This window comes from Leisingera sp. ANG-Vp, assembly GCF_000813725.1.
GTDB lineage: Bacteria > Pseudomonadota > Alphaproteobacteria > Rhodobacterales > Rhodobacteraceae > Leisingera.
Map to the genome: position 1 here is coordinate 56533 of NZ_JWLD01000032.1, position 57456 is coordinate 113988.

A 57456-nucleotide genomic window follows, 5' to 3' on the forward strand; every position below is an offset into this window, starting at 1 on the left:
TCTTGTAGATCTCGCGGAAACGGCCCAACGAGTTGATCAGCAGCGCAGTCCCCAACCCGAGGCCTACTGAGACCGGCACCACCGTCACCACATAAGTCAATGTGGCCAGAAACATCTTTTCGTACGTCGCGCGTGTGAACAGCTTTTCGTAATTGCGGGTGCCAACCCAATCGAAACCGCTGTTTCCAAGAGAATAATTGGTGAAGGACAGCAGCCCCGCGATGATGACCGGTGCCAGCAGAACGATAACCATCAGGGTCAGGGCAGGTGCGGTCAAAACCCATGCGGCACGGCGTTCTTTGGCTGCGTGACCTGCAACTGCCTTTGTCTTTGCGACCGGCAAGGAGGGTTCTATGGCGGGCATCTCAAGCGACCTCGGAGGTTGCAGCGTTGAGATGACGAAGCCCGCGCATGCGTGCGCCATCCGCGTCGAAAACAAGCGCGTTGTCAGTGTCAAAATCCAAGGCCACAGGTGTTCCCAGCGCCAGTGCTTTGCGTTGCTCGGGTATAGCGCGCAGGGTGACGCGTTCTTCCAAGCCAGAGACCTCAATTTGAACGAAAAGCTCCGAGCCAAGGTTCTCGCTATGCGCGACGCGGCCGCGGATCGGGCTGTCCCCGCCCGTTAACCGAAGCGCCTCTGGTCTGAGGCCAAGCGACGCGACACCTCTGCTCCCGTCGATAACGGCAAGGTTCAAGGCGTGATCCAGCAGGCTCAGCCGCCCGTTGGACAGGATCTCAAGTGGGAGGATGTTGATTTTCGGAGAACCGATGAATTCGGCGACCTCAATCCAGTCAGGATCTTCATAGACCGCATCAGGCGGCGCACACTGCAGGATGCGCCCGCCCATCATCACCGCGATACGGTCTGACATGGTCATCGCTTCGACCTGGTCATGGGTCACATAGATAAATGTTGCTGCAAGACGGCGGTGCAGCTGCGCAATCTCAGCCCGGGTCTGGACCCGCAGTTTGGCGTCGAGGTTAGAAAGCGGTTCGTCCAGCAAAAACGCGGCAGGTTCCCGCACCAAGGCCCGCCCCAAGGCCACCCGCTGGCGCTGCCCGCCGGAAAGCTGACCGGGCTTGCGGTCCAGAAGATGCCCGATCTCGAGCATTTCAGCTGCAAGGGTGACATCCCGGCCAATGCCGCCAGCCACGGCGCGTGCACCGGGCAGGAAACCGCCGATAAGCGGCAGCCTCTGCAACCCTTTCATGCGCCGCATCCTGAGCGGCACCGCGATGTTTTCGCCTACGCTCAGATGCGGGTAGAGTGCATAGGACTGAAACACCATCGACAGATTGCGATCTGCCGCGCGCCGTCCTGCAACTGAGTGCCCGCCGATCTGAATGTCTCCGGTGCATTGCTCCTCCAGCCCTGCGATGATCCGCAGCAGCGTGGACTTGCCGCAGCCGGACGGCCCGACCAGAGAGACGAATTCACCGTCGGCTATGTCCAGGGAAACCCCTTTCAGCACTTCGGTTTCGCCAAAGCGCTTTGTTATATTTTCGATGCTCAGCCCGGCCATCTGATTCCTCCATCTGACAGCGGTGGTCTAAGCAGCTGAGCCTTCACTTTTGTGACGTCACATTAGTGAGACTAATGGCGGTTATGGCCTCGTTCAAAAGGAGGCCGGGCATGCGCGCCAACCATCACCAGTTTGTTGCCTTTGCTTATGTTGTCCGGGAAGGCAGCTTCTCAGCCGCCGCCGCGCGGTTGGGGGTGACGCAGCCGGCTGTAACCCAGCATGTGGGCAAGCTGGAGAAACAAGTCGGCTCGCAGCTGCTGGTGCGCAGCCGCGATGGCATTTCCCTCACCCGGACTGGTCAGGAATTCTATGACTTGGCGGACCGGCTGGTTGCGCTGGATTCGGAAATCAGCGAGCGGCTCGAAGGGTATGAGGCCATGGCACGCGGCCACATCAAGATTATTGCCAATGCCCCTCTCCCCGCGCTCAAGGCGATCAGCCTGTTCCGGCAGGCCTATCCCGAAGTTGAAATCGATTTTTCCCTTTACGGTTGGACCACCGCGACCAGCCTGTTGCGGGAGCGGCGGGCTGATGTCGGATTGATCACGGATCCTCCGCACTCTGATGACTGGGAGCGCGTGATGGTTCAGAAGAACCAATACGTGGCTTACCTCTTGCCGGTTTCCCCGCTCGCCGCGCGTGGCATTCTGAGCTTCAAGGACCTGCAAGAAGAAACCATCATCCTGCCGGAAACCGGATCTCTGACGGAGCGTGTCGTGCGAGAAGCGCAGCACAAAAGCGGAGTCTACTTTCAACGTACAATAAAGATGACCACGTTCCCTTTGATGTGTGAGGCGGTGTTGCAAGGTGCCGGAATCGCGATCTTCCTTGGGAAGAGCGGATTGATATCGAGAGGTTTGGCCGAAGTTCCGGTCGCTGAACTTACACAGCAGCATGAAACCGCGGTAGTGGCGCCAAAGGACAGGGCAAAACTGCGATTGGTGAAGGCTTTCATTGAAACCGCCTGTTCCTCAGATTTTCATGAGTCCGGCGGGTAAGAGCTCAGCCTCCCTAGGCTGCCGGTATGGTGAGAACAGTGAGGCAGCCAAAAACCGGCCAAAGGATAGAGCCTCTGACCATCAACTGTGCAGAAGCCGCCGATTTAGCGCCGCCGATTGGTCGCAGGGCCGAGATCCGCGCGTGAGACGCCTGTAGAAGATGGGCTGGTCATGTGGCTCCCTCCAGGGGCGGCAGGGCCGTATCCCTTGTGTTCAACGCTTCCCAAAATCTGACGGCGACCTATCCGTGGGCTTCGATCATCCATTTGGCGGAAGGCAGGCCGTTCAGGATCACCCTGGCACCCTGGCACCCGTGCCGCCGCAGGCCTGCCCGGCTGTCTTGAAAAGTCTTTTGGGGCGGCCAATGGTATCAGTCCCGGTGTGAAACTTGGTGTTCCTTCCGCCCTTTTTCTCTGACCGAATGACACGTCGCCGCCATGTGCGATTTTCAACTCAGGTTTCTGAAAAACTGGGCTGCGATGCCATTTCGATTTGGTCGCGCTAGACTTCGGTTTGTCCAGGTTTCTGGAAAAAGCGTCTGATGTGAACTTTCGGATAGGTCCTGCTCACCATTGTGCGCTGCATCTCAACAGTTGCACTGGAGAAGTCTGAATCAGCCTAGGCCTATAATTCTCAAAACAATTTTGAGGGCCGTTATGATTACGCTTCTAAATGCAGCTCCTGACACTGGAAACCAGGGTGTAAGCGCTCTTTGCCATTCAACGGTGGCAGGCCTGTCTTGCCGAGGCGCCTCGGCGATCACGGTTGCCGACCACGGGCGCGGCCTGCGGCAGGCAGATTGGGGCTATGCAACGGTTAATCTGGTTGGCCTTACCCATAACCGCCGTTTCTGGCGCGGAGACAACCTGCGTGCGGCGCATGCCTGGGCACGTGCCGGAGGAGGCTTGAATGCGCCTGCGCGCACAGTCGCAAGCTCCCGCGCGGTCCTGGACATATCCGGCGGCGACAGCTTCACGGATGTTTACGGCCCCAAGCGCTTCCGAGCCATGATACTTACTAAGCGCTTGGCGCTGGACGCCGGAGTGCCGCTCATTCTATTGCCGCAGAAGCTTGGGCCATTTTCTAATCCGGCCTTCAAATCGGAGGCGGTTGCCGTTCTGCGCGCGGCCTCTGCGGTCTGGGTACGGGATGCGCCAAGCTATGATTTCCTTCGCGATGCGCTGGGGGATGGCTTTGACCCGGAACGCCATCGTTTGGGTGTCGACGTTGCAGTCGCCTTGCCCTCGGTTCGGCCCAGCGGTCTTGAAACACTTGCAGAAAGCTGGCTGGACTCTTCAAGAGCCTTCCCGCTGGCAGGGCTGAATGTTTCCGGCCTTTTGTGCAATGACAGGGAAACAGCCAGCCGCCGCTTCGGTTTGAAAGATTTTCACACAGATCAAGCCGATGCACTGGCGCAAGCGTTGCTGAGAGTGCATCCCGGTCTTCGGCTGCTGCTGGTTCCGCATGTGCATCGCCCCGGCGGTGATGCGGAAAGTGACCTGGACGCTGCTCGGGCGTTGAAAACACGGCTCGGCGCTTTGGGCGCAGACAGGGTTCTCGTGCTGGAAGAACATCTGAATCCCATGGAATTGAAGTGGGTGCTGTCCCGGCTGGACTGGTTCGCCGGAGCACGGATGCACGCAACGATCGGGGCGTTTTCCTCCGGGGTGCCGACACTGGGTCTAGGCTACACAGATAAGGCTCAAGGGGTATTTGACGAGTGCGGCATTGGCGGAGAGGTTGTTGACTTGCGCACGTCAGACGCCCGGCAGGTTGCCGAGCGGGCTGCCGCTTCCTTTTCCAGCCGGGCCGCTCTGAAGCACGATCTGGCAGGCCGCATCGAAGGGGTCAAAGCCCGCGCCAGCCGTGAGATGAGCGTGATTGCCCGCCAGGCAGGCATTGCATGCTGAGCCCTGCGCGGGCTTCCTCCGGACAGCATTTGGTCTGGGTTGTGCCTGTCCTGGCTGAGGCAGCGGCGCTAGGCCGTTCTATGATCCTTGCATGGGTTCTGGGCCCGGGTGAACTGGGCCAGGCGATGATACTGGCGCTTACTGTCCGGCTTGCGGAAATGGCAAGCGACGTGGGGGTGGACCGCCTGATGCTGCAGGCCGGTGACGGCGGTACTCGCAGGTTCCAGGCAGAAATGCACGGCGTGACCATTGCAAGAGGGCTGATTGCTGCTCTCGTCCTGCTCGCGGCTGCGCCGATCCTGGCCGCGGTTTTCACGGGCGGCCCCGCACCGGCCGCCTTTGCATGGCTGGCAGCTGTTCCGGCGCTGCGCGGTTTGGCACATCTGGACTTTCGCCGCAGTGAACGCCTGCTCCGGTACAAGCCGATGGCACTGGTCGAAGGCGGTGCGACCATTGCGATGGCCGCCTGCGTGCTGCCTGCTGCAGTTCTTCTGGCAGATCACAGGGCTATGCCGGCTGTTTTGACTGTGCATGCTGCAGTTTATGCCGGCCTGTCCCACTTGGTTGCCGTACGGCCATACCAGGTGCGGTTCAAGGTCAGCGCCCTTCGCCGCGTCTGGCACTTTGGCGCTCCGCTGGTGTCCAATGCGATGCTGTTGTTTTTCACCTTCTATGCGGACCGTGTGATCGTCGCCAAAGCCTACGACTGGACCACGCTGGCGGTGTATGGCGTGGCTTTGCAACTTGCGCTGCTGCCAGCGCAGATCACCGGCCGGGCAGCAGCGTCTGCTGTCCTGCCGCGCCTTCGTATTGCAATCCGCCGCAATGCACTTGCCAAAGTGTGGCAGCCGGTTTTGACCCTGTACATCATTCTTGCGGCCGTCATGTCCTCGGGGTTTGCCTTTCTTGCCCCTGCTGTCATCGGGCTGCTTTACGGCGCCGGCTTCCAGCCTGATGGGGCGCTGGCGCTTGCCCTAGGGGCTGCGGCTGGGTTCCGTATTCTCAGGACACCCTACTCTCAGCTTGCCATTGCCGCCGGACGCACCGGCGACCCAGCACGTGCAAACCTGATACGCGCCCTGGCGCTCATCCCCGCAGCTGCAGTCGCGGCAGCCAGCTTCCCGCTCGCAGCCATTGCCGCTGCGGCGGCACTTGGGGAAGCCGGGGCAACCTGGCGCGCATACGTGCTTTCGCGCCCCACGTTCAGCAGTACAGGAAAACAGGAGGTTTACGCATGGGCACCGACCCGATAACCGCAATTGTTGCCGGCAATATGTGCACCGGCTGCGGAGCCTGCGCCGGGGCCTTCCCCAACGCGATCCGGATGATTGAGGATCCGGTGCATGGGCGGCGGCCGGTTGTCGAAGATACCGGCAAAGGGCGGCAGGCCGCGAAGTCAGCGCTGGCGGTTTGTGCGGGGGCGTCAAGCGACTGGTCGGGGTTGACGCTTGAAGATGGCGTCGACGCAGACTGGGGGCCTGTTCTGGGCGCCTGGGAGGCCTGGGCCAGCGATCCGGAAATGCGGCGCCAAGGGTCTTCTGGCGGGGCGGTGACAGCTTTGGCCGGCCATGCGCTGGCGGCGGGCACCGCTGACGGAGTGGCTCATATTGCGGCACGGCGGAATGATCCGCGTCTGAATGAAGCTGTGATCAGCACAAACCGTGAGGGGCTGATGCGGGGCGCAGGCTCGCGCTATGCCCAGGCAAGCCCGGCTGAAATGCTGGGCAAAATCGCCAGCCGCGACGGCCGGACCGTGTTCATTGGCAAACCATGCGATGTCGCGTCGGCGCACCAGGCGATGCGGTCATGGGCTGAGCTTTCAGATCAAATCCCGCTGACAATTTCGATTTTCTGCGCTGGTGCTCCGAACCTGGCAGCGACGGAGCGGCTTTTGGACAGGCTGGAGGTTCCCAAGGACGCGCAACTGGCGGACTTGCGTTACCGCGGGAATGGCTGGCCAGGTTTGATGCAGGCTGTCTGGAAGGACACCCAAGGCGTCCTGCATAAGAGCAAGAGCATCACCTATGCCGAAGGCTGGGGCAGGTACCTGCAATCGGCGCGCCGCTGGCGCTGCCGGATCTGCTCGGATCATACTGGAGCTTTTGCGGATATCTCGGTTGGTGATCCCTGGCACGACCCGCCATCCGGCGAACAGGACAAGGGGCGTTCGCTGATCGTTGCCAGAACCAGGCGGGGGCACGAGTTTATCGAGGCGGCCATACGGGCCCAAGCAATTGTTGCCGAGCCAAGACCCCGCGATGTAATCGCACGTGCCCAGCCCAATCTGAAGAACACGCATGGAGCAGTCTGGGGGCGCTCTCTGGCCATGCGGGCTGCGGGGTTGCGTGCTCCCAGGACTTTGGGCCAGCCGCTCTTTCCTTTGTGGATGGAGCTGTCTTTGAAACAGAAACTCCAGTCGGTCTTTGGCACCTGGAAACGCATATTGCGCGAGCGTTTGTGGCGCAAAGTGACGATCTCGGAAATCCGCGAATGAAGCTGGCGGCTCACCTTTCCGCAGGGCGGACGTCCAATCTGGATGTTCTGAGGCTGGTTCTGGCCGGTTGCGTTATCGTGAGCCATGCCTGGCCCCTGGCACTTGGTCCCGGTACGCCAGAGCCGCTGGAGCATCTCACGGGCCGTTCGCTTGGCGGTTGGGCTGTGCTTTTGTTCTTCTTTCTCTCCGGCCTGCTGGTTACCCGAAGCGCCGAACGCAGGACGATAGCGGCCTTTTGGCAGGCGCGCGCCAAGCGGATTTTCCCGGGGCTGGGAGTGGCCCTGCTGACCACTTTGGCACTGGCATGTGCCAGCGGTGCCGTGCCAACGGCGGAAGAGGCCGCCGTTTGGGGCCTGCGCGCCTTTACTCTGCTGTCGATAGAGCATCAGATCCCGGGGGCCTTTGCAGAAAACCCTTATCCCGGAACGGTGAATGGCCCGCTGTGGAGTTTGTTTCATGAAGTAGCGGCCTACGGGCTTTGTGCTCTGCTGGTTCTGTCCGGGCTGACCCGCCATGCGCTGGCTGTTGCAGGGCTGGCGCTTGCCGCCGGAGCCGCAACGTGGTGGAGCGGGCATTTTCCTGGACGGATTGCCGTGTTCGTACCCTTGTTCTACGCCTTTCTGCTGGGCATGGCCGTCTACCGCCTGCGCCATCGCATCGAGGTGAGACCTGCGCTTGCTGCCATTGCAGTCCTGGCCTCAGTGGTTCTGCCCGGAGCTTGGTCCACAGCGGCTGTCTGCCTGGCGGCGCTGGCCGCAGCACTGTGCCTGCCGCAGGTGAAACTGCACGCAGATTATTCCTACGGCCTATACATCTACGGCTGGCCGGTCGCGCAGTTTGCGATCTTCATGCTGCCGGGCACGGGGCCGGTTGCGCTGGCAATCCTCAGCCTAGCCGCAACACTTCCTTTCGCCGTTTTGAGCTGGCATCTCGTCGAAGCCCCAATGACGCCGCGCCGGCGCGTGCAGGTGTAGCCATGGCTGCCAATCTTGCATCATCGCGCGGGATCATGGGCGTTCCAGCTGCGATTGCGGTCTTTTTCCTGGCCGTCATGCTGCCAACCGCTGTTTCGCTTAACCTTGGAGGGCTGAGGCTTTCTGCCTACCGGGTTGTTCTGATTGTTCTCTTCCTTCCGATGCTTGTGCAGCTTCTGTCCGGACAACGGGGGCGGATAACAATTTTCGACATCCTGATCCTTTTGCACTGCATTTGGGCCGTCATAGCACTGATCAAATGGGGCGGGTTTGGGCAAGGAATTGAATCCGGCGGCATCTACTTTGTGGAATGCACCGGCGCCTACCTGGTCGGCCGCTTGTACATACGGTCCTACGAAGACTTTGCTGCGGTTGCACGCGCCTATGTTGCTGTTGTGGTTGCCATGCTCCTTTTCACGGTCCCCGAAGCACTGACCGGAATTCATATTCTTCACGACAGTATCTCAGGTGCCTTCGGCGGAGCGCGGGCACCTTTCATAGAACCGCGGATGGGGATCGAACGCACTTTCGGCCCCTTTGATCACCCGATCCTGTACGGGGTGTTTTGCGCCTCGGCCTTCTCGCTGGCTTACTTTGTGGTTGCTGAACGGAAATTCAGCGATCTGGGGGGCATGGCAAAGGTGCTTGGAGTTGGCCTCGCAACGTTCATGTCGGCATCGGGCGGGCCCTATCTGGTCCTGATGATGCAAGGGTTTGTCGCCATCTGGGAGCGTGCATTCAGCCGCGTGCAGGGGCGCTGGGCTGCCCTCTTTTCCCTGATGGCGCTGGCCTATGTTGCGATTGACCTGTTTTCGGCAAAAACGCCCTTCCACGTTTTCGTGAACAATTTCACCTTTTCCAAACAATCCGCCTACAACCGCATTCTGCTGTTCGAATACGGAACCGCGGAAGTTGGCAGGCATCCCGTTTTCGGGATTGGCCTGGGAGATTGGGAACGCCCAGCATGGATGTCAGACAGCATGGACAACTTCTGGCTGGTAACTGCGGTACGTTACGGTCTGCCGGCGTTCTTTCTGCTGGTTGGAATGCTGCTTGGCCTGATTTGGGCCGCCGGACGGCGCAAGGGCTTGCCTGCGGAATGGCGCCGGGCCCGGCATGCCTGGGCATTCACCCTGTTCGGGATCAGCGTTGCCGCGGCAACGGTCCATCTTTGGAACGCCTTGTTTGTCTTGTTCTTCTTTCTCATCGGTGCGGGCGCCTGGCTGCAGGATGCGCGCCCGGGAAAGAACCGGGTGCCGCTGCACCCGCGCCCTGCGGCCTGCAGAGTGCAGCCGCAGCGTTTGTTTTAACCCTTTGCAGGAAAGCCACCGCCATGGATCTCTCAATAGTTATTGTGAACTGGAACACCCGGGATCTGCTTCGGGATTGCCTGCAATCCGTTGAGGCGGGGAGGGCTTCCTTGAAGCTTGAAATCCTTGTTGTTGATAATGCGTCCAGCGATGCCTCTGCAGAAATGGTCCGGTCTGAGTTTCCCGGTGTCCACCTCATTGAAAACAGGAAGAACCTTGGCTTTGCCGCCGGGAACAATGTTGCCCTGCGGCGGGCGAAGGGCCGGATTGTCATGCTTCTGAACACCGACACGCTGGTGCATGGCGGCGTACTGGCTGAAGCGGTTGCTTGGATGGATGCACATCCGGACACAGGTGTGATCGGCCCAAGGGTTCTGAATTCGGACGGCTCAGTCCAGCCGTCCTGCAGCGCGTTCCCCTCCTTGAAGCACCTGACGATGCAGGCGTTGGGCCTGACCAGAATTGCGCGGTGGGACAGCTACAGGATGACGGGTTGGGACCGTTCGTCTGAGCTGAATGTCGACGTGATTTCGGGCGCAGCAATGTTCGTCCGCCGCAAGGCAATTGAAGAAGTCGGGCTGCTGGACGAGACGTTCTTCTTCTATGGGGAGGAAACCGATTGGTGCCACCGGTTTGCCAGTGCAGGCTGGAGGCTTGTCTTTGTTCCGATACCTGAAGTTACGCATTTTGGCGGCGGGGCCGTTGGCAAGCTCAATCACAGGCGGGATGTCATGATGACTGAAGGCACAACCCGGCTGCACCGGAAGCACGGCGGGCTGGCGGCGGGAATGCTCTGCTTTGCCATCCTGTGCTTTCACAATCTGTCCAGAGCTCTGCTTTGGTCTGTTTTAGCCCTCGCAAACCGAAAGGGAGCCAAGAGCCGGGCCCGCCATTTCCTATCCGTTGCCGCTGACCTGCCCAAAGCCTGGCCATCCGGCAAGCAACTGGCGGTGCAGGCATGAGGGTTCTGCTGATTGCTCCGAATATTGACGTCTCTGATGTGGGAGAAGCCTATGTTGCCTTCAAATGGGCCCAGGCATTGTCCGCCCTCACTGACCTGACTGTTTTGACCTTTCAAAGACCTGGACGGCAAAGGGTGGCGGCTCAATTGCCCGGCGCAAGGGTTGTGACCTGGCCCGAACCATCCTGGGCTGTCAGCCATGAGCGTTTGAATGCCATGCTCAAACCTGCCTGGCCTGTTTTCTCGCATCAGGTAAGAAAGTGGATTGCGGCGGCTGCCAGCGCAGGCGAACGCTTTGACATCGCCCATCAGCTGATGCCGCAAGCCGCCCGCTACGCATCGCCGCTGCGCCATTTCAGCATACCGTACATCATCGGTCCGCTAGGGGGCGCGCTCGACACACCGGCGGCCTTTCAAGCAGAAGCTGCCAGCGCGCCTTTGTTTACCCGTCTCCGGAAACTCGATGCGTTTCGCTTCCGCAATGACCCCTGGCTGCGCGCAAGCTACGCCCGGGCTGCCTGTGTGCTGGGTGTCGCCCCATATGTGCAGAATGTTCTGGGAGATGTTCCGTTGAAGCGGTTCGAGCCTGTTCTCGAACTTGGAATAGATGATGTGGAGCCGGAACGGACCCGGGATCAGGCACGGGGCCGGCTTCGGCTGCTGCATGTGGGGCGCGCGGTGCGGACCAAAGGGCTGCGGGACGCGGTGCGGGCGCTTGCGCATCTGAGTGATCTGCCAGGCGTCACCTTGACCAGCGCAGGTGCAGGAGAAGAGCTGGATGTGTGCCGCGCGGAAGCTGACCGGCTAGGGGTTGCCGGCCGCGTCCGGTTTATGGGTAAGATTTCGAGGGAAGAGGTTGAGCACCTGTACACCACGCATGATGTTTTTTGCTTCCCTTCCTTTCGGGAGCCGGCAGGCGGTGTTCTTTATGAAGCGATGCGCCATGGTCTGCCTGTAATAGCTGCAGACAGAGGCGGTCCAGGCTGGATCGTGAATGATGGCTGCGGGATCCGGATTCCGGTTACGGCACCGCATGAGTTTGCTGCTGATATCGCCTCAGCCGTGAGGCGCCTTGCCGTCTCGCCATCACTCCGCAACAGGCTTGGTGCCAGCGCTAGAAAGAAGGTTTTTCTTGAAGGCCGCTGGGCGTCGAAGGCCACCCGGTTAGTCTGCCTTTATAAAGACGTACTGGCGCAGCAAAAAGAGGAAGACGGTATCCAAGAGTATAGGTGAGCCTCGTCCAATTACTCGGCGAGGATTCTTTTTACAATTTAAATCAATTAGTTATCAAGTGCTACGATGAGCCCAAGATCGCAATGGAAGCTTGGGAGCACCGAAATGCCTAGACATGATCACTCGCCTCCGGTTGTCCTCGCAGTCTCGTCAGGCGGAGGCCACTGGGTTCAATTGCAGCACCTTTCACCGGCATTCGAAGGTGCTGAGGTGCACTATGCAACTACCGACGCTTCGGCTGCCGAAAACTCAGCTGCAGACCACGTTCATGTTTATCCGGACGCCAACAAGGACACCCCGCTCCGTTTGATTGCCTGTGTTCTTCGCTTGGCCTGGCTGGTTTTGCGCATTCGTCCGGATGCGGTGGTTTCAACCGGCGCGGCAGGCGGTTTTGTCGCCATCCGGCTGGCCCGGATGCTTGGCGCACGGACGATGTTTATCGACTCGATTGCTAACGCCCGGGAGCTGTCGATTTCCGCACGTCTCTCCTTGGGAGTTGCTGACCGCGTGCTGTCCCAGTGGCCTCAGGTCGCCGCAAAGACCGGCGCAGAATACCGGGGTGCCCTGATCTGAAAACCTTCAATTGATTGAGGTTTCAACGATGATTTTTGCTACTGTAGGCACACAGCTGCCATTCGACCGGATGCTAACAAGCCTGGACAATTGGGCCGCTCACAATCCGGGCATCCCGGTATTCGCCCAGACAGGTGACAGCCCCGGGTCATTTCCTCATCTCGACACAGTTGCCAGCCTTAGCCAGGTCGAATTCCAAACCCGCTTCGAAAGGGCACGGCTGGTCGTGGCACATGCGGGCATGGGTACCATTCTGTCCGCGGCTGAGGTCGGCAAGCCGCTGATCCTGATGCCCCGGCGGATGAAATTCAAAGAGCATCGCACCGATCACCAGCAGGACACTGCAAACGAGATGGCAAGGCTGTCCAATGTGACCGTCGTGCAGGATGGCCAAACCCTCTGCAAAGAGCTGGACCGGGCATTGGCCAGTGGCTTCCAATTGCCTCCAGCCGCTGCCTCCCAGGAATCAGCAGATCTGGAGGAACTCCTCGGCGCGATCCAGGATTTTGTCTGGGACCGGCCGGTTCAGCAGGCATCAACTAAGCCCGCTGATCAAAGCGGTGCCGCATGATGAAAGCGACGATCCTGATTCCGGCGTACAATGAGGAAACGGTAATAGCCCGAACCCTTTGGTATCTTTCCAAAGGTCTCCCGCTCAGCGACTTCCGTGTCATTGTGATCGCCAACGGATGTTCAGATGCGACAGCGGCCCGGGCGCGTGCCGTCATGCCGCAAGCAGAAGTCATTGAGACAGACCGCTGCGGCAAATGCCATGCTTTGAACCTTGGATTCGAAGCTTCCTGCAAGTCAGCCCCGGTCATATGCCTTGATGCAGATCTGGATGTGACTTCGGAGTCACTGACAGCCCTTCTAGCTCCGCTCGAACACGGAAATGCACTGGCGTCTTGCGGCAAGATGGAAGTCGTTACTTCTGAATCCTCCGCCGCCGTGCGCACCTTCTATCAAGGATGGCGCTCAAACCCTTACTTCAGCCAGGGAAAATTCGGAGGTTTGTTTGCCCTGTCGCCGGCAGGGGCCGCACGTGTATTCCCGCTGCCCGAAGTCATTGCAGATGACGAGTACATCCGAAGAAGTTTCCGGCAGGAAGAAACTGCCTTTGCAGCGGAATGCAGTTTTCAGGCACGTGCGCCCTCCAGCCTGCCGGATTTGATCCGAGTCAGGCGGCGCAGCATCAGAGGGGCGCGGCAGGTGACGAGGCTGGGCCAGCCCAGCCCGGAGCGGGGAAGCACCAAGGAAATGCTGCATCGCGCCCTGGTCTCCCGCCCGGACACTCTCCCGATTGCATTCTTTCTGCTTGTTATGACCTGGGTGCGGGTGTGCCTGATGCTGGAAGGGCAGAACTCCTGCCACCTATGGGAGCGCGATCATTCCTCGCGCGCGGCCGGGTGACCGTATGGCGATAGCCGCATCAGCCCGCACACAGGGGCATCAGCAGCAACATCTGGCAGCCGCAGAGACCGAAGCCTCAGAACCTAATCCGGTCCATGGGCTGATCCGCATCATGAGGGGGCGCTGGAAACACACCATAGGCAAGGCAATGCTGTTCGGGCCCGTTTTGGCGGCTGCGGGCTACATGTCCGGCGTCCGGCTGTATGAATCACAAGCCATCCTCCGGGTGTTTCCGCAGGAATCCAACATTTTGTACGCCACGGGCGACGGGTCGGTTCTGAAAACCTTCGACAGTTTTGTTAAGGCTGAAACCACCTATGTCGCATCGCCGCCTGTCATGCTGCGTGCCGCCCATTCCCTTGCGACGGACAATCCGGGCCCGGCGGGTTCCATCAGTGTTTCCGACCTTTCCGGCTCTATCGAGATCAAGCGGTCCGACAGCTTGATTGTGCTCAAAACCAAAAGCCGGCTTGCCGAGTTTGCGCAGAGCAAGCTGGATGCTGTCGTTGCAGCATATCTCGAACTGAAAACCGAGGCTGAAACCGCCCGGTCCGAAGTCCGCCTGTCAGAGCTCCGTGCACGGGAGGAAGAGCTTGCGCTTCGCCTCACAAGGCTGCGGGTAACACAGCTCGAAGTCGGCGGAGAGTTCGGCAGAAATGCGATTACCAAGGCGCACATCGAAAAACTGGCCAAAATCGATGGGCTTGCTGCGCGCAAATCCGAAGTTGCAGCAACAATTGCCGCGTTGGAAGCCCGGACCGGCGGTGCCTCTGCAGACACTTCCGACGAAGAGATCATGCGGGCTACGCTCTTGGACCGGGCAATGGCCGATCTCAACTTCGAGCGTGCCAAGCTGATGAGCGAACTGGCCGGGCTGCAAGCCGGCTACAACGGCCAAAGCAACATGCGCTTCCAGTTGAAGGAAGAAGCGCTGCTGGATGAGATCGCGGTCATCGAAACGGCGCTGGCCGACCGGCGCGAACAAATCAAAGTCCTGGGCCAGACCGGCGCTCTGACCAATGCTTCGGCAGAAGGAAACGACACCAGCATCACCGAAATTCGCAGTTTGTTTTCGAAGGTTGAAAGCCAGCTGGAATCCGCCCGGCTTGAGGCCCGCGACTTGAACCGGCGTCGCATCGAGTTGGACCAGGTTGAGCACGACATCAATGAAGCTCAGGACTTGCTGGCGGAAACGCGCCGCGCGCTAGAGGTGATCAGGCTGGAATCCGGGCGTTCTCTTCCTGGTTACGCAGTACTGATGTCGCCCGCTTCCATGCCTGCGGATCCGGTAAGCGACAGCCGCAAGATGCTGGCCGCATCAGGTTTTGCCGGAGGGGTAGGCCTGGCCCTGGTTATGTCCCTCATCCTTGGCTTCAAGGATGGCCGCCTGCGGTTTGCAGAAAGCTTGCTGCCTGTTGAGCATCGTTTGCCGGTTCTGCAAGTGTCCCCCGCCGGAGATACAGACCGGCACGCCGCGGATTTACTTCGCAACGAGTTGCAGCTGCACCCGCTTCGCAAACCACGCCTGGTTGGCAAAGCTCCGGTTATCGCTGTGACCCGGGCCGGGTCCGGGCCGACCATCGAATTAGCCCGTGCACTTGCTGAAAGCTATGCGCGGGCAGGCATGAGCACGCTGATTATTGAAGCGGACATCGCGGAAACGTCGCAATCCGCTTCCGCCAACCGCTGGCGCAGCTTCTTGTCCGGAGACTTCGCAGACATCGACGTGGTGAAGGGCGAAGCAGGTGTGTGGGAACTGCCGGACGGGCCAAAGAACAATCTGAACGACACGACCATTTCAGCACCAATGGTGCGCGAAGCCATTGGGGTGCTCGCACGTTCGGTCGACATCGTGATGGTTTCGGCCGGAAGTCTGAACGATCGCCTGTCCAGCCAATTTGTTCTGTCCGCGTCAGATGTGGGCGTGCTGGCCATGGTGCCTTCAGATCCCAAAGACCTGGTTTTCGCTCAGATCGACCGGCTGGACGGCCTGCCCCGTCATGGCGGGGTGGCCGTCATGCGCAATGCCTTGCCCGGAGATCCTTGGCTGGCCGTTCGCACGTGAAATGGATGCCTAATCGGAGATTGCCAATGACGATGTTATCTATCGAGACCCCGAAGCAAACCCGCGGCTGGATTGCGGTCAACTCGAAGCGTCTTTTTGATCTCGTCCTCTCGTTGCTAATCCTGGCGATGATCTGGCCGCTGATTGTACTGAGCGCTGCAGCTGTCGCGCTGACATCCCGTGGTCCAGTTTTTTTTGTGCAGCGCCGGGTTGGGTTGGATGGGAAGCCGTTCAAAATGATCAAGTTCCGGTCCATGCTGCAGAATGCAGAAGATCTAAGAGACCGGATTGCGCACCAGAGCGACCGCGAAGGGTTGTGCATAAAGATCAAGAACGACCCTCGGACCACTCGCGTTGGCAGGTTTCTCCGCCGCTGGTCCCTGGATGAACTGCCGCAGCTGTTCAATGTCATCAGAGGTGACATGTCTCTGGTCGGACCGCGCCCCGCTCTGGTTGAGGAAGTTGACGAATATCCCGAACGGGCGCATCTCCGCCACCGTGTACAGCCTGGCATCACGGGGCTCTGGCAGGTCTCAGGCCGCGCGGAAATCGGCTTCGAGGAGATGATCGATTTGGATCTGGCCTATGTCCGCAATTGCACACTCAGAACAGACCTTGTCATTTTGTTTCGGACTTTTCGCGCCGTTTTGGATGGGAGAGGCGCCTATTGATTTGCGCGCCCGTTGCCGCAGACGGCAATTCGCTGGCCACAACATCCGCACATACCACTGACTTTGCCGAAAACCGCACTTTCGGCGCCGGCAATATGTTGAACAATCAGGGGGAGAAATGAGCATGACCAACCTGCTGCAGGATACGGACGAGAGACTCACGTTTGGGCAATACACTGTCTCGGATCATTGGGAGGGGGAAGTCGGCGAAGGCGGCTCACCGGTTTTAACGACAACGGTCGAAACGATTGAGGGCATCCCTTACGAGCTGGAATTCAACTTGGCAGCCAATTTGTCGGCCAACGTTGAAACCGTTACGATCGAGGTTGTATTTGGTGGCGAAAGCATCGGGAGTTTTGTTCACGAGGGCGGGGTTTTCGAAACATACACCTTCGATTTGACAGGCACTGGTCAGCCTACCGAGCTTGAATTCAGGATTCTGGACGCTTCCTCGGATGCAGACGGATTGCTGGATACCTCCGGTGTTATCCCCTCTTACGAAAAGACGGTGAACTTCCTAGGCCGCGAGGTGACGGTTGACGCCTTCGCACCAGGCCAAAATTTCATCTACCAGGTATTGAATGGGCAGCTCGTCAAATTCGATCTGGAAACAAACAGCTATACCGAAACCGAGACATCTGCTGCAGTCAATGTGAACGCCATTGGCTATTCCAGCGAGTTCGATCTGATCTATGGTCTGGCCAGATCTGACGGGACCGACGCCCGTGGGCACGCGATCGCAAGAAATGATGTCATCGCAATGGACGCCACCGGTGCCACCTACAAGGTGTCTTCAGGCATCATGGGTTCCTACATTGGCGACGTTGACGACCAAGGCAATCTGTGGACTTTCAGCGGCAACCTGACCACCGCGGTTGTGTACGACTTGTCGGAAACCGGACCGGACGGAGCGCTTCAATCCCAGGTCATTCAGATGCCTGCGCTGGGCATTCCAACCCGCGGGCTTGCAGACCTTGCGTACGATGCGGGCACCCAAACTTTCTTTGGCGTTGCGCATGGCGGGTCAAACGGCGCTGAAGGGATTTTGGTGTCCATCGACATCTCCGAAGTGAGTCTGGGCGGTGACCCGAAAGTGACAACCCAGACCCTTGCTGGAACAATTGTGGATGGCGAAGTGAAGCCCGGCATTCCAGCAAGTGCTTATGGCGCGACCATCGTGGATGCCGATGGCAACGTCTATGCCGGGGCGAACAACACGGATCATGATCTGGACAGCACAACGCCAAATGCCGGCGGGTTTTACCGGATCACCGCCGGTGAAGATGGCGCGCTCTACATGGAGCTCCTGGCGCAAGCGCCAAAGGTCTACAGCAACGATGGTGCCATGGATACGCGGGGTGTGGATCCGTTCCTTGGCATTGATACCACGTCGACCGTTCTGCTGCGGGCGCCGGTGCTGTCGGTTGCAGTGGCTGAAGATGATACACTGAAGCTTGCCGCAAAGGGCACCGCAATGACGGTTGACCTGTTCGCGAACGACGAGGTGACTGAGGGTGGAACTCTGACATTGACCCATATTGACGGGGCCGCGGTCAGTACCGGTGACATCTTCACTTTGGCAAATGGAGAAACAGCTACCTACCTCGGCAACGGGCTGCTTGAGATTACGCCCGGCAGTGAACCGCGCGATGTCACCGCCGAGATCTCCTATACTGTTGAAAGCGACGCGGGGATTTCGGACACCGCCACGCTGACGATTGAGACCTCTCCCGTGCAGGGCACGGCCGGAAATGACCACATGGTCGGATTCACGGATTTGGACGGCACCCAGATCGACAGGGCGGACGGGCCGGATGACGTGATCCTGGGATATGGCGGCAATGACAAGATTTTCGCCGGCGACGGCGCCGACGATATCTATGGCGGTTCGGGCAATGATTTCATCCGTGCGCAATCCGGAGATGACATAATCTACGGTGAGGCAGGCCGCGACGTGCTTGATGGGGGGACCGGCGCTGATGTGATGTACGGAGGCACAGGCAATGACATCTACTTCGTGGATCACACAGATGATGTGGTGTCCGAAGCCGGAGGGGATGGCACCGATACCGTGAAGTCAAAAGTCAGCTACACGCTTGATGGCGGGGTGGAAAACCTATGGCTTCAAAAGGGCTCGGATGCGGTGAACGGCACCGGCAATGCGCTGCGCAACATGATTGTGGGCAATGGGCTGGATAACTCAATCGATGGCAGGTCTGGCAACGACAATTTGATTGCAGGCGCTGGCAACGACACTGTTTATGGCGGCGAAGGACACGACAAGCTGCATGGCAATGACGGTGCCGATGTACTTTACGGCCAGTCCGGAAACGACAAGCTGCATGGCGGCGACGGGGCCGATACGGCCGATGGCGGCGAGGGCAACGATACATTGTGCCCCGGTCTTGGCGACGACGTCATGTACGGCGGTGCGGGCAATGACCTGCTGTCAGGCAATGCCGGCGCCGATACCGCTTACGGCGGGGCCGGAAACGACACCTATAAAGTTTCAGATGCCTTCGACACAATCGTCGAATTCGACGGCGAAGGCCATGATGTTGTGCATGCCAAAGCGGATGTGGCGCTGTCAGAGAACGTGGAGGATGTATTCCTGTTCGGCAGTGGTGACTACAGCGCAACGGGAAATGCGGGTGCAAACCGCATGCTGGGCAATTCAGGCAGCAATTCATTGTCAGGAATGGCAGGGAACGACCACATTAACGGACGTCAGGGGAACGACAGTGTTCACGGTGGTGCCGGAATGGACAAGCTGCACGGCGGCACTGGCAACGATGAGCTGTCCGGAGGCGCTGGGTCTGACACTATCAGCGGTGAAGAGGGCGCGGATCGGCTTTCTGGCGGAGGTGGCAATGACGTCCTTTACGGAGGCGCGGGAGCCGACATCTTTGAGTTCCGCAATGGTGACGGGCAGGACGTGATCGGTGATTTCGATGTGACCGTCGATGTCATCCGTTTGGCAGGTGTCAGCTCTGAAGACGTGAGCTGGCATTCGGGAACCCAAGGTTTGAGCCTGTTGTACGGGTCTGGAGACGAAATCCAGTTCAGCGGCCTAACGCTCGACGCCTCGGCAGAGATAGCAATAACTTTTTTCGACGGCTAACTGCAAAGGAGACCTGCTCTGCCTAGAGGCACAGCTTGTCTGGCGGAGCCCACAGATCCGAGGTTCAGGACGCATCGGTTCCGGTAGCGCTGCACGAGGCAGCGATTGAAAACGAGCGGTGCCGCGAGCGGTCTTTTCTGGCCGAGCAGAGCGCAGATGCCGAGGCTGCGGATCGTCTTCATTGGTGCCACGCTTTGGCAGGCAGGCATCTTAGCTTGCCGCAGGGCCGTGACGCTTTCACCTGTCTTTTGCCCGCAACAGAGGCAATAGATCACCTCGTCTAACGCAACGGGATCAAGCGTTTGCTGCTGTGCGGAAAAGAAGCTCTTTCGCCTGCCCTTCGACCCAGCTGGCAAACAGTTTTGCTTTTGGCTGGGCACCTGAATTCACCTGCAGAAAGTAACCCCGGTTGGAGCGGATCGATTGCGTTCCCACATGGACCAGCCGCCCCTGGTCAAAGAATGTGCCGATGAAAGGCAGAAAGCCGATCGCAATTCCCCGCCTGTATGCTGCAGCTTCGAGAACCATGTGAGGCTCTTCCAGAACCTCGCCGCGTTCTGCAAAATCTGTTGGAGCCCCTATCGTTGACAGCCAGTGACGCCAGGTTGAGCGATCGCGGTAGTGGATGGGCGGCAGTGCGCCCTCCCAGAAGTTGCCGCTGGTTTGCACCCCGGGCGCCGCAACCGGAATGGCCTTAGTATCAAACAGCAGCGCTGCACAGGCTGGAGGGCTATCCAGTTCGGCCCAGATGATCGAGGCGTCCGCCAGACGGGCTTCAGGCAGTCCGATCACGTGGATCAGATCCACCCGCAGACCGGGATGCTGCGCCTCAAATGCGCCGATCCGGGGCAGCAGCCATTGCGACGACAGATAAGGCCCGACCGAGATCCGCAGCACCTCCCGTGTTGTCAGTTTCCCGGTGATCTCTTTGAGTTCATTCCAGATCACTGCTGTGGCGCGTGCCAGCTCGGCACCATCCTGGGTGAGCCTGACTTCGCGCACACGCCGCTCAAACAGCCGTTTCCCAATGGCACCCTCCAGCGCCGTGATACGGTGGCTGACGGCCGAGGGGGTCACGTTCAGGGCCTGGGCTGCACGGGAAAAACTCAGGCTTTCGGCAGCATGATGAAAATAGACCAGAGCGCCGAGATAGGAGGGGTCTTTGGGGTCGGGCAGCATGCGGGCACCATATATGAGCTAAGCTCAATTATCTTGTGTTGAATTGGAATTTGTCAAATGTATCTGCCGGGGACCTTATGGCGGGCAGGAAACCCGCGAGGAACAGTCCAATGCCATCGGCACGCAACAGCATCCGCTCCGCCGCCATCGAAAACGGCCTCCTGACCGCGATCTGGGAAGACGGCCATCAAAGCCGGTTTCATCCCATCTGGCTGAGGCACCAATGCTGGTGCCCGGAGTGCGGCACGCCGGAGACCGGTGTGCGCAGCATCCGGCTGCACCATATCGACGAAGGGATATCCATCGAGAGTGCGGCGGTCGAGGGTAACAGCGTTCAGGTGATCTGGCCGGACGGGCACCGGTCCGAATATGCAGCGCGCTGGCTGCGCAATCACTGCTACTCGGATGCCGAGCGTGCCCGCAGGCGTGTGCAGCCTGTCCTATGGGACAGCACGCTCAGAACCGACCTGCCGGTCGGGTCGCTGGCTGAGGCAGAGGCGGATCCGGCAGCCCGTTTGAAAATTCTCGAAAAGGTACGGGATTACGGTTTCTGCAAGATCGTGGATGCTCCGGCCGGCAAGGCGGAAAGCCAGCGGATGATCCGGCTGGCCGGGGCGCAGCGGCAGACCCATTACGGCACCTACACGCTGAAAAAGAAGGCGACCGTGACCAATGTGGGCGACACCACCGGCCCGCTGGACCCGCATGTGGATGAACCCTACCGCTATGCCGCGATCGGGATCACCGTGTTTCAGGTTCTTCGCCCCAGTTCAAACGGCGGTGCCTCAACCCTGGTGGACGGGTTCGAAGCCGTCCGGCGCCTGAAGCAGCAATGGCCTGAGGATTTCAGCCTGCTGTGCAATACGCCGGTGACATGCCAGCGCTTCGATCCTGGCGATAACAGCCACGGCAACATGCGCTGGTACAAGTCCCATTTGCCGGTCATCCGGCTGGACGACCGGGGCGAGGTTTGCGGGGTGCGGATGAACGAGCGGCAGATTTCGCCTCTGGATGTGCCAGGCGATCAGGTTGTGCCGGTCTATCGCGCGCTGAAAAGGCTGTTTGAATTGCTGTACAGCGACGATCTGCGCCTAACCTTGGATCTGAAGGCCGGGGAGGGGCTGCTGTTCGACAATCAGAGGCTGCTGCATGGGCGGACCGGCTTTGCGCCGGAGACGCCGCCGCGGGCTGTGCTGACGTCTTCGGTCGATCTGGATGATTTCCACTCCAGCATGCGCCTGCTGCAAAGGGAGCTGGACCCGGACGCTATGCATCTGGTGCTGCAGCAAGGGATGGCAGGATGAGCCGCCCGTTCAAAGTGCTGGCCCTTGGCGGCGATCACATCGGGCCAGAGGTTGTGGCCAGCGGGCTAGCGGTGCTGCGCCATGCCGCTGAGCAATTTGGCGTAGCGGTCGAGATTGAGGAGGATCTTCTGGGCGGCGCGTCCTGGGATGTGCATGGCACCTTCTGCACGGATGCGGTTGTGGCCAAGGCCCGGGCAGCGGATGCCATTCTGGTTGGAGCGGTCGGCGGGCCGGAATGGGATGGCATCCGGATCGACGGCCCGATCACGGAAAGTGATGGCCTGACCCGTCTGCGGATCGAGCTGGACGTGTACAATGCCCTGCGCCCTGCGCGGGCATGGCCGGCGCTTGTGGCGCAGACGCCCTATCGGCAGGATGTCGTGGACGGAGCTGACTTGCTGGTTGTGCGGGAAAACTCGGGCGGCATCTACTATGGCGAACCCCGCGGGCGCGAGGTGCTGAGCGACGGCCAGATCCGGGGCTTTGAAATCAGCGAGTACCGCACGGGAGAAATCGAACGCATCGCCCGCTGCGCTTTCGAGGCAGCGCGCGGTCGGCGTGGGCATGTTGCGTCGCTGGACAAATCGAACGTGATGGAGAGCGGCAAGCTCTGGCGCGAAACGGTGGAGCGGGTCGGGCGCGACGAGTACCCGGACGTCGAATTACGCCATCTGCTGATGGATTATGCGCTCTTTGCCGTCGCCCGCGCGCCGCGGGACTTTGATGTGCTGCTGGCTGACAACCTGTTCGGGGATCTCATCTCGGACTTGATCGCGGTGGTCTCCGGGTCGCTGGGCATGCTGCCGTCGGCGACCTTGCCTGCTGCTGCAAGGCCGGGACATCCCGTCAAGGGCGGGCTGTACGAGCCAACACATGGCAGCGCGCCGGATATCTCCGGGCAGGGCATCGCCAACCCGATCGGTGCGATCTTGTCAGTTGCGATGATGTTTGAGCATGGTTTCGGACAGCCTTTGGCTGCCCGTGCTATCGAACAGGCAGTAGACGGGGCTTTGAATGCCGGGCAGCTGCCGCCGGACCTGGGGGGAGCGGCTGATACAGCCACTGTCACGCAAATGGTTCTGCACAACTTGAGTTCGAACACATGATGGTTGCGTTCGGGTAGTTGGAGAGTGGCCGGAAAACGTATTGCTGATCCACTGGTGTGGGCAGCGCGCTTGTTTTCAAAGTCTGCACACGTCTGAGGCCAGGTTGATACTGAAGGCGTCAAGCGCGCGTCCTAAGGACTGAATAGGACGTGCGAGGCACCGCTGTTTACTGAGTGGCTGCCGCTCCGGAGCAGCACAGAGCCCAAGGAATTTTGATCCGGCAAAGCAATGGAGCCAGTTTTCCGGGCAGTGGCCTTTTGATGCCCGATGGCGGCGATTAGGCCTCACTTTCTACAATTTTTGCAATCACCTCAACATGTTCAATGGTGAGCGGTTTGTTGATGAATTTCCTAACGACGCTGAACTTTTCCGCACGCTCCCGGTCTCTGGGGTCTATTGATGTTGTCAGCATGACAACAACGGCTTTGGCAAATGCTGGCCCAAGTTCCGCAGTTGCCGCTTCGAGAAATTCGAAACCGTTCATGCGGGGCATGTTGATGTCCAGGAGAATGAGATCGATCTCCTCGCGATCCTCTTTTTTCAGGTAAGCGAGGGCCTCATCAGCATACTGAAAGGAGATCTGGTCCCGGACCATTCCGGATCTTTTCAGAACCCGGCGGTACATCATTTGATCGGCTTGCTCGTCGTCGATCAGCATCACCGTTCCAATGCAAGGTTCGTCAGTCATTTCCTGCCCCATTGATGACTAGTGAGAAGGTGGAGCCCCGGCCAGGGGCTGATTCAATTTCCATGGCGCCGTTGTGGTTCCTGGCGATGCGCGCGCATAACGTCAGGCCCAGACCGGATCCGGGATAGGCGTCATAGGTGTGCAGGCGCTGGAACAGCGCAAAAATCTGTTGGTGAAACTCAGGCGCTATGCCGATACCGTCGTCAGAGACTGAAATGCTCATTTTGCCGTTCCCGAGGTTGCGGGTGCAAAACACCGAGATCTGCGCCGGCTGTTCAGGGGTGCGGAACTTGCATGCATTGGACAGCAAATTCCGGAACAGCATCTGCAGTTGAAACGCGTTTCCGTGGATGACTGGCAGGTCACCAACCGTCAGCCGGGCATCGTGCTCCATCATGTCTGCCTTCAGGTCTGCGGCAAGGTTCAGGAAAAGCGCACCCAGGTCGACCGGCTCGATAATAAAGTCGGCTTCGACTGTCCTGGAATAGTTCAGAACATCTTCGATCAGCTGGCTCATCCTGTCGGTAGTCTGCAGAGAGAGATCGATCAACTCCATGCCGCTGGAATCCAGCACGCCGCCGTATTCGCCGGCCAGTTCCTTGATCAGCATGCCAACCGTGTTAACGGGAGATTTCAGGTCATGCGAAATTGCGTAGGTGAACTCTGCCTGCTCTTTGTTCGTGTGCTGCAGCTGCTCATTGGCCTGCTCCAGATCAGCTGCTTTGCTGGCAAGTTCCGCAGTCCGCTCGCGCACCTGAATGTCGAGCCTGTCACGCTGGCGTTTCAGTTCGTCCGTCAGTTCGCGGAGCCTGTTTTCCGTTCCCCGCCGTTTGAGGTTTTCCGTTTGCAGAGACTGAACCGTGCTTTGGTAGCCACGCAGCGCCATATCGTAGACTGCAATCACCTCGAGAAAGAATTGCTCCAGCCGCTCCAGCCGCTCAGCCGGGTTGTCGGGGGCTTCCAGCAGCTCATGCAGGGCAACGTGATGCATGCCGCTGATCTCTGCCAGAGAGATGCCTTCCCGTAATGCGTCCCGCGCCAGATCATAAGCCAGAACCAGCCGTGTCTCCTGGCCGAACTCGGCAAAATCCGCCAGGGCGGCAAAGTAACGTTTAGTGATGTCCGCGTGCTGGGCTCTGTTCATCGGACCCGCCCCATGGAAATTGCAAGGACGATAGAATCGTCACGCGGGTGGGCAAACCGGTCCATAACGTCAGCCGCCGTCCGATCTGCAGAAGCGCCAGCTCTGACATGCGCGCGGTAAGCCCGCTTGACCCCGTCGCTCGTCATAACAATCAGGTCATCAGGCTGCATGACATGATCGGATGGGTGCAGCCGAGGCAGGCTCACTCCCAGAACACCTCCCCTTTGTATCAGGGTTTCATTAGGCTGGTCCTCGGCTGCACGTACCAGCAATCCGTCGACGTCTCCAACAGCTGCCCAGGAAAACCTGCTGCTCTGCACGTCAATCAAGATCATGCCCAATGCAGCGCCCCGGCTGCCTTTCAGGACTCTGTGGCACTGTGTGAAACCGTCTTGCAGCCCAAGCTCTCCCTGGCTGCCCAATACCGCCAGGCAGGTTTCAGTTACAGCTGCGGCAGGCTTGCCGCTGCCGCTGCCGTCTGCAACTGCAAACAGCACGCTCCGGGTGTTGCGGCTGATCAGATAACCGTCGCCCGAGGCCTGGCCGGCCTGTTTCGTCTTGTGCGCCACCGACCAATTCAGCTGCCGGTCCGATCCCGGCAGAGGTATGTGCCCGCTCGTCATCTGTGCTTCCACTTGATGATGGTCACGGTCACACCCTTGCCTGGCGTGCTTTGGATATCGAACTCATCGACGATCCGCTTGGTTCCGGGCAGGCCGAGCCCCAGGCTGCGGCCCGTCGAAAACCCGTCGGTCATTGCGGCCTCGATGTCGTCAATGCCGGGGCCTCTGTCGGACACCACCACATGAAGGCCCGTATCCCGGCCGTCCGAAACCGGCTGCGCGTCTACCGTGCCATGGGACGCGTAGTTCACGATGTTTCTGGCCAGTTCGGAAATCGCCGTGGCAATCAGCGCCTGATCCGGCTTGCTGAAGCCAAGGGCCATTGCCATCTGGCGCCCCATCTGACGGGCCAGGACGACGTCCCCGTCGTGCTGAACGCTTTGCTGTTGCGCCGTTACGGTTTCAGCCGCCTTCATCGGGCTGCGCCATTCAGTTCGGCGATGCCGGCATCCAAATCCAGCATCGTCGGGACCGTCTCAAGAGTCAGGCCCAGCAGCACCATCGACAGGGCCACCTCCGGCTGGATGCCGACAATTACCATTTTTGCACCGCGCAATTGAACCGCACTGGCGATTTCAGCCAGTGTTCTGGTTCCGAAACTGTCGATCACATCCAAAGCGCCGACGTCTATGATAACGCCGTCAGCCTGGCGTTTGACCACTTCGTCCAGAATGCGGGATTGCAGGTTCAGGATATCACTGTCGCTCAGTTCTTCCTGAATCGAGGCTATTAAGTGGCTGCCCTGGCGCAGAATGGGGACGCGGACTGCCATGCTCTAGGCTCCCAGCAGCTTTTCGGCCAGCTCCATGCCCTGCTGCAGATCCCCCGCGGTGTTCATGTTTTCGCCGTCAACGCCGATCTTCACCAGAGCCTGCGCAACATCTGCAGAAATGCCTGTCAGGATTGACTTCGCGCCCATCAGCCGGGCAGCCGTCATCGTCTGGATCAGATGGTTGGCCACTGCGCTGTCAACAGATTCAACACCTGTAATATCAAGTACCACCGCCCGGGCCCGGTATTCGCGGATGCCTTCCAGCAACTGGACCGTTAGCGATCTTGCCCTGTAGCTGTCGAGTGTGCCCACCACCGGAATCAGCAAAAGCCCGTCCCGCAGTTTCAGCACAGGAGTCGGCAGTTCGCTCATCTGGCGCTGCTGGGTCTCAATCGTTTTCTCGCGTGCGCCGACATAGGTTTCCAGGGCCAGGGCCATATCGAAATGGGCGATCTTCATCAGCGACAGCACCAGGTGGAAGGCTTTGGCCGGATCGTCCTCCAGCGATTCAAGAACTACGTGCCCCAGGCGCTGCAGGTAAAAGGCATACGCGCCAATGTACAGCGTGGGCGTGATGCCTGCGCGCTCGTGGATGTCGCCAATCCGCCTGCGGTCTTCGGCATAGGCTTCATCAAGCTCTGCCGAGACGAGTTCCTTGAAGTAGCGCTTCTGGCCTTTCTTCACACGGGCGATCTGCGCCTCATCGGCGAACTGTTTGGCTGCTTCCTCGAAGTTGAGAATATGGGTGTAGAAATCGTTGATGATTTCATCGCCGACCTGATCCGAGACCGGGGCAAGTTCCCTGATCCGCTCCTTGTCCAATGGGCTGATATCGAACCAGGATAAGGTGTTTGCATGGGTTGCCGCTTCACTGGCCGATGCTGGGTGGGATGAGGAAATTACTTTAGTCATAGGTCTACCTGATGGTTGCATTCGCCTTCGCGGGAAACCCCTTGAGGGTATTAATTATGTATTTAAGACTAGTGTATTCCCAACGTACAATCTTAGATAGAGTAAAATAGCTTCAGATTTCATTCAGTAAGCACCTGAAGGCCGCTCCGGCTCACGGGGTCTGCGAGTTATGCAGAATGCAAAAAATGAAAGCTCTCGCATGTCAGCTGCTTTTCCAAGTGGCGGCTCAGCGAGGTGCGGCTGCAGGAAACAGGCCGCGCCGGCCCCCTTCAAGGCAGGAAAGGGCCCGGGCGAAGGAGGAAGCTGATCCCGGCAGCCTACTCCATCAAGGCCTCTTCCAGCGGGTAGGAGGACAGCATTTCGTATCCGTCATCAGTTACCAGAACCTGCTGCTCCAGCTTGACGCCGACACCGGTTTCGCCCTTGGCCCCCATGTAGCTTTCGATGCACAGGACCATCCCGGCCTCAATCACGCCATCATAGGGGTTGGCGCCGCGGAAGCCTGGGTTGATGCGGGGATATTCGTCGCACATGCCGACTGCATGGGCGATGCAGGCATAGGCGTTTTCGCGGTATTCTTCGGGAACTGGATAGGCGCGTTCCTGAAACTCGGCAAATGTCACACCAGGCTTGACCAGTCCCAGGTTGTGCTCGATCTCGGCCGCCGCCAGCTGGTACACTTCCCGCTGCCGTTTCGTGGGCTTGGCCGGACCGCAATGCAATGTGCGTGAGATGTCGGCGAAATAACCGAACGGGCCGATCATGTCAGTGTCAAAGCCCACCAGATCACCGGCTTCGATCCGCCGCGGCGAGGCCTCCTGCAGCCAGGGATTGATCCGCGGGCCCGAGGCCAGCATCCGGCCGTCGTGCCAGTCGCCGTTGTTGGCCAGGTTAGTGTAGTTCAAAAGCCCCCAGAGCTGCAGCTCGCTCACTCCTGGCTGCAGCGCTTCCTTGACTTTGGCGATGCCCAGTTCGGCGACTTCGACTGCCCATTTTATGCAGGCAACTTCGTCCGGGGATTTGATCACCCGGGCCTGTTCCGAGATCAGCACCCCGTCGATCACTTCCAGCCCCCGCTGCATCAGCGCTTGGGTGAGGGAAGGGTTCACGTATTCAACAGCAACGCGGCGGTTGTCCGTGCCGATCTCGCTGAGGAAATTGACGACATCATCGGCCAGCAGGGGCGCGCTGTCCCCCAGCACCGGCCCGCCGTCGAAGTAGGAAAGCGCCCGGTTGGTGCGGACATCACCCACCTTAGGCGTCGGGCCATATAGGCCATGGATCACCACGGGTCCCTCCTGGGGGACAAACAGGTAGGTGGTGGGGATATGCGACTGAAACAGCGCGTAGGAGCGGTAGTCCGCCGCGTAACGCAGGCTGATCGGGCTGACCAGCACGCACATGGCGGCATCATGGCGCTTCAGCTCGGCACGGATCCGGCCGATCCGGTAACGGTGCATCCGGTCGTAGTCGATCTCGGGCATCTCGCGGTAGCGGCTGAGGTCGCTCCAGCAGTCAGCCTGGACCATCGCATCGGCGGGCAGGGTCATGACAGGATCCTTTCCACCACGCGGCGGCCGAAGTCGTGGGTCGGCCCCTCCCAATGCGGGCTGAGGCGGCCGCCGTCATAGGCGGGCGACAGGCGGCCCTGCTGCAGCAGTTCCAGCATGGCCAGATCCTCGCGGTTCAAATCGTCCCACATTTGCATCAGCTCGGCTCGCGCTTCTGCGTGGCCGTCCGAGGTGGCAGCGTCGCCGATCAGGAAGACATGCAGTTCCTCGCGGGTCTTGTCGGGGGCCACGGGATAGCTCACCAAGACGGTGAACTGGTCGGGAAAAACTTCAGCGGCGAAATGCGGGAAGCACAAGAACCAGAGGCCGCGCTTGGCGTCCGCCTCCGACAGGCCCGGATAATGGGGCAGCTTGTCGCCGCGCCCTTCGCCCAGTTCAGGAAAGATGTAGTCGTTGTAGAACACGTGCCGGTCCCATTCGCCGGACCAGCGCACGTTCATCGGCGCGAATTTCAGCAGTTTCGGATGGACGGCAAAGACATGATAGCCCTCCATGTAATTCTCGTAGACCAGCTTCCAGTTGGCATTGACCTCAAACTCCAGCTTGCCGGCCCAGCGGACGGACGAGAAGTCATAACCGGGCGTGCGCTCCAGCAGAGGCGCCAGCCAATCCAGGAGCGGCTCTGCATCGCCGGAAACATTGACAAAAATGCAGCCGTTCCAGACCTCGCAGCGGGCCTCGACCAGATCCAGCTTGTCGCCACCGCCGTTCTTGAAGGTGTCGGTGATGTCCGGCCCGCTGAAATGCGGCCGCGCCCGCAGCTTGCCGTTCAGCCCGTAGACCCAGGCGTGATAGGGGCAGGTGAGCGTTCGCTTCTGGCACGGCTCGGTCACCAGCTTGGCGCCGCGGTGGCGGCAGACGTTGTGCAGGGCGCGGATCTGCCCGTCCTGATCGCGCAGGATGATCAGGGGCGCACCGCCGATTTCGAGCGGCTTCATATCGCCAGGTTCCGGCAGTTCGGCCGCAGCACCTGCAAACACCCAGGAACGGCGGAAGCAATGCTCCCTTTCCAGCGCCAGCCAGTCGTCGGACCAATAGGCGGCGTTTGGCAGGCCGCTGGCTTCCTCGATCGGGGCAAAGGTCTGGGCAAACCCTTCCTCGCCCAGCAGATCCTTGACCTTCTGCAAGACAGGGCTGTCCGGGAATGTGCCGTCCATAGATTGCTCCTTTGAGAAAAAACTTGCTACGCTAGGAAAAATTTGCACTGTAATTTTTCATGAACGTCAAGAAAAATTCAGAAACAGACAAAATTGACCCGCTGCTGCAGCTGGGCGAGGACCTGCGATCCTTGCGCAAGGCGCAAGGGCTGACGCTGGCGGACCTGGCGGAGGCCAGCGGGCGCTCGGTGTCGTTCCTGTCGAAGATTGAGCGCGGCCAGGCGCGCCCCTCGGTCACTGCACTGGGGGAGATTGCTGAGGCGCTGGGGGTGCCGGTGGGCTGGTTCTTTGAAACCGACGGCCCGGCCCCTGCCGAGGAGCGGCCCTATATCGTGCGGGCCGACCGGCGCCGCAAGCTGACCTATTCGGGCCTCTCGGGAACCGACTATATGGGGTTTGAGGATCATCTGTTGTCCGCCAGCCTCGACCGCGATCTGGCGATGGGTATCTCCACATATGCGCCCGGCGGCAGCACGGGCGATGACCTGTACACGCATCAGGGCGAAGAGGCCGGGATGGTGCTGAAGGGAGAGATTGAGCTGACTCTGGACGGCGAAGTCTTTCATCTGAAAACCGGGGACAGTTTCAGCTTCTCTGCTGACATCCCGCATCGTTTCCTCAATCCCGGCAAGGTGGAGGCGCAGATTGTCTGGGCCAATACGCCGGTGTCTCTGAAAAGGTAGGACATGACCGAACACGCGCGCGTGGTGGTGATCGGCGGCGGCAATATGGGCGCCGGCGTGCTGTATCATCTTGCCCATATGGGCTGGACCGACTGCATCCTGGTGGAGAAGGCGGAGCTGACCAGCGGTGCCACCTGGCATGCGGCAGGGCTGGTCAGCCGCATGGTGGGCGGCCAGGCCTTGGGGGCGATCCATGACTACGGTGTGGACCTTTACAAACGCATCGAGGCAGAGACTGAGGTTGGCGTCAGCTGGCACAATTGCGGCTCGTTGCGGGTGGCGACCAGCCCCGATCATATGGACTGGATCAACCACATCCGCGACGCTGTTCTGGCCCGCGGGCAGGAAGCGCACATCATTGATGCAGCGGAAGTGGCGCGGCTGAACCCTCTGTATGATGTTGAAGCCGCTGGCGTTCTGGGGGCTGTCTACACTCCGGATGATGGTCATGTGGACCCGTCAGGGACCTGTCAGGCGATGGCCAAGGGCGCGCGGCAGCTGGGAGCAAAGGTGCGGCGCAATTGCCAGGTTGTCGCGACCCGGCAGCTGCCGTCCGGAGAATGGGAGGTCACAACCGAGCAGGGCACCATCATCGCCCAGCATGTGGTGAATGCGGCGGGCTACCACGCCCGGCAAGTCGGGCAGATGGCGGGGCTGGAACTGCCGATTACAACCATGCTGCACCACTATGTGGTCACCGATGCAGTGCCCGAGTTCGAGGCGATGGTGCATGAGATCCCGGTTACCAGAGATGATTACTTCTGCGGCTACGTGCGGCGCGAGCAGGGTTCGGCGCTGATCGGGCTTTACGATAAACAGGACCCTCAATCTGCCTGGCTTGAGGGGTGCCCTTGGGACAGCGCCAATGAGCTGTTCGAGCCGAACTGGGACGGCATCACACCTTGGCTTGAGAACTGTTTCAAACGGATGCCCGCGCTGATGAACCGCGGTATCAAGCGGGTGGTGAACGGCGGTATCACCTATACACCCGACGGAGCTATGCTGCTGGGCCCGGCTCCGGGCTTGAAGAACTACTGGCTGGCCTGCGGCGCCACTGTCGGCATCGCTTGGGGGCCAGGCGCGGGCCGGGCCTTGGCGGAATGGATGGTGGAGGGCAGCGCAAATATTTCCACCCGTGCCTTCGACCCGCGCCGGTTTGGCATTTGGGCGGATGCGGAATATGCCCGCCAGCGCGCAACTGAGGACTACACCCTGCGCCAGGCCATGCCTTATCCTCAGCATCAGCGGCAAAGCTGCAGGAATGTGAAACGGTCTGGCGCACATGAGCGTACGGCGGCACTCGGAGCCTTGTTCGAAGAGGCCGGCGGCTGGGAACGCCCGCGGCTATACAACGATGAGCCGACGGGCTGGCGGCGGACCTCCGCCTTTGATCAGGCAGCGGCGGAAAGCGCAGCGGTGCGGCAGCGGGTGGGGCTGGCGGATCTTTCAGCCTTTGCCAAGTTCCGGATCGAAGGGCCAGGAGCAGAAGCCTGGCTGAACATGTTTTGTGCCAATAAGATGCCGCAGGAAGGGCGCACTTGCCTGACGCTGCTGCTCAATCGCAAAGGTACCATCGAGGGTGAGGCAACTATTGCCCGTACCGGCCCCGAGAGCTTTTACTTCGTTACCGGTGCCCCATCGGAGCGGCGGGTTTGGGATTGGCTGACACTGCATTGCGGCGTGCCGATGGATGGTGCGGCGATCAGGAATGCCACAGATGAAACCGGCATCCTCTGCCTTGCCGGGCCAATGGCGAGGGATGTTCTCGCCGCTTGCACCGACGATGATGTCTCAAACGAAAGCCTGCGCTGGCTGGGCTGCAAGCCGCTGAGAGTGGCGGGCATCCCGCTCTTGGCGATGCGGCTGAGCTTTACCGGTGAGCTGGCCTATGAGCTGCACGCGTCAAACGCGCAGTTGGGGGAGCTGTGGGATGCGCTGTGGCAAGCCGGTCAGGCCCATGGCATCGGCGCCTTTGGCAGCAAGGCGCTGGACAGCCTGCGGCTGGAGAAATTCTATCGCGGCGGCCATGAGCTGGCCAATGACGCCAGCCACAAGGATGTCTGCCAGGAACGCTTTGCCGCAACGGACAAAGACTTTATCGGGCGCGAGGCCATGCTGGCGCGGGTGCCGCGCAGCCGCATTGCCCTGTTGGCACTGGAGGGGGAAGAAACAGACGCTCTGATGGGTGAGGCGGTGTTCCTGGACGGCCAGCTGGCCGGTTCCATCACCTCAGCTGCTTACGGCCACACTTTGGGCAGGTCCCTGGCCATTGCCTTTCTCAAGGACAAGGCCCGCGCGCCCGAAACGGCTCTGACAGTATCTTTGCTGGGCCGGCAGGTTGCCGCCACCGTCCTGCCAGACGCCCCCTGGGATCCGGACAACACGCGTTTGCGAGGCTGACAGGCTGCAGTCGAGGGAAGGGGGAATGAAGCTGTAATCTTTGGCCGGGCTTTCGGCGCCGGCGTCAAAATGGCCCTGGCCTTTGAATGGCGGCTACTTCCAGTCTTTGACTGTTTCGGGCCAGAGTTCAGTGTTGCATTGCCATTCCATGGCGGATGACTAGTCTTTTGAGAAGAGGCTTGTCATGAACTCTGGTGAACGAACGCGCAGAAGTACTGTTCTAGGCTTTGCAGCATTGGTTGCGGGGCTGGTGTTCCCGCGCAAAGGCGCTGCTACCGGCTTGACCCCGAGTGCGGCAGAAGGACCGTTCTATCCAAAGCCTTCCATGAGGTTGGCAGATGCTGACAACGATCTGGTAAAAGTCGCCGGCCTGGTCCGCGAAGCGGGCGGTGAAGTGATGTCATTGAAAGGCCAGGTGACAAACGAGGGAGGCATTCCGCTTGCTGGGCTTCGCATTGAGATTTGGCAATGCGACGTGAACGGGAAATACCTGCATCCAAGCGACAACCGTTCTGACGCGCGGGATCAGGGATTCCAGGGGTTCGGTCACGACATCACCGATCGTGAGGGCAACTACAGTTTCCGAACCATCAAGCCAACGCGCTATCCCGGCCGCACACCGCATATTCATGTGAAGGTGCTCGAACAGGGCCGGGAGCTGCTGACCACCCAGTTTTACCTCAAGGATCATCCGGGGAATGACCGGGATGGGCTTTACCGGCGCATGAGCGCCAAACAGGCGGCCTCAGTTTCAATGGAGATTATTGCAGGCTCAAACGGGTTGGAAGCCACAGTGAACGTCGTGATCTAACCAGTCAGTCTGAGGCGCTGGCCCGTTTGAGCAGGGCTCCGGCGGCCATCTTCAAATGTTCCCCTTTCACCGGATCGGCGCGAGCAATCCGATTGCCTTGCAGCAATCCTGCCGGCTGCTCCGGCTGACGTTTCGAGTGGAACTCTGAGGGGCGCGGGGCAGCCGGGAAAGCCTTTCGGGCCCGCCCAGGCTTCATGGAAACCGGATCTCGAAAACGGCACCTTCCGGGGCGGCTGTGGCGGTAAGAGCCGCACCGTAGCCGTCAAGAACTGCAGTCACAATCGCCAGGCCCATACCGGTGCCGCCGGTTTCACGGCGGGTGGTGAAAAACGGATCCGCCAGCCGCGGAATATCGCTTTCGCTAAGCCCGTCGCCATCGTCGGAAATCCGCAGCAATCCGCTTTCAAAATGCAAGTCCAGCGTCGTGGCCCCGTGGGCGCGGGCGTTTTGCGCCATATGGGTCAGAATGACCTGACCGTGTTCTTGAGACAGTGGTACAAGCGCGCCGCCCGGGGAAAGGATCCGGACTGACAGCCCTTCAACCGCGGGCAGCATGTCTTTCAAGTGCCCGGGTCCTGACTTGCTGGCCTGACGCAGCTGGGTCATCTCGCGCAGGCGCGTCAGCAGGGTGTTCATGCGTGCGGCCTCGCTGCGGATGTTGCCCAGCAGCCTGTCCCGGTCTTCGGCAGACAGGGCAGGCTCTGACAGCAGCTCGGCGGCACCGGTGATCGAAGTGACCGGCGACTTCAGCTCGTGGGTGACGTGGTCGGTGTAGGTGGCGATTTCGCGCGACCGGCTGTGCAAAGTGCCCGCCATCGACAGCATGCTTTGGCCCAGCTCGGCCAGCTCGCGCACCCCGTAGTGCTGCAGCGGCTGCGCGGGCGGCTTGCCCCCTTCGGCAATGGCCCGCGCCTCATCGCGCAAACCGCGCACCGGGCGCGACATCAGCCGCAGCAGCAGATAGCCGGTCAGCGCAGCGCCAGTGAGGGTGAACAGCGCCATGATGATCAGCGCATCGCGCTCGCGGAACAGGAATTTGCTGAGGTTCAGCGGCGTGCGCGACAGCAGGATCACGCCGATCACCCGGCCGTGCGACAGCACCGGATAGGCGACAAAGACCCGGTAGCCGGTGTCGCGGCTGAGCGAGGCCAGCGGGTGGCGGCCATAAGCGTCTTCGCGAGCGCGCAAGGTGGTGCCTAGCTTGCCGGCCAGCGCTTTCTTCACCTCAGGCAGACCGGCATGGGAGCGCAGCCCCTCTTCGCCGGTGCCATTCCCCTCGTGATCCAGGAAGATCACCCCGGCCAAGGTGCTTTTACCCGCTTCCCGGGCCATTTCGATCAGTGCGGGAAGCAGTGCCCGGTGGCGCGGGTCGGACAGGGGCCCGGCTGCAGCGCCGGCGGGCATCGGCGGCAGCACTGGGTCGCGGCGCAGGTTGATGCTTGCCCGCGCCGGACGCAGATCGCTGGCCCAGAACTCAAGCACTTCCTTTTCCGGGATGCTGCCTATGCTGAGGCCCTCGGCGGCTTCGAAGCGGTTTCGATAGATTTCGGCATAGATCGCGCCCTGCTGCAGCAGCGCCTGCTCGGTCTCGCGCACGAACTGGCTGGAGGTCAGCCGCACTGTCAGCATCGCCGCCAGCGGGATCGAGACCAGCGCGCAGCACACCATCGCCACCACCAGCGCCATTGAGGGCCGCCATTTGCGGTGAATGCGCCTCACCCCTGGCACGTGCAGCCGCCCAGTTTCACGCCGACGCCATGAACGGTGATGATGATGTCCGTGCAGCCAGCCTGCGCCGCCTTGGCGCGGACATTGCGGAGGTGGCTGTCGATTGTGCGCCCGGACATGGTGGAATTGGCCCCATAGACCGCCTCGATCAGCGCATTGCGGTCATGCACCTGGGCCGGGTGGCGCAGGAGTGTGGCGAGAAGCTGGAATTCTGTCGCCGTCAGGTCGATTGGCGCGCTGCCAATGCGGCAGGCATGACCTGTTGAATCCAGTTCCAATGCCCCGTGCCGCAGGACAGGAGACTGGGCGCGGCGGCCGCGGGCCAGAATGGCCTTGATCCGCAGCACCAGCTCGCGCGGGCTGAAGGGTTTGGCGACAAAGTCATCCGCACCCAGCTGAAACCCCAGCACCCGGTCGATCTCGTCATCCTGCGCAGTCAGGAACAGCACCGGCAGATCCGAGCGCGCCCGGATCGCCTTGCAGCATTCAAACCCGTCCATCTGCGGCATGCCGATGTCCAGCAGCACCAGATCGATGGGTTCGCGCCCCACATGGGTCAGCGCGGCCTGGCCGTTGGCAGCCTCGCTGGTGCGCATGCCGGCACCCTGCACGGCGATGCGGATCACGTCTCGGATCTTGGGGTCGTCATCGACGATCAGGATATGCGGTTCCATGTCCGGTTTGTCGCAAGCGGTTTTCGGGTTGTCCACCAGAAGCTGCATCAGCGGCGGTCCTATGCCCGCCGGGCCCGGCGCGGACGCAGGCCCAGAAGCGTCATCGCCGCAACCAGTGCCAGACCGAGGATGGCTTCGGGCTCGGGTGAGGAGGAGCCCGAGAACCCCTGCGACGGGTAAGCCTGTGCCGTCACGCCGGAAACCATGGGCAGCGGCACGGCGGCGGCCTGAGCGGTCTGGCCGGTGGTGTTCACAATTTGGCTGGACACGGCGACAAAGGAGGTGTTGCGGGTCTGCAGGGAATACTCCAGCCCCAGGCGGGTGATTTCTTTTTCCGCCGCCGCAGAGCGGTCGCCGACAGCTATCTGGCGTTCCAGGGTGGCAATGCGGTTGCGGGCCCAGACCAGCGGCAGCGCGGCATTGCCTGCCTCTTCCGTCAGGGTCAGCTGCACCGGCATCTGCGCGGGCCGCCCCTGCACCAGCCCTTTAAGCAGGATCTGCCCCTGCTGCGCGCCTTCGTAGCGGGCATGGATCCGCAGGCTGCTGCCGGCGAAGAGGTCAGGCAGGCGGGAAGGCGTCACCTCAGAGACCTCCAATCCGCCCCAGTCGACCTCGATATCCGTCAGGAGCGGCGTCTTGAGGTTTGCAGCCATGACCTCAGCCGCCTCCAGCGCGTCCTCGTCCAGCGCGACATAGCGGGAGTAGCCGCGGCCTTCCTCTGCCATCGCGTCCAGCAGATAGCGGTTCACGGAATTGCCGATCCCGAAGGCATAGATGCGGGCCTGGCCGATCTGGCTGCGGATAGTGCGCAGAACCCGGGCTTCGTCGCCAATATAGCCGTCCGACAGGAACACCACGATACGCATGGTGTCTTCCGGGCTTTTGGTCGCGAATGCGGAGCGCACTGCGGTGTCGATCTCGGTGCCGCCGCTGGCGGAGAGGCGAGAGACGAACTTGCGGCCTTTGTGGATGCCCGCGGCGGTTGCCGGGGTGGCTGCGGCCGAGAAGTGCCGGGCCGAACTGGCAAAGGGGATGATGCGGAAGTAGTCGCCCGGGCGCAGGCCCTGCAGCGCTGCGTCCATAAAGCGTTTGCTGGCGGCCATCGGCTGGCCGGACATCGAGCCGGAGGTGTCGAGCACAAACACCAGTTCGCGCGGGGTGGCGGTGGCCTCATCGGCAGCGGCAGGCGGTTCCACCAGCAGTGACAGGAAGCCGCCGCGCGCGTCCTGATGCGACAGGACAGCGGCCTGCAAATCCTCTCCACCCAGTTCGTAGCGCAGCACCAGGTCGCGGTTGTCCATGACCTTGCCATCAGCAAAGCCAGCGGTCAGGCCGGCGTCATCTTCGGCGGTGGTCAGCGGGTGGGAGGGGCTGTGAAAGCCCGAGACTTCAACGCCGCTTTCCAGGGTCAAGTCCAGCGACACCCGTTCGGATGTGACGGTCGCAGGCAGGTCCAGGCCCGCAACCTGGGGGTAGGCGGGCAGCGGGTCCACCGACCATGTGGCGTCCTCCAGCGGGATCTCTTCCGTGCTGGCCGTTTGCGGCTCTAATTGGGGGCTTTGATAACGCGGACCGACGATCAGTGGCACAACCAGCTCGTGCAGGCCGTCGATTTTGGGCACCATTTGCACATAGCGCAGCGTCACCTCCACCGGCAGACCGGGCATCAGGTTGGCAATGTTCTGAGTGAACATGTTCGGGCGGTGCTGAGTCAGCAGCGCGGCGGCTTTGCCCTCCTGTGCGGCCTGCTCAAATTCCGCCTCGGCCTGGGCCTTCCTGCGGATCACCGCTTGCACGGTTTCCTCTCCCACCTGCATCACCATTCCATAGACCGCGGCGCTCTGGTTCAGCGGGAAGAGGTACTCCGCTTCCACCGGCACGCGCGCGGGGTTTTGGAAGGTCTGGCGGACCTCGACCGTGGCCATGTCACCCTGGATGCTGACCTTCAGCGCGCTGTCCAGAAGCGGCAGATCAAAGGTTTCGCTGCCGGCGCGGGCCACCACCCGCCCGCCTAGATCATCGCGGCCGGGGTCGGCATGGGCGGCAACAGGCCAGATGAAGGCAGCCAGGAAAATCGTCAGGATACGCATTGGTCAAACTCCTTATGGAAAGTCACAGATCAAGCGCCGCCAGCACCGCGGCCTCATAGGCGGCGCGGTCCGGTTCGGGCAAGGATTTCGGGGTGATGCGCTGGACCGATTGCCAGACGCGGGAAGAGCCGTTGAGCCAGCTCCACACGGCTTCGCCCACCCCGGCAGTGCGGGCGCCGTCCTGTGAGACAAAGCTGACGGCAACATGCCAGACGCGGCCATCGGGGCCGGTTGCCTCGTAAACCGAGGTCGGCAGCGGCTCGAACCGGGTGCCGAGAAAGCGCACGCTGTAGCCCATGCCCAAAAGGCAGGTGGCAGGCGAGTGCAGGTGCCGCAGCGGCGAGGCAGTGCGCACAAGGTTCACGCCCAAAGGCCCGAACTGCGCCTTTTGCGCGGTGCCGCCATAAGAGGCGAAGTAAGCGCGCTCCATTTCAGACAGCGCAACAGGTTCCCCCCGCTGGCCCAGTAGCTGGCCAGGCAGCTCGGCCTGGGTGACCGGAGCGGAACGGTCCAGCGGCTGGCGCGGTGCGTTGACCACGGCAACGGCAAAGCCAACGGCCACTACCGCAGCCGGGAAGTGCAGCCTGTGCGGGATGGACAGCGCGGGCATCATCCGCCGCCCGGCCGGTGCAGGACGCGGACGGTAGAACAGCAGCACCGGCAGCGCTGCGGCAGCCAAGGTGCCCAGCCCGATGCCGGTATGCAGCGCCGGCGCCATCGTGTCGATGCCATTCGCCAGCCCGGCTGCCAGCAAGGTAATCCGCAGCCCGTTGCCTAGCACTGCCACGCAGGCAATTGCTGCACCGCCCAGCAATGCATGGGGCAGGGCGGGCCGGTAGAGCACGTTCAGAAAGGCCCAGAGGCTGATCAATTGCAGCAACCCCGACGCGCCGGAACAGGGCAGATCGACCAGCACATCCAGCCCGTTCAGCCGCAGCCGGACGCCTTCGCAGGCCAGATCCGGAAAAAACGGCGTCAGCATCGCGCAGGCCGCCCGGGCCGAGACCATTTGCAGAGGGAATCCAGCCACCCGCTCCAGGATCGGCCCCAGCGGCAGGCAGAACAGAAACAGCACCGACAGCCACAGCGGCGACAAGGCAATTCGCCGCTGGTCCAGCCGCAGGAACGCCGCCAGGGCAAAGACATCCACCGCCAGCGCCAGTGCGCTGAGGATGTTGACGGCCATCATCTGCCCGGCCAGCCGGACACAGGCCGCAGCCAGAAACAGCAGCATAACCCGCGCCCGCCGGTCTTCGCCGTTTGGCGCTGAGCTGGCCAGGGACACGCCGGCCAGCCCCGCCAGCAGCAAGCCGTAAAGCCCGCCGTCGGATTGGTAGGAGGGGTCGTGCCAGCTTTCGATCAGCCAGCGGACCGGTTCAATGGCCAAGAGGGCCGATGCGGCGGCAAGGCCGCCCCAGAGCAGGGTATCGCATTTTTGTTCCATGCCGCCTTGTTGCAGGCGGATGTGCATCTCAGCCGGTCAAGTTGTGCAGGGTTTGTGCAGAGGCTGCTTTGCAACGGGGCTGCACTTGGCCCGCCTCAATCTGCTCCGCTGGCGTGCGACCGCGACAGGTTTATTGCAGCGCGCTGTGCGAGCGGCTAATGATTCCCGCCATGCAAGTCCTGGACTATACGCATAACCAAGGGCTGGTGGCCGCTTCCTTTTTCGTTGCGCTGGTAGCGGGGTTCACGGGGCTGTCGCTGACCAAGGGACTGTCCGCGCGCTCCTTTGCGCAGCGGAAGCTGGCGATTGCTCTGTCGTCCGTGGCGCTGGGCGGCGGCATTTGGTCGATGCATTTTGTGGCCATGCTGGGGCTGCAGCTGCCGATCCAGTTCTATTACGACTCCGCCGTCACTCTTGCCTCGGCGCTGGTGGCGATCCTGGTGGTTGGTGTGGCGCTCTTGATCCTGCATTTCTGGCAGCGCACCCGGATGACCCTCGCTTTGGCTGGAACCACAGTGGGCCTTGGGGTGCTGGCAATGCATTACATCGGTATGGCCGGGCTGGAGCTGTGCCGGGCCCTGTATACGCCCGGCGGTATTGCGATGGCGGTTGCGGCGTCCTGCGTGCTGAACATCGCGGCGTTCTCAATCGCCTATGGTGAGCGCAGCCACCGCAACATTCTGCTGGGCACGGCCGGCTTCGGTCTTGCCGTCTTCACGGTGCATTTCATCGCCATTGCGGGCACCAGCTTCATCCCGCTGGAGGTAACCAGCCAGGTCGGCCCCCTGATCGGCAATGAAACCCTGGCTATCGGCGTGGTTTTGACCAGCTTTGCCCTCTGCGGCGCGTTTTTGCTGACCGGGGTCACTTTTCTGAAACCGTCGCCGGCTGTGTTGGAGCAGCCAAATGCAGACACAGCGCCGCAGCCCGCTGCCAATGTGGAACCGGAAGCCGAGGCGGTTCCGGTCTCGCGGCAGATCCCATACGAGCAGGAAGGCCGCACCCAGTTCTTCAGCACCGATGCGGTGGCGGCGATCCGGGCCGAGGGGCATTATACTCACCTCTACACCGCATCAGGCCAGCACTTCTGCAGCTGGTCGATTACCGAGGCCGAGCGGCGGCTGGCACAGACGGATTTCATCAAGACTCATCGCTCCTATCTGATCAATCCGGCGCATGTCAGCGGCTTTGAACGGCTGAAGGACAACGGCGTCTGCCACTTCGATATCCCGGGCCTCGCCAAAGTGCCGGTGTCGCGCTCCCGGCTCAAGGACGTGCGGGCGGCTTTGGGGGTGTAGGCTGCGCGTATTTCGTGCGCGCCTATTCGCATTTCGTGCAGGAAACCGCGAAAATGGTTGAAATCCCCGGGCCTTAGCACGCGGCTGCATACAGTCTTCCCCTCAGCCAGTTGAGGGAGGACAAGCGATGATACCAGCGGCGTTTGAGTATCACAGACCGGCGGATATGGCCGACGTGATCGCGCTTTTGGAAGAACACGGGGATGACGCGCGGGTGATGGCGGGCGGGCACAGCCTGATTCCGATGATGAAACTGCGCATGGCAGAGATACCCCATTTGATCGACCTGCAGGACGTGGCCGGGCTGAAAGGGATTACCGTGGCAGACGGCCGTGTGACCCTGGGCGCGATGGTCACCCAGCACGAGCTGATCCAGCACCAAGGGCTGGCCGATGCGGCTCCGATCCTGCGCGAGGCTGCGCTGGTGATTGCCGACCCGCAGGTGCGCTATATGGGCACCGTCGGCGGCAATGTCGCCAATGGCGATCCGGGCAACGACATGCCGGGCCTGATGCAGTGCCTGGATGCGGAGTTCACGCTGGTTGGCCCCGATGGCGAACGCACTGTGTCCGCCCGCGACTTCTGTGAAGCGGCCTATATGACCGAGCGGGAGGATGAAGAAGTTCTGACGGCGATCAGCTTTGACGCACCTGCGGGCGGCTATGCCTATGAAAAACAGAAGCGCAAGATCGGCGACTATGCCACTGCCGCCGCTGCGGTGATCCTGCAGAAGGACGGCGGCACCTGCACCGCGGCCTCCATCGCCATGACCAACCTCAGCGATGTGCCGGTGTGGTCGGAAGCGGCGGGTGAGGCCCTGACGGGCACCACTGTGGACGCTGCAGCCGTCAGCGCCGCTGTTCAGGCCGTTCTCGACGACATCGACCCGGTTGAGGACAACCGCGGCCCGGTGGCGTTCAAGCGCCATGTGGCCGGCATCATCCTGACCCGCGCCATCCAGCGCGCCTGGGACCGCGCATGAGGGAGGAGCGGAGATGAGCGACAAGATGCATATCAAACTGAAGGTGAACGGCGAGGACCGCGAGTTTCTGGCCGAACCGCGCGAGCTGCTGATCTATGCCCTGCGCGAGCACCTGGACCTGACAGGCCCGCATGTGGGCTGCGACACCTCCCACTGCGGTGCCTGCACCGTCACCATTGACGGCAAATCGGTGAAATCCTGCACCATGTTCGTGGCCCAGGCCAACGGCGCCGAGATCACCACCATCGAGGGCATCGGCCAGCCCGACGCTTTGCACGTGTTGCAGGAGAGCTTCCGCGAGCATCACGGGCTGCAATGCGGCTTCTGCACCCCGGGCATGATCACCCGCGCCACCAAGCTGCTGGAGGAGAACCCGGACCCGACGGAGGAGGACATCCGCTTTGGCATGGCCGGCAATATCTGCCGCTGCACCGGCTACCAGAACATCGTGAAATCGATCCAGGCTGCGGCCACTGAAATGAACTCAGCCAAGGAGGCCGCGGAATGAACGATATGACCCCCGACCGCGACGACCGTTCCGCAAACCTCAAAGGCATGGGCTGCTCCCGCAAGCGGGTGGAAGATGTCCGCTTCACCCAGGGAAAGGGTAACTACGTCGATGACGTGAAGCTGCCCGGCATGCTGCACGGCGACTTTGTGCGCTCTCCTTACGCCCATGCGCGGATCAAATCAATCAACACTGAGGCCGCCATGGCGCTGGACGGCGTGGTGGCCGTGCTGACCGCCGAGGATCTGGCACCTCTGAACCTGCATTGGATGCCGACCCTTGCGGGCGACAAGCAGATGGTTCTGGCTGACGGCAAGGTGCTGTTCCAGGGCCAGGAGGTGGCCTTTGTGGTGGCGCGCGACCGCTATGTGGCCGCCGACGCAGTGGAGCTTGTCGAGGTCGACTACGAAGAACTCCCCGTCCTTGTAGACCCGTTTGAGGCGCTGCAGTCCGACGTGGTCCTGCGCGAGGATCTGGAGCCCGGCGCTGACGGTGCGCACGGCCCCCGCAAGCATCACAATCACATCTTCCTGTGGGAAGCTGGCGATGAGGCAACCACCAATCAGGTGCTGGAGAACGCCGAGGTCGTGGCCGAAGAGACCATGTACTACCACCGCACCCACCCCTGCCCGCTGGAGACCTGCGGCTCGGTGGCGTCGATGGACAAGGTGAACGGCAAGCTGACGCTCTGGGGCACCTTCCAGGCGCCGCATGTGGTGCGCACCGTGGCCTCGCTGCTGTCCGGCATCGAAGAGCACAACATCCGGGTGATCTCTCCCGACATCGGCGGCGGCTTTGGCAACAAGGTGGGGGTCTACCCCGGCTATGTCTGCTCCATCGTGGCCTCGATCGTCACCGGCAAGCCGGTGAAGTGGATCGAGGACCGGATGGAAAACCTGATGTCCACCGCCTTTGCCCGCGACTATTGGATGACCGGCAGGATCTCGGCCACCAAGGAGGGCAAGATCACCGGGCTGCACTGCCATGTAACGGCGGACCACGGCGCCTTCGACGCCTGCGCCGATCCGACCAAATACCCGGCCGGCTTCATGAACATCTGCACCGGGTCCTATGACATTCCGGTGGCCTATCTGGGTGTCGACGGCGTCTACACCAACAAGGCGCCGGGCGGAGTCAGCTACCGCTGTTCTTTCCGGGTGACCGAGGCGGTCTATTTCATCGAGCGGATGATCGAGGTTCTGGCAATTGAGCTGAACATGGACGCGGCTGAGCTGCGCCGGATCAACTTCATCAAGAAGGAGCAATTCCCCTACAAGGCCGCCCTGGGCTGGGAATACGACTCCGGCGACTATCACACCGCCTGGGACAAGGCGCTGAAGACCGTCGAGTATGACGCGCTGCGCCGCGAGCAGGCAGAGCGCATCGAGGCCTTCAAACGCGGCGAGACCCGCAAGCTGATGGGCATCGGCCTCAGCTTCTTTACCGAGATTGTCGGGGCAGGGCCGGTGAAGAACTGCGATATCCTTGGCATGGGGATGTTCGACAGCTGCGAGATCCGCATCCACCCGACGGGATCGGCCATCGCGCGGCTGGGCACCATAAGCCAAGGCCAGGGGCATGCGACCACCTTTGCCCAGATCCTGGCCAGCGAGACCGGCATCCCCGCCGACAGCATCACCATCGAGGAAGGCGATACCGACACCGCGCCCTATGGTCTTGGCACCTACGGCTCGCGCTCAACTCCGGTGGCGGGGGCCGCGACGGCTCTGGCAGGCCGCAAGATCCGCGCAAAGGCGCAGATGATCGCGGCCTATCTGCTGGAAGTGCATGACGATGACGTGGAATTCGATGTCGACCGCTTTGTGGTCAAGGGCGCACCGGAGCGGTTCAAGACCATGAAGGAGATCGCTTATGCCGCCTACAACCAGGCAATACCGGGAGTGGAGCCGGGGCTGGAGGCAGTGAGCTACTACGATCCGCCAAACATGACCTACCCGTTCGGCGCCTATGTCTGCGTGATGGACATCGACGTTGATACGGGGGTGCCCGAAATCCGCCGCTTCTATGCGCTGGACGATTGCGGCACCCGCATCAACCCGATGATCATCGAGGGCCAGGTGCATGGCGGCCTCACCGAGGCGCTGGCGGTCGCGCTGGGGCAGGAGATTGCTTATGACGATCTGGGCAATGTGAAGACCGGCACGCTGATGGACTTCTTCCTGCCCACCGCCTGGGAGACGCCGAACTATGAGACGGATCACACGGTAACGCCTTCTCCGCACCATCCAATCGGCGCCAAGGGCGTGGGTGAAAGCCCGCATGTGGGTGGCGTGCCCTGTTTCTCCAACGCGGTGCAGGATGCGTTCCGGGCCTTTGGTCTGCGCCACACACATATGCCGCATGATCATTGGCGGATCTGGAAAACTGCTAATGACCTGGGCCTGCATGGGTGAAGGATTTCGGACCGGCTTTGCCTGGTTCGAACCGCCGGAGGGGGCAGCGCCCCCTCCGAACTTCCCCCGGGAAATTTAAGCCAGATGAAGAATGGATCCCTGTTGTGACACATGGTGAGCTGAAAGAGGCGTTGGCTGCACAAGGCTATGTTGCCGGAGAGGATCTGGCGATGGCGGTGCATCTGGCGCTGGCGCTGGGCCGACCGCTGCTGCTGGAAGGGGCGGCGGGCGTCGGCAAGACCGAGGTGGCCCGGGTGCTGGCGGCGGTCCTGAACACGCAGCTGATCCGGCTGCAGTGCTATGAAGGGCTGGATGCGGCACAGGCGATCTATGAGTGGAACTATCAGCGCCAGTTGCTGGCGATCCGGGCTGCGGCCGAAGATGGCGAGACCGGGCGCGCTGTCGAAAGCCGCATCTTCTCGGAAGAGTTCCTGCTGGAACGCCCGCTGCTGAAGGCGATCCGCCAGGAGACGCCTCCGGTTTTGCTGATTGATGAAATCGACCGGGCTGACGAGGAGTTCGAAGCCTACCTGCTGGAGGTGCTGTCGGAGTTTCAGATCTCCGTGCCGGAGCTGGGTACCATTTCCGCCACGTCCCGCCCCGTTGTGATCCTGACCGCCAATGGCACCCGCGACCTCAGCGATGCGCTGCGCCGGCGCTGCCTCTATGCCCATGCGGACTACCCGGATCCGGCTGCCGAGCTTGCCATTCTGCAGGTCCGCTGTGCTGGGATCGAAGACCGCTTGGCCCGGCAAATCATTGGCTTCGTGCAGGCTCTGCGCAAAGAAGATCTGGAGAAAATCCCCGGCATTGCCGAAACTCTTGATTTTGCGGCGGCGCTAATGGGGCTGGGTGTGGCGGACCTGACCCATGATCCGCACCAGCTGCAGGCGGCCTTGGCCGCTTTGCTGAAGACTCAAAGCGACCGCGCAAACATCACCACCGAGGTTGCGCAGCGTCTGGCGGGGCGGGCGGCATGAGCCGGGTGACGCGGTTTGCGGCCCGCGACCCCGGGCCGGCTGCCCGGATGGCCGGGTTCATGGCGCACTTGCGGGCCAATGGGCTGCGACTGGGGGCTTCGGAAACCCAGGCAGCACTGGAGGCGCTGACCTGTGTTGACGCCTGGAATGCCGATGACTGCTGCCGTGCGCTCAAAGCGGTCTGTGCCGGCAGCGCTGATGATGCGGCCCGGTTCGGCGATCTGTTCGACAGTTTTTGGCGCAATGGCGGGAGGGTTTCTTCCAAGGCCGTACCGGTGCCATCGCCGGATATGTCCTCGGTTCATTCTTCGCGCGAGACCAAAGGCGAAGACAGGAGCAGCGGCGGCAAAGCCAGCGCACCGGATGGCGGCGGCGGTGCAGCAGAAACCGGCGGTGAGGGTAAGCTGGCCGCCGTCGCAACACGGAACCTGATGAAGCAAGATCTGCGCGACCTGGTGCAGAAGGAAGACATCGCCGCAGCGGAAACCGTGGCCCGCCGCTTGGGTGCGGCGCTGCGCGACCGGCGCGCGCGCCGCCGCAAGGCCTCCCGCAAGGGCCGCGGGCTGCATCTGCGCAAGGTCATCCGCAGCAGCCTGCCCACAGGCGGGGAACCTTTGCGCCTGTACCGGAAAACCCGCCCGGACCGGCCGGTAAAGATCGTGGCCATCTGCGACGTTTCCGGATCGATGACGCTGTACGCCCGTGTTTTTCTCGCCTTTTTGGCTGGCCTGATGCGCGCTGATCCGGCCAGCGATGCCTATCTGTTCCACACCCGCCTGGTGCGGATCACCGATGCGTTGCGCGATAAGGATGCCTTGCGCGCGCTGGGCCGGCTGTCGGTCATGGCGGAGGGCTTTGGCGGCGGTTCAAAGATCGGAGCGTCGCTGGACCATTTCTCACGCAGCTATGCGCGCCGCTTCGTGGACGGCCGCACCGCGGTGCTGATCCTGTCGGATGGCTATGACACCGATCCGCCGGAGCTGCTGGGCGCGGCGCTGGCGCGGCTGCGCAAGCGCGGCTGCCGGATCATCTGGCTCAATCCGATGAAGGGCTGGGCCGGGTATGAGCCTATCGCCCGCGGCATGGCAGCCGCCCTGCCGCATCTTGACCTGTTCAGCGCGGCGAACCGCCTGGAAGACCTGGCCGCCCTGGAACCGGAGCTTGCCCGGCTATGACACCTGCAGAACTGACAGACCGCGATCTTGCCGCCGTGACACAGGCGCTGCGTTCAGAAGGCGCGCCTTTTGCCATTGCCACGGTGATCCGCACGGCGGGCCTGACCGCCGCCAAGCCCGGGGCCAAGGCCGTGCTGCTGGCGGATGGCGTGATTGCCCATGGCTGGGTGGGCGGCGGCTGTGTGCGTGCGGCGCTGGCGCGCGCGGTGAAGCAGGCCGTTACAGAGGGGCAGCCGCAGCTGATCTCGCTGAAGCCGCAGGACATGCTGGAGGCCGAAGGCATCACCCCGGGCACCGAACAGGATGGCATCCGCTTTGCCAGGAACGGCTGCCCTTCCAAGGGCTCGCTCGACATCTTTGTTGAGCCTGTGCTGCCGTTGCCCGAACTGGTCGTCTATGGCGCATCACCGGTGGCCGGGGCGCTGAAAACCTTGGCAGAACAGTTTCACTGGATGGTCACAGAGGGCAGCGCAGAAGCGCCCCCCGCAAATGTGCCAGAGGGCACCCGCCGGATGGTTGTGGTGGCCACGCAGGGCAAGGACGATGCAGCCAGCCTGCGCGGGGCGCTGAACGCCGGGGCGGAGTTCGTCGCTTTTGTCGGCAGCCGCCGGAAGTTCGCCTCTCTCACTGAAAAGCTGACCGGGGAGGGGTGTGATCCCGCCCTTTTGGCTGCCGTCCAAGCGCCGGCAGGCCTGGCCATAGATGCCGTCACCCCGGAAGAGATTGCCCTCTCAATCCTGGCGCAGCTGACACAGGTGCGGCGCCGGCGCCAGCGCGGAGATCAAAGCGATGACTGACACCAGCCTCCCCCGCAGCACCAAACCTGGCGGCTTGCTGGCCCGGCTGTGGCGGCGTTTGGCGCGGGTTTCGCTGTCCAAGGAACACGCCGAGCTGCTGTCAAAGATCAAATTTCCCTGTTGCTAAGAAGGAACCGCATATGGAACTGAACGACGAGATCATCATCGACGCACCGATGGCCCGGGTCTACGAGGCCTTGAATGATCCGGAGATCCTGCAGCAATGCATCCCGGGCTGCGAAGAGCTGATCAAACATTCCGATACCGAGTTGGAGGCCAAGGTTGTGCTCAAGGTCGGCCCCGTGAAGGCGCGTTTCAGCGGCAATGTCGAGCTGGACCCCTCGGGCGCGCCAGACGCGTTTTCACTGTCTGGCCAGGGCAATGGCGGAGCAGCCGGCCACGCCAAGGGCGGCGCTGACGTGTCACTGGAGGAAGCAGACGGCAAAACGGTGCTGAAATACACTGCGAAGGCCGAAATCGGCGGCAAGCTGGCGCAGCTAGGCAGCCGGCTGATCCAGAGCACGGCCAAGAAACTGGCGGCCAAATTCTTTAAGAAATTCGCAGAGGTGATGGCGCCTGCCGACGCCTGATCCGGTTTCACGGCTGCACGTATTGCCTTGCATCGCCAGACGGTGGTGCAGGGCAGTTTGCTTTGGGGCTGCGGGCGAGCTGCCGGCGGGCGGCCCAAGGATTAACAGTTTCGGTTTTTTGAATATTTTGATTATCAAAAACAACCGCGCGGGAAATGATTCAGATCAATGTGCCCTCGGGCAGTCCTGCGCATTCTCCGGGCATCGTAGCAGCGCTGCTTGAAGAACCAGAATCATGAGGGGTTCTTTCCGGCCCGCCTTGCTGCGCTACTTTTGTAGGAGCCAAGGAGGACAAACATGTCCGAACAGCCAACCAAAGCCGAAGAACGGAACACTTTCCTGTTCCTCGCCGTGGTTCTGGCGCCAGTCCTGGCGGTGGGAATCGTCGGCGGCTACGGTTTGATCATCTGGATCTCCCAGATCTTCCTGGGTCCCCCGGCCGGGTAAAGGGCCAGGCCGATGCCAGCGCATGCCAGCACAGCCCCCTCGCGCCGCGCCTTTCTGACCGGCCGCGTCGCGCGCCCCGAGCCGCAATTCCGCCCGCCATGGACGGATGAGGACCGGGTGCAGGCCCATTGCACCAGCTGCAATGCCTGCGTGGAGGCGTGCCAGGAACAGATTATTGAATTCGACAGCCGGAACCGCCCGCGGATCAACTTCCGTGGCGGCGAGTGCACCTTTTGCGCGGCCTGCGCTGAGGCCTGCCCGGAGCCGGTTTTCGATCTGCAACAGCTTGCGCCCTGGCCGGTCACCGTAAGTATCGGTGAAGACTGTCTTTTGGCGGCAGGCATCAGCTGCCAGCTCTGCACCGACAGCTGTGATCCGCGCGCGCTCCGGATGGATCTTTCGGTCCGCCCGGTTGGCGCCATCCGGATTGATCCCGAGGCCTGCAGCGGCTGCGGCGCCTGCCTTGCCACCTGTCCCAATGATGCCATCGCTATCCGCGATCCACGCCAGCAAAGGAGCCACGCGTGACAGAAGAGCTTCACATTTCCAGCCTGCTGGTGCGCAGCAATCCGGCCCGCATGGAGGCCGTGCTGGAGTCCATCACATCCATGCCCAACGCCGAGATTTCGCAAACCGACCCCTCGGGCAAAATCGTTGTTCTGTTCGAAGCGGACAGTGACCGTGCCATCGGCGATGCCCTGGCCAAGATCCAGCTTCTCGACGGTGTCGCCAGCGCGGCGCTTGTCTTCCATCAGGCTTGCGATGCCCAGGAACTCGCCCTTCAAGAAGGAACCCCCCAATGACCGGAATTACCCGCCGTGACGCCATCAAGGCGCAGGCCGCTGCCGCTGCGGCGCTTGCTGCCGGGCTGCCGATCCCTGCCGCCGCGCAGAACCTTGTCACCGACGCCGACCTGACCCAGCTGAAATGGTCCAAAGCGCCCTGCCGCTTCTGCGGCACCGGCTGCTCGATCATGGTCGCCACCAAGGCCGGCCGCGTCGTCGCCACCCATGGCGACACCCAGGCCGAGGTGAACCGCGGCCTGAACTGCGTCAAAGGCTACTTCCTCTCGAAGATCATGTATGGCGCCGACCGCCTGACCACGCCCCTGCTGCGCAAGACCAACGGCGAATATGACAAGAACGGCGAGTTCACCCCGGTCAGCTGGGATGAAGCCTTCGACATCATGGCCGAGAAGTGGAAGAAGACCCTGGCCGAAAAAGGCCCCGAGGGCATCGGCATGTTCGGCTCCGGCCAGTGGACCGTCTGGGAAGGCTATGCGGCGTCGAAGCTGATGAAGGCGGGCTTCCGCTCCAACAACATCGACCCCAACGCACGCCACTGCATGGCCTCGGCTGTGGGCGGCTTCATGCGCACCTTCGGCATCGACGAGCCGATGGGCTGCTATGACGACTTCGAGAACGCCGACGCATTCGTGCTGTGGGGCTCGAACATGGCGGAGATGCACCCGATCCTGTGGACCCGCATCACCGACCGCCGGTTCAGCCATCCGCATGTGCAGGTGGCGGTTTTGTCGACCTTCACCCACCGCAGCTTTGACCTGGCGGACATCCCGGCGGTGTTCACCCCGCACACCGACCTGGTGATCCTGAACTACATCGCCAACTACATCATCCAGAATGACGCGGTGCATAAGGACTTCGTCGGCAAGCACGTGAACTTCCGCCGCGGCAATCAGGACATCGGCTATGGCCTGCGCCCGGAACACCCGCTGGAGCAGGCGGCGGCGAATGCCGGAAAAGCAGGCGGCTCCGAGCCGATGTCTTTCGAGGAATTTGCCGAGTTCGTCTCCGAATACACGCTTGAAAAAGCGGAAGAAATGTCCGGTGTCCCGGCCGCGACCCTGGAAAAGATCGCCAAGCTTTATGCCGATCCCGACACCAAGGTCATGTCGCTGTGGACCATGGGCACCAACCAGCACACCCGCGGTGTCTGGGTGAACAACCTGCTCTACAACATCCACCTGCTGACCGGCAAAATCTCCACCCCGGGCAACTCGCCGTTCTCGCTGACCGGCCAGCCCTCTGCCTGCGGCACCGCGCGCGAAGTGGGCACTTTCTCGCACCGTCTGCCCGCCGACATGGTGGTGAAGAATCCGAAGCACCGGGCGATTGCCGAGAAGATCTGGAAACTGCCCGAAGGCACCGTGCCCGGCTGGGTCGGCTCCCACGCGGTGAAACAGAACCGCGACCTGAAGGACGGCAAGATCAACTGCTACTGGGTGCAGGTGAACAACAACATGCAGGCCGCCCCCAATATCATGGAGGAAGGGCTGCCGGGTTACCGCAACCCCGACAACTTCATCGTGGTGTCGGATGCCTATCCGACGGTGACCGCCGAAGCTGCCGACCTGATCCTGCCCGCCGCCATGTGGGTGGAGAAGGAAGGCGCCTACGGCAACGCCGAGCGCCGCACCCAATTCTGGTACCAGCTGGTCAACGCGCCGGGTGAATCGATGTCCGACCTGTGGCAGCTGGCGGAATTCTCCAAACGCTTCACCACCGATGAGGTCTGGCCGGCCGAGCTTCTGGACGCCAACCCGGAATTCAAGGGCAAGACCCTGTTCGATGTCCTCTTCGCCAACGGCAAGGTCAACAAATACGAGCTGACCGAGAAGTCCCGCGAATACGGCAACCACGAATCCGAGGACTTCGGCTTCTACATCCAGAAAGGCCTGTTTGAGGAATACGCCGAATTCGGCCGCGGCAAGGCCCACGATCTGGCGCCGTTCGACACCTATCACGAGGTGCGCGGCCTGCGCTGGCCCGTGGTGGACGGCAAGGAAACCCAGTGGCGCTTCAAGGAGGGCTCCGACCCCTATGTGACCCCGGGCGCGGATTACGAATTCTACGGCAAGCCCGATGGCAAAGCGGTGATCTTTGCGCTGCCTTACGAGCCGCCGGCGGAAAGCCCGGATGAGGAATACCCGATGTGGCTGGCCACCGGCCGTGTGCTGGAGCACTGGCACTCCGGCTCGATGACCCAGCGGGTGCCCGAGCTCTATCAGGCCGTTCCCGATGCGCTGTGCTACATGCACCCGGATGATGCCAAAGCCATGGGCTTTAGGCGCGGCACCGAGGTGAAAATCATCTCCCGCCGCGGCGAGATGCGCACCCGGGTTGAGACCCGCGGCCGCAACAAGCCGCCGAAAGGTCTGGTGTTTGTGCCCTGGTTCGATGCGCGCCGGCTGATCAACAAGGTCACGCTCGACGCCACCGATCCGATCTCGAAACAGACGGACTTCAAAAAATGCGCAGTCCGTATCGAAGCAGTGTGAGGCCCGTCATGAAACATCTCCGTCTCGCTATCCTGGCTGTTCCGCTCTTTATTGCCACGGCAGCCGCCGCCCAGAACCAGGTCGCCACGCTGCGCAACAATGCGCCGCTGGCGGAAGAGGGCGAAGCCACCCAGATCCCCGGCATCGTCAACACCGACATCCGCCAAGTGCGCAACTACCCGGATCAGCCGCCGCTGATCCCGCACAAGACCGACAACTATCAGGTCGATCTGAACTCGAACAAATGCCTGACCTGCCACAGCCGCACCGCGGTGGAGGTGAGCCAGGCGCCGATGATCTCGGTCACCCACTTCATGAACCGCGAGGGCCAGACTCTGGGCGCGGTGAGCCCGCGGCGCTATTTCTGCAATCAGTGCCACGTGGTTCAGACCAATGCCCGGCCGCTGGTAGAGAATGAGTTCGTCGATATCGACCGCGTGATCGACTACGTGAACGCGCAGCAGAGCGGGGCGGACTGATGATTGGTTTCCTCAAACGGCTCTGGTGGATCATCCGGCGTCCCAGCGCCTATTTCTCGCTCGGCTTTCTGACCATGGGCGGCTTTGTGATGGGGATCATCTTCTGGGGCGGTTTCAACACCGCGCTGGAAGTCACCAACACCGAGGCCTTCTGCACCAGCTGCCACGAAATGCGCGACAACGTGTTCGAGGAGCTGAAGCCGACGATCCACTATTCCAACCGCTCGGGTGTGCGCGCCTCCTGCCCGGACTGCCACGTGCCGCACAACTGGACCAACAAGATCGCCCGCAAGATGCAGGCCTCCAAAGAGGTCTGGGGCAAGATCTTCGGCACCATCAACACGCGGGAGAAATTCCTGGAGCACCGGCTGGAGCTGGCGCAGCACGAATGGGCGCGGCTGGAGGCAAACGACAGCCTTGAATGCCGCAACTGTCACTCGGACGAGTCGATGGACATCACCCGCCAGTCCAAGCGGGCGGCAGATGCGCACGAGCGCTTCCTGTTCACCGGCGAGAAGACCTGCATCAACTGCCACAAGGGCATCGCCCACCAGCTGCCCGACATGGCCGAAGCCGAGGCGCAGGACCATGCCCGCCTGCTGCCCCCGGCAGAAGGTGAAGGCCTCCTGGCCAGCACCCGCAGTTACCTGGGGATGAGCGGGCACTGACGCAGAGCGTTCCTTGCAAAGCTGAAAAAGGCCGCTGCCCATTGGGTAGCGGCCTTTTTAGTGTCTGTTTGCCAGGGCTGCGGGTTTACAGCGGGATACTGCCCAGATGGCCTTCGCCGCGTTCGCGGGCCAGTTTCATCTGCTTTTGCCGTTCCCGGAACCGGGCCTTGTCCTCGTCCGAGGTCTGATCGATGCACAGGTGGCAGCTGACCCCCTGTTCGAACTCGGGCCGCTCCTTGTCCTGGGGCAGGATCGGGCGGCGGCAGCCATGGCACAGCTCATGCGGGCCTTCCACCAGCCCGTGGCCGACCGAGACCCGGTTGTCGAAGACAAAGCATTCGCCTTCCCAGGTGCTGCTCTCCGCAGGCATTTCCTCCAGGTAGCGCAGGATGCCGCCCTTCAGGTGGTAGACATCCTCCACCCCCTGGCCCAGCAGGTAGTTGGTCGATTTCTCGCAGCGGATGCCGCCGGTGCAGAACATCGCCACCCGCTTGTTGTGGAAGCGGTCCTTGTTCTCTTCCCACCAGGTCGGGAAATCGCGGAAGCTCTCGGTCTTGGGATCAATCGCGCCCTCGAAGGTGCCGATGGCCACCTCGTAATCGTTGCGGGTGTCGATCAGCACCACATCGTCCTGGCGGATCAGATCGTTCCATTCGTCCGGCTCGACGTAGTGGCCCACCGATGCGCGCGGATCGACATCCGGCTGGCCCATGGTCACGATCTCTTTCTTCAGCCGCACCTTCATCTTGCCGAACGGCGGTTCGGCGGCAGTGGCCTCTTTCCACTCCAGCCCGGCACAGCCCGGCAGCGCCTTGATATGCGCAAGCACCGCGTCGATGCCTGTACGGGGACCTGCAATGGTGCCGTTGATCCCTTCCTGCGCCAGCAGCAGCGAGCCTTTGACGCCTTGCGCCTGGCACAGCTCCAGCAGCGCCGGCTTGACCGCGGCGGGATCGGGGAAACGGGTGAAGTGATAGAGGGCAGCAATCGTGTACATGCCCCGCCCTTAGAACCCCGGCGCCGGTAATTCAAGAGAAAGAACCCTTGCGGCGGAGCCCGTAAAATAAGGGAGATGAGTGCATTCTTTGCAGCCACCCAGCCCGCTGCCACCCAGCAAGAGTTCCCAAGACGCTTCTGCACCGCTACATATTGTGCAAGCAGGTGAAAAAGGAGCAGTGAATGACCCAGGCGCTGATCGTTGTCGACGTGCAGAATGATTTCTGCCCCGGAGGCGCGCTGGCGGTGCCCGGAGGGGATGAGGTGGTGGCCCCGATCAACGCAATGATGACGCAGTTCGAAACCGTGATCCTGACCCAGGACTGGCATCCCGCAGGGCATTCCTCCTTTGCGTCCTCGCACCCGGGCAAGGCGCCGTTTGAAACTGTGGAAATGGCCTATGGGACCCAGGTGTTGTGGCCCGACCACTGCGTTCAGGGCAGCGATGGCGCGGCTTTTCGCGAGGGGTTGCGCACAGATGGCGATCTCATCCTTCGCAAGGGGTTCCGGACGGGTATCGACAGTTATTCCGGCTTCTTTGAGAACGACCAAACCACGCCCACCGGGCTGGAGGGCTATCTGCGCAGCCGTGGTATTACCAGGCTCACCCTGGCCGGGCTGGCCACCGATTTCTGCGTTGCCTTCACCGCTTTGGACGCGGCGCGGCTTGGCTTTACGGTGACGGTTGACCTGGCTGCCTGCCGGGCGATTGATCTCGACGGATCGCTGGCGGCCTCCTTGTCTCTGATGAAAGACGCCGGAATTGCCCTTCAATCCTGAGCCAACAGCCAAAAAAATTAACTACGCAAAGAGTAAGCTGCCTGCAGATCCGGATGACGGAGCAGATTGATGGAGACTGCGGACAGGAGCGGCACCGGCCCACTGGCCGGCTACTACAGGAAATACGGCTCACTTGAGCTGCTGCTGCGCTATGCCCGCGGCAGGGTCCGGCTGTTCTGGGGCCGCCAGCTGTTTATGGGCCTGGCCTTTGCGGTCCTTGGCCTGGTGGTGCCGCCGCTCTATGCAGTAGCAGCCTTTGCTGCCTCACTTGCCGGCGATGCCGTCGATTGCCTGGTGCTGCGCCGGGCGGATGCGCTGATCCGGGGCGGCATGTCAGAGGGCCGGCTGAGGCTGCTGACATCGCTGACGGCCTTTCTGCATGGCCTGTCCCTGTGTGCCGCTGCCTCGGCGCCGTTCTGGGTGGAGATGCCCTCGCTGATGGCGCACACGCATAACGAGCCGCTGTTCACCATCGGCCTGCTGGCCGGGGCCGCGATCAACGCCGGGCTGGTGCTGCCTTACCATCCGCAGGCGGTCATCACCAAGCTGCTGACCTATGCTGCGCTGCCGGTTGGGTTCCTTGCGGTTGAGATCATCGAAACCCCTGTTTTGGCGCCGATGTACAACTTGCACCTGACCGGGCTGGCGGTGCTCTATGCCTCCTATGGCTGGTTTCTGGCCTTTGTGATGCGCAACTTCGCCCGTACGCGCAGCAATGTGCTCGCGCAGGCTCTGCAGCAGCAGGAGCTGGAAGGCGCCTATGCCCGGCTGTCTGAGCAGCAGATGGAGGCCAAACGCCTGGCCTTGGTGGCAGAAAATGCCAGCGACAGCGTCATGCTGATGGATCGCGAAGGACGTATCACCTGGGTCAACGACAGCTTTACCCGGCTCACCGGCTATACATCCGATGAAGCGCTGGGCCGGATGCCCGGCGACTTGCTGAACAGCGGTCAGACCGATCCCGCCACGATCCGGCAGCTGCAGGACTGCATCCGCTATGCCCGGCAGGTCCGGGTGGAAATCTGCAACCGCCGCAAGGACGGGCAGCACATCTGGATTGAAACAAGCCAGGTGCCGATGCTGGACAGTAACGGAAAGCTGGAGACGCTGATCGCGGTGGAGCGGGACATTTCCGCGGCCAAGGAGCATGCCAAGCAGCTGGAAGAGGCGCGCATCGCAGCTGAGGAAGGCGCCCGGGCCAAAGCCGACTTCCTCGCCACCATGAGTCATGAGATCCGCACCCCGATGAACGGCGTGATCGGCATGGCGCAGCTGCTGCGCGACAGCGGTTTGAACGAAGAGCAGGAGCTTTATGCCGGCGCCATTCTAAGCTCCGCCGATACCCTGCTGGCGCTGATCAATGATGTCCTGGATTTCTCCAAGATGGATGCAGGGGAGGTGACGCTCAGCCAGGCCAGCTTCGATCCGCGCGCATGTTTCACGGAGACGGTTCAGCTGCTGCAAGCAGAGGCAAAGGCCAAGGGGCTGGAGCTGATGCTCAGCATTGCGGATAATGTGCCCGGCGAGTTGCACGGCGATGACAGGCGGATCCGTCAGATTCTGATGAATCTGGCGGGCAATGCGATCAAATTCACTGACAAGGGGCAAGTGAAGATCGCGCTGGATGCCGAGTCCGCGGCGGCAGGGCATGATCTTGTATTTTCGGTCACCGACACCGGAATCGGCATCGCTGAGGACAAGCTTGATGCGGTGTTTGACCGGTTCTCGCAGGCGGACGCTGCCATCAGCCGCCGTTTCGGCGGCACCGGCCTGGGGCTTGCGATTTCCCGCCGCCTGGCTGAGGCGATGGGCGGCGGAATTACCGTGGTATCCGAAATGGGCCAGGGTTCATGCTTCACAGTACGGCTGCGCTTGCAGCTGCCCAAAGTGAAGCCTGACGATTGCGCCGGGGCCGCAGCCGCCACAGACCCGCCGCTCGGCAGCACACCGGCAATGGGAGGGCTGCGGGTGCTGGTGGCCGAGGACAATGCGGTGAACCGGGTGCTGCTGGAAAAGTTCCTTCAATCCGCGCCAGTGGAGCTGGCCTTTGCCGAAAACGGCCTTGAGGCCGTGGCTCAGTTCGAAACCTTTGCGCCAGACATTATTCTGATGGACATGTCGATGCCGGAAATGGACGGGCTTGAAGCCACCCGTGTTATCCGCGGCTTGGCAGGTCCGCAGCCGGCCATTGTGGCGCTCACCGCAAATGCCTTCGATTCCGACCGCGAGGCCTGTCTGGCTGCCGGCATGGACGATTTCATGAGCAAACCGGTCAACCGGGGCAAGCTGCTGGATCTGCTGGGCAGTCTGGCACCGCAGGCGCAGAGCCGCCGCGCGGGTTGATTTCCTTTGCCCCTTCCGGCGGGCTATCCTATCAATCAGTGATCCTTAAGCACGAGGCCGCCGGTGGATATTGCAACCCGCGTCTACAATCACAAATGGAAGATCGATCCGATTGTCCGGTCGCTGATTGATACTGATTTTTATAAGCTTCTGATGTGCCAATCGGTGTTCC

The 57456-nt window shown here is 61.5% G+C and carries 52 protein-coding genes (2 of these 52 cut by a window edge); 36 read left to right on the forward strand and 16 right to left on the reverse strand.

The genetic code is table 11. The features are described from left to right. Both RA20_RS11450 and RA20_RS11455 read right to left on the reverse strand, forming a co-directional pair. Positions 1-253, reverse strand: partial view of a carbohydrate ABC transporter permease gene (locus tag RA20_RS11450; RefSeq protein ID WP_446720153.1) — the beginning only. The gene continues 620 nt to the left of window position 1, outside the view; only the first 253 of its 873 coding nucleotides appear in the window; it begins with the start codon at positions 251-253; its stop codon lies beyond the left edge, outside the window. 112 nt (positions 254-365) lie between these two features. Then, positions 366-1523, reverse strand: a complete 1158-nt coding sequence (locus RA20_RS11455) for an ABC transporter ATP-binding protein (protein ID WP_039128452.1) — start codon at positions 1521-1523, stop codon at positions 366-368. 110 nt (positions 1524-1633) lie between these two features. Here RA20_RS11455 and RA20_RS11460 point away from each other — a divergent pair, with 110 nt between their 5' ends. From RA20_RS11460 to RA20_RS24660, 14 genes are all read left to right on the forward strand, one after another. Beyond that, positions 1634-2521 (forward strand): LysR family transcriptional regulator, encoded by an 888-nt coding sequence (locus RA20_RS11460; RefSeq protein ID WP_039128455.1) that lies wholly within the window; start codon positions 1634-1636, stop codon positions 2519-2521. A gap of 656 nt (positions 2522-3177) precedes the next feature. Continuing rightward, positions 3178-4431: a polysaccharide pyruvyl transferase family protein gene (locus RA20_RS11465; RefSeq protein ID WP_082017995.1), complete on the forward strand. Its 1254-nt coding sequence runs from the start codon at positions 3178-3180 to the stop codon at positions 4429-4431. Between the two features lie 80 nt (positions 4432-4511). After that, complete coding sequence (locus RA20_RS11470) at positions 4512-5684, forward strand: oligosaccharide flippase family protein (RefSeq protein ID WP_193748827.1); 1173 nt, start codon at positions 4512-4514, stop codon at positions 5682-5684. Beyond that, positions 5666-6925 (forward strand): Coenzyme F420 hydrogenase/dehydrogenase, beta subunit C-terminal domain, encoded by a 1260-nt coding sequence (locus RA20_RS11475; protein WP_052248967.1) that lies wholly within the window; start codon positions 5666-5668, stop codon positions 6923-6925. Before RA20_RS11470 ends, RA20_RS11475 begins: the two co-directional genes overlap by 19 nt. Continuing rightward, entirely contained in the window at positions 6922-7899 is a 978-nt protein-coding gene (locus tag RA20_RS11480) for an acyltransferase family protein (protein ID WP_039128464.1), read from the forward strand. Before RA20_RS11475 ends, RA20_RS11480 begins: the two co-directional genes overlap by 4 nt. Before the next feature lie 2 nt (positions 7900-7901). Further along, entirely contained in the window at positions 7902-9209 is a 1308-nt protein-coding gene (locus RA20_RS25965) for an O-antigen ligase family protein (protein ID WP_039128467.1), read from the forward strand. 23 nt (positions 9210-9232) lie between these two features. Next, a complete protein-coding gene (locus tag RA20_RS11490) occupies positions 9233-10171 on the forward strand; it encodes a glycosyltransferase family 2 protein (protein ID WP_039128469.1) in 939 nt (312 codons plus the stop codon). Continuing rightward, a complete protein-coding gene (locus RA20_RS11495) occupies positions 10168-11403 on the forward strand; it encodes a glycosyltransferase family 4 protein (RefSeq protein WP_039128471.1) in 1236 nt (411 codons plus the stop codon). Before RA20_RS11490 ends, RA20_RS11495 begins: the two co-directional genes overlap by 4 nt. A gap of 105 nt (positions 11404-11508) precedes the next feature. Next, positions 11509-11976 (forward strand): hypothetical protein, encoded by a 468-nt coding sequence (locus RA20_RS11500; RefSeq protein WP_039128474.1) that lies wholly within the window; start codon positions 11509-11511, stop codon positions 11974-11976. A 10-nt stretch (positions 11977-11986) separates the two neighbouring features. Continuing rightward, positions 11987-12547 (forward strand): glycosyltransferase, encoded by a 561-nt coding sequence (locus tag RA20_RS11505; protein WP_152618491.1) that lies wholly within the window; start codon positions 11987-11989, stop codon positions 12545-12547. Then, positions 12544-13386: a glycosyltransferase gene (locus tag RA20_RS24655; RefSeq protein WP_052248971.1), complete on the forward strand. Its 843-nt coding sequence runs from the start codon at positions 12544-12546 to the stop codon at positions 13384-13386. The genes RA20_RS11505 and RA20_RS24655 overlap by 4 nt, the downstream gene beginning before the upstream one ends. 4 nt (positions 13387-13390) lie before the next feature. Beyond that, positions 13391-15451, forward strand: coding sequence for a hypothetical protein (locus tag RA20_RS11515; RefSeq protein ID WP_152618492.1), 2061 nt, complete (start codon positions 13391-13393; stop codon positions 15449-15451). A 26-nt stretch (positions 15452-15477) separates the two neighbouring features. Then, complete coding sequence (locus RA20_RS11520; RefSeq protein WP_052248972.1) at positions 15478-16122, forward strand: sugar transferase; 645 nt, start codon at positions 15478-15480, stop codon at positions 16120-16122. 124 nt (positions 16123-16246) lie between these two features. Beyond that, entirely contained in the window at positions 16247-19243 is a 2997-nt protein-coding gene (locus RA20_RS24660) for a calcium-binding protein (RefSeq protein ID WP_052248973.1), read from the forward strand. A 294-nt stretch (positions 19244-19537) separates the two neighbouring features. Here RA20_RS24660 and RA20_RS24665 read toward each other — a convergent pair whose 3' ends face one another. Beyond that, positions 19538-20422 carry a LysR family transcriptional regulator gene (locus RA20_RS24665; protein WP_052248974.1) on the reverse strand — a complete coding sequence of 295 codons (885 nt, stop codon included), beginning with the start codon at positions 20420-20422 and terminating at the stop codon, positions 19538-19540. Between the two features lie 110 nt (positions 20423-20532). On the opposite strand from RA20_RS24665, the gene RA20_RS11535 reads away from it, so the two are divergent. Further along, on the forward strand, positions 20533-21726 hold the full coding sequence (locus RA20_RS11535) for a TauD/TfdA family dioxygenase (protein ID WP_039128479.1): 1194 nt from the start codon (positions 20533-20535) through the stop codon (positions 21724-21726). Further along, on the forward strand, positions 21723-22832 hold the full coding sequence (leuB, locus tag RA20_RS11540; RefSeq protein ID WP_039128482.1) for a 3-isopropylmalate dehydrogenase: 1110 nt from the start codon (positions 21723-21725) through the stop codon (positions 22830-22832). The genes RA20_RS11535 and leuB overlap by 4 nt, the downstream gene beginning before the upstream one ends. A 277-nt stretch (positions 22833-23109) precedes the next feature. Here the strand turns inward: leuB and RA20_RS11545 are convergent, their stop codons facing one another. The 8 genes from RA20_RS11545 to RA20_RS11580 all read right to left on the reverse strand — a co-directional run bounded on the left by RA20_RS11545 (position 23110) and on the right by RA20_RS11580 (position 29699). Then, entirely contained in the window at positions 23110-23520 is a 411-nt protein-coding gene (locus RA20_RS11545; RefSeq protein WP_241482244.1) for a response regulator, read from the reverse strand. After that, entirely contained in the window at positions 23513-24664 is a 1152-nt protein-coding gene (locus RA20_RS11550) for a sensor histidine kinase (protein ID WP_039128485.1), read from the reverse strand. Before RA20_RS11550 ends, RA20_RS11545 begins: the two co-directional genes overlap by 8 nt. After that, on the reverse strand, positions 24661-25287 hold the full coding sequence (locus RA20_RS11555) for a SpoIIE family protein phosphatase (protein ID WP_039128487.1): 627 nt from the start codon (positions 25285-25287) through the stop codon (positions 24661-24663). The genes RA20_RS11550 and RA20_RS11555 overlap by 4 nt, the downstream gene beginning before the upstream one ends. Further along, positions 25284-25703 (reverse strand): anti-sigma regulatory factor, encoded by a 420-nt coding sequence (locus RA20_RS11560; RefSeq protein ID WP_039128489.1) that lies wholly within the window; start codon positions 25701-25703, stop codon positions 25284-25286. The genes RA20_RS11555 and RA20_RS11560 overlap by 4 nt, the downstream gene beginning before the upstream one ends. Then, on the reverse strand, positions 25700-26059 hold the full coding sequence (locus RA20_RS11565) for an STAS domain-containing protein (protein WP_039128492.1): 360 nt from the start codon (positions 26057-26059) through the stop codon (positions 25700-25702). The genes RA20_RS11560 and RA20_RS11565 overlap by 4 nt, the downstream gene beginning before the upstream one ends. A gap of 3 nt (positions 26060-26062) precedes the next feature. Then, positions 26063-26971 carry a protoglobin domain-containing protein gene (locus RA20_RS11570; RefSeq protein ID WP_039128495.1) on the reverse strand — a complete coding sequence of 303 codons (909 nt, stop codon included), beginning with the start codon at positions 26969-26971 and terminating at the stop codon, positions 26063-26065. Between the two features lie 317 nt (positions 26972-27288). Further along, on the reverse strand, positions 27289-28521 hold the full coding sequence (locus RA20_RS11575; protein ID WP_206540109.1) for a M24 family metallopeptidase: 1233 nt from the start codon (positions 28519-28521) through the stop codon (positions 27289-27291). After that, a complete protein-coding gene (locus RA20_RS11580; RefSeq protein ID WP_039128498.1) occupies positions 28518-29699 on the reverse strand; it encodes an aromatic ring-hydroxylating oxygenase subunit alpha in 1182 nt (393 codons plus the stop codon). Before RA20_RS11580 ends, RA20_RS11575 begins: the two co-directional genes overlap by 4 nt. 59 nt (positions 29700-29758) lie before the next feature. Here RA20_RS11580 and RA20_RS11585 point away from each other — a divergent pair, with 59 nt between their 5' ends. The 3 genes from RA20_RS11585 to RA20_RS11595 all read left to right on the forward strand — a co-directional run bounded on the left by RA20_RS11585 (position 29759) and on the right by RA20_RS11595 (position 33593). Then, complete coding sequence (locus tag RA20_RS11585; RefSeq protein WP_052248975.1) at positions 29759-30382, forward strand: cupin domain-containing protein; 624 nt, start codon at positions 29759-29761, stop codon at positions 30380-30382. 3 nt (positions 30383-30385) lie between these two features. Beyond that, positions 30386-32782 carry a GcvT family protein gene (locus tag RA20_RS11590; RefSeq protein WP_039128501.1) on the forward strand — a complete coding sequence of 799 codons (2397 nt, stop codon included), beginning with the start codon at positions 30386-30388 and terminating at the stop codon, positions 32780-32782. A 184-nt stretch (positions 32783-32966) separates the two neighbouring features. Further along, positions 32967-33593 carry a dioxygenase family protein gene (locus tag RA20_RS11595; protein WP_039128505.1) on the forward strand — a complete coding sequence of 209 codons (627 nt, stop codon included), beginning with the start codon at positions 32967-32969 and terminating at the stop codon, positions 33591-33593. Positions 33594-33785: 192 nt separating this feature from the next. Here RA20_RS11595 and RA20_RS11600 read toward each other — a convergent pair whose 3' ends face one another. Genes RA20_RS11600 through xrtT form a run of 4 tightly spaced genes read right to left on the reverse strand, consistent with a single transcriptional unit; the run spans position 33786 to position 39529 of the window. Continuing rightward, entirely contained in the window at positions 33786-35279 is a 1494-nt protein-coding gene (locus RA20_RS11600) for an ATP-binding protein (RefSeq protein ID WP_039128508.1), read from the reverse strand. Between the two features lie 29 nt (positions 35280-35308). After that, complete coding sequence (locus RA20_RS11605) at positions 35309-36043, reverse strand: response regulator transcription factor (protein ID WP_241482245.1); 735 nt, start codon at positions 36041-36043, stop codon at positions 35309-35311. Positions 36044-36054: 11 nt separating this feature from the next. Beyond that, positions 36055-38085, reverse strand: coding sequence for a VIT and vWA domain-containing protein (locus RA20_RS11610; RefSeq protein ID WP_039128511.1), 2031 nt, complete (start codon positions 38083-38085; stop codon positions 36055-36057). A gap of 22 nt (positions 38086-38107) precedes the next feature. Further along, the gene (gene xrtT / locus RA20_RS11615) at positions 38108-39529 is read right to left on the reverse strand and encodes an exosortase T (RefSeq protein ID WP_039128664.1); all 1422 of its coding nucleotides are present in this window, start codon (positions 39527-39529) and stop codon (positions 38108-38110) included. Between the two features lie 170 nt (positions 39530-39699). On the opposite strand from xrtT, the gene RA20_RS11620 reads away from it, so the two are divergent. The 14 genes from RA20_RS11620 (at position 39700) to RA20_RS11685 (ending at position 53165) form a co-directional block, all read left to right on the forward strand. Further along, positions 39700-40827, forward strand: a complete 1128-nt coding sequence (locus tag RA20_RS11620) for an MHYT domain-containing protein (RefSeq protein WP_039128667.1) — start codon at positions 39700-39702, stop codon at positions 40825-40827. A 127-nt stretch (positions 40828-40954) separates the two neighbouring features. Further along, on the forward strand, positions 40955-41809 hold the full coding sequence (locus RA20_RS11625; RefSeq protein WP_039128513.1) for an FAD binding domain-containing protein: 855 nt from the start codon (positions 40955-40957) through the stop codon (positions 41807-41809). A 13-nt stretch (positions 41810-41822) separates the two neighbouring features. Beyond that, the gene (locus RA20_RS11630; RefSeq protein ID WP_039128515.1) at positions 41823-42317 is read left to right on the forward strand and encodes a (2Fe-2S)-binding protein; all 495 of its coding nucleotides are present in this window, start codon (positions 41823-41825) and stop codon (positions 42315-42317) included. Further along, on the forward strand, positions 42314-44731 hold the full coding sequence (locus RA20_RS11635; RefSeq protein WP_039128518.1) for an aerobic carbon-monoxide dehydrogenase large subunit: 2418 nt from the start codon (positions 42314-42316) through the stop codon (positions 44729-44731). The genes RA20_RS11630 and RA20_RS11635 overlap by 4 nt, the downstream gene beginning before the upstream one ends. Positions 44732-44901: 170 nt before the next feature. Further along, positions 44902-45711, forward strand: coding sequence for an AAA family ATPase (locus RA20_RS11640; RefSeq protein ID WP_446720154.1), 810 nt, complete (start codon positions 44902-44904; stop codon positions 45709-45711). After that, positions 45708-46886 carry a vWA domain-containing protein gene (locus RA20_RS11645; RefSeq protein ID WP_039128524.1) on the forward strand — a complete coding sequence of 393 codons (1179 nt, stop codon included), beginning with the start codon at positions 45708-45710 and terminating at the stop codon, positions 46884-46886. Before RA20_RS11640 ends, RA20_RS11645 begins: the two co-directional genes overlap by 4 nt. Then, positions 46883-47683 (forward strand): XdhC family protein, encoded by an 801-nt coding sequence (locus RA20_RS11650; RefSeq protein WP_039128527.1) that lies wholly within the window; start codon positions 46883-46885, stop codon positions 47681-47683. Before RA20_RS11645 ends, RA20_RS11650 begins: the two co-directional genes overlap by 4 nt. Before the next feature lie 140 nt (positions 47684-47823). Further along, positions 47824-48273 (forward strand): CoxG family protein, encoded by a 450-nt coding sequence (locus RA20_RS11655; protein WP_039128528.1) that lies wholly within the window; start codon positions 47824-47826, stop codon positions 48271-48273. A gap of 297 nt (positions 48274-48570) precedes the next feature. After that, positions 48571-48720, forward strand: coding sequence for a periplasmic nitrate reductase, NapE protein (gene napE, locus RA20_RS11660; RefSeq protein WP_039128533.1), 150 nt, complete (start codon positions 48571-48573; stop codon positions 48718-48720). Between the two features lie 12 nt (positions 48721-48732). Further along, positions 48733-49248, forward strand: a complete 516-nt coding sequence (gene napF / locus RA20_RS11665) for a ferredoxin-type protein NapF (protein WP_039128536.1) — start codon at positions 48733-48735, stop codon at positions 49246-49248. Then, a complete protein-coding gene (locus tag RA20_RS11670; RefSeq protein ID WP_039128539.1) occupies positions 49245-49523 on the forward strand; it encodes a chaperone NapD in 279 nt (92 codons plus the stop codon). The genes napF and RA20_RS11670 overlap by 4 nt, the downstream gene beginning before the upstream one ends. Then, on the forward strand, positions 49520-52018 hold the full coding sequence (gene napA / locus RA20_RS11675; protein WP_039128542.1) for a nitrate reductase catalytic subunit NapA: 2499 nt from the start codon (positions 49520-49522) through the stop codon (positions 52016-52018). Before RA20_RS11670 ends, napA begins: the two co-directional genes overlap by 4 nt. Positions 52019-52026: 8 nt before the next feature. Further along, a complete protein-coding gene (locus RA20_RS11680) occupies positions 52027-52497 on the forward strand; it encodes a nitrate reductase cytochrome c-type subunit (protein WP_039128544.1) in 471 nt (156 codons plus the stop codon). Then, on the forward strand, positions 52497-53165 hold the full coding sequence (locus RA20_RS11685; RefSeq protein WP_039128546.1) for a NapC/NirT family cytochrome c: 669 nt from the start codon (positions 52497-52499) through the stop codon (positions 53163-53165). The genes RA20_RS11680 and RA20_RS11685 overlap by 1 nt, the downstream gene beginning before the upstream one ends. Before the next feature lie 85 nt (positions 53166-53250). Here RA20_RS11685 and trhO read toward each other — a convergent pair whose 3' ends face one another. Continuing rightward, on the reverse strand, positions 53251-54162 hold the full coding sequence (gene trhO, locus RA20_RS11690; RefSeq protein ID WP_039128548.1) for an oxygen-dependent tRNA uridine(34) hydroxylase TrhO: 912 nt from the start codon (positions 54160-54162) through the stop codon (positions 53251-53253). Between the two features lie 182 nt (positions 54163-54344). On the opposite strand from trhO, the gene pncA reads away from it, so the two are divergent. The 3 genes from pncA to pncB all read left to right on the forward strand — a co-directional run. After that, entirely contained in the window at positions 54345-54941 is a 597-nt protein-coding gene (gene pncA / locus RA20_RS11695; RefSeq protein ID WP_039128551.1) for a bifunctional nicotinamidase/pyrazinamidase, read from the forward strand. 69 nt (positions 54942-55010) lie between these two features. Further along, positions 55011-57284: a hybrid sensor histidine kinase/response regulator gene (locus RA20_RS11700; protein ID WP_039128554.1), complete on the forward strand. Its 2274-nt coding sequence runs from the start codon at positions 55011-55013 to the stop codon at positions 57282-57284. A 63-nt stretch (positions 57285-57347) separates the two neighbouring features. Beyond that, positions 57348-57456: the 5' portion of a nicotinate phosphoribosyltransferase gene (gene pncB / locus RA20_RS11705; protein WP_039128557.1), read on the forward strand. It continues 1181 nt past the right edge of the window; only the first 109 of its 1290 coding nucleotides appear in the window; it begins with the start codon at positions 57348-57350; the stop codon falls past the right edge of the window.

Bases quoted from the DNA above. Each gene is read 5' to 3' on its own strand.
- RA20_RS11460 (WP_039128455.1), top strand. From the start codon at position 1,634: ATGCGCGCCAACCATCACCAGTTTGTTGCCTTTGCTTATGTTGTCCGG.
- RA20_RS11575 (WP_206540109.1), bottom strand. From the start codon at position 28,521: ATGACCCTGCCCGCCGATGCGATGGTCCAGGCTGACTGCTGGAGCGAC.
- RA20_RS11465 (WP_082017995.1), top strand. From the start codon at position 3,178: ATGATTACGCTTCTAAATGCAGCTCCTGACACTGGAAACCAGGGTGTA.
- RA20_RS11475 (WP_052248967.1), top strand. From the start codon at position 5,666: ATGGGCACCGACCCGATAACCGCAATTGTTGCCGGCAATATGTGCACC.
- RA20_RS11470 (WP_193748827.1), top strand. From the start codon at position 4,512: ATGATCCTTGCATGGGTTCTGGGCCCGGGTGAACTGGGCCAGGCGATG.
- RA20_RS24665 (WP_052248974.1), bottom strand. From the start codon at position 20,422: ATGCTGCCCGACCCCAAAGACCCCTCCTATCTCGGCGCTCTGGTCTAT.
- RA20_RS11605 (WP_241482245.1), bottom strand. From the start codon at position 36,043: ATGCAGCTTCTGGTGGACAACCCGAAAACCGCTTGCGACAAACCGGAC.
- RA20_RS11700 (WP_039128554.1), top strand. From the start codon at position 55,011: ATGGAGACTGCGGACAGGAGCGGCACCGGCCCACTGGCCGGCTACTAC.
- RA20_RS11645 (WP_039128524.1), top strand. From the start codon at position 45,708: ATGAGCCGGGTGACGCGGTTTGCGGCCCGCGACCCCGGGCCGGCTGCC.
- RA20_RS11620 (WP_039128667.1), top strand. From the start codon at position 39,700: ATGCAAGTCCTGGACTATACGCATAACCAAGGGCTGGTGGCCGCTTCC.
- RA20_RS11560 (WP_039128489.1), bottom strand. From the start codon at position 25,703: ATGAAGGCGGCTGAAACCGTAACGGCGCAACAGCAAAGCGTTCAGCAC.
- RA20_RS11490 (WP_039128469.1), top strand. From the start codon at position 9,233: ATGGATCTCTCAATAGTTATTGTGAACTGGAACACCCGGGATCTGCTT.
- napE (WP_039128533.1), top strand. From the start codon at position 48,571: ATGTCCGAACAGCCAACCAAAGCCGAAGAACGGAACACTTTCCTGTTC.
- RA20_RS11590 (WP_039128501.1), top strand. From the start codon at position 30,386: ATGACCGAACACGCGCGCGTGGTGGTGATCGGCGGCGGCAATATGGGC.
- RA20_RS11565 (WP_039128492.1), bottom strand. From the start codon at position 26,059: ATGGCAGTCCGCGTCCCCATTCTGCGCCAGGGCAGCCACTTAATAGCC.
- RA20_RS11535 (WP_039128479.1), top strand. From the start codon at position 20,533: ATGCCATCGGCACGCAACAGCATCCGCTCCGCCGCCATCGAAAACGGC.
- RA20_RS11595 (WP_039128505.1), top strand. From the start codon at position 32,967: ATGAACTCTGGTGAACGAACGCGCAGAAGTACTGTTCTAGGCTTTGCA.
- pncA (WP_039128551.1), top strand. From the start codon at position 54,345: ATGACCCAGGCGCTGATCGTTGTCGACGTGCAGAATGATTTCTGCCCC.
- RA20_RS11570 (WP_039128495.1), bottom strand. From the start codon at position 26,971: ATGACTAAAGTAATTTCCTCATCCCACCCAGCATCGGCCAGTGAAGCG.
- RA20_RS11685 (WP_039128546.1), top strand. From the start codon at position 52,497: ATGATTGGTTTCCTCAAACGGCTCTGGTGGATCATCCGGCGTCCCAGC.
- RA20_RS11480 (WP_039128464.1), top strand. From the start codon at position 6,922: ATGAAGCTGGCGGCTCACCTTTCCGCAGGGCGGACGTCCAATCTGGAT.
- RA20_RS11585 (WP_052248975.1), top strand. From the start codon at position 29,759: ATGAACGTCAAGAAAAATTCAGAAACAGACAAAATTGACCCGCTGCTG.
- RA20_RS11495 (WP_039128471.1), top strand. From the start codon at position 10,168: ATGAGGGTTCTGCTGATTGCTCCGAATATTGACGTCTCTGATGTGGGA.
- RA20_RS11640 (WP_446720154.1), top strand. From the start codon at position 44,902: ATGGCGGTGCATCTGGCGCTGGCGCTGGGCCGACCGCTGCTGCTGGAA.
- RA20_RS25965 (WP_039128467.1), top strand. From the start codon at position 7,902: ATGGCTGCCAATCTTGCATCATCGCGCGGGATCATGGGCGTTCCAGCT.
- RA20_RS24655 (WP_052248971.1), top strand. From the start codon at position 12,544: ATGATGAAAGCGACGATCCTGATTCCGGCGTACAATGAGGAAACGGTA.
- RA20_RS24660 (WP_052248973.1), top strand. From the start codon at position 16,247: ATGACCAACCTGCTGCAGGATACGGACGAGAGACTCACGTTTGGGCAA.
- xrtT (WP_039128664.1), bottom strand. From the start codon at position 39,529: ATGGAACAAAAATGCGATACCCTGCTCTGGGGCGGCCTTGCCGCCGCA.
- RA20_RS11655 (WP_039128528.1), top strand. From the start codon at position 47,824: ATGGAACTGAACGACGAGATCATCATCGACGCACCGATGGCCCGGGTC.
- RA20_RS11555 (WP_039128487.1), bottom strand. From the start codon at position 25,287: ATGACGAGCGGGCACATACCTCTGCCGGGATCGGACCGGCAGCTGAAT.
- RA20_RS11650 (WP_039128527.1), top strand. From the start codon at position 46,883: ATGACACCTGCAGAACTGACAGACCGCGATCTTGCCGCCGTGACACAG.
- trhO (WP_039128548.1), bottom strand. From the start codon at position 54,162: ATGTACACGATTGCTGCCCTCTATCACTTCACCCGTTTCCCCGATCCC.
- RA20_RS11680 (WP_039128544.1), top strand. From the start codon at position 52,027: ATGAAACATCTCCGTCTCGCTATCCTGGCTGTTCCGCTCTTTATTGCC.
- RA20_RS11520 (WP_052248972.1), top strand. From the start codon at position 15,478: ATGACGATGTTATCTATCGAGACCCCGAAGCAAACCCGCGGCTGGATT.
- RA20_RS11580 (WP_039128498.1), bottom strand. From the start codon at position 29,699: ATGGACGGCACATTCCCGGACAGCCCTGTCTTGCAGAAGGTCAAGGAT.
- napA (WP_039128542.1), top strand. From the start codon at position 49,520: ATGACCGGAATTACCCGCCGTGACGCCATCAAGGCGCAGGCCGCTGCC.
- RA20_RS11515 (WP_152618492.1), top strand. From the start codon at position 13,391: ATGGCGATAGCCGCATCAGCCCGCACACAGGGGCATCAGCAGCAACAT.
- RA20_RS11545 (WP_241482244.1), bottom strand. From the start codon at position 23,520: ATGACTGACGAACCTTGCATTGGAACGGTGATGCTGATCGACGACGAG.
- napF (WP_039128536.1), top strand. From the start codon at position 48,733: ATGCCAGCGCATGCCAGCACAGCCCCCTCGCGCCGCGCCTTTCTGACC.
- RA20_RS11455 (WP_039128452.1), bottom strand. From the start codon at position 1,523: ATGGCCGGGCTGAGCATCGAAAATATAACAAAGCGCTTTGGCGAAACC.
- RA20_RS11610 (WP_039128511.1), bottom strand. From the start codon at position 38,085: ATGCGTATCCTGACGATTTTCCTGGCTGCCTTCATCTGGCCTGTTGCC.
- RA20_RS11635 (WP_039128518.1), top strand. From the start codon at position 42,314: ATGAACGATATGACCCCCGACCGCGACGACCGTTCCGCAAACCTCAAA.
- RA20_RS11600 (WP_039128508.1), bottom strand. From the start codon at position 35,279: ATGGCGCTGGTGGTGGCGATGGTGTGCTGCGCGCTGGTCTCGATCCCG.
- leuB (WP_039128482.1), top strand. From the start codon at position 21,723: ATGAGCCGCCCGTTCAAAGTGCTGGCCCTTGGCGGCGATCACATCGGG.
- RA20_RS11630 (WP_039128515.1), top strand. From the start codon at position 41,823: ATGAGCGACAAGATGCATATCAAACTGAAGGTGAACGGCGAGGACCGC.
- RA20_RS11550 (WP_039128485.1), bottom strand. From the start codon at position 24,664: ATGAACAGAGCCCAGCACGCGGACATCACTAAACGTTACTTTGCCGCC.
- RA20_RS11625 (WP_039128513.1), top strand. From the start codon at position 40,955: ATGATACCAGCGGCGTTTGAGTATCACAGACCGGCGGATATGGCCGAC.
- RA20_RS11500 (WP_039128474.1), top strand. From the start codon at position 11,509: ATGCCTAGACATGATCACTCGCCTCCGGTTGTCCTCGCAGTCTCGTCA.